Source organism: Sporomusa sphaeroides DSM 2875 (genome assembly GCF_001941975.2).
GTDB classification, from domain to species: domain Bacteria; phylum Bacillota; class Negativicutes; order Sporomusales; family Sporomusaceae; genus Sporomusa; species Sporomusa sphaeroides.
Genome location: NZ_CP146991.1, coordinates 1,326,542 through 1,384,212, shown reverse-complemented (window position 1 = coordinate 1,384,212; position 57,671 = coordinate 1,326,542). Strand labels below are relative to the sequence as shown.

The following is a 57,671-nucleotide window of genomic DNA, read 5'->3' as shown; positions in this document are numbered from 1 at the left end:
CATCTCTGCCAAATTGGCACCTTTTCCTCCAAGAAGAGCTTTCCTGTCAGCACTTCCCTCTTTGAATAAATACACAAGTTTAGCCACTTATAACTACCCCTTTCTGATAAACATCAGCATATCGGTTCATAAACATTTTAATATGATATACTATATCTTGTAAATAGTTATTTAGCATATACTATTTATTTTTTTCATCATATTCAATTATGGGAGAATATCTTCTGATTCTATTGCAAAATTCTGAAATATGCTTCTGTTTTGGGAGGTAATGGCCATAAGTTATGCCTACCTTCCTCTTATTTCAATGTTGTCCTTAGTATACCGCAAACAATCAGACCTAGATACGGAAAAACTCCGGCTGGCAATCGTAAATGTCAAAATGCCGCAACCTTGACATGATGTATTAGGTAACGGCACTCATTTTGCAATAAACAGGGACAAAGTTTGGCATTAATCTTTGGCAGCTTTGTTTTTAGTTTTACTTTTTCCGCGAACTATTGAATTTTAGATCATTTAAAAGATCTCCACTAAGTTCTGACATCATTTGGATGATTATGCTTTTACTGTCTTGGTTCAATTTATCCTCTGGAAGCTCAACAGTTATTGTTATGTGATACTCCCCATACGACTTTCGAATTACTCGGCAATTGGATGCGTAGTTATAATTCATATTATTCATATCTAATCACTCCGCTCATCAATAAAGCCAGTCGTGCTAAGGGTATGCAGCTTTACGCAACACCGATGCAACAATCATAACATATATACGTTGTTGTAGTTTTTCATTAGCAATATAGGCCTTATGCAAAAATATATTTTTTACATAAATGACATTCAGTAAATGTCATTTATGTACTAATCATACAGTAAAATATACCAAATGACAAGTAGTAAATGTCAATTGGGGTGTATAATGTATAAAAATAAATCTGCTGATGGCAAAAACAATTTATGCGGAAGCAATATCAGAAAAATAAGAATAAATTTAGTTCCCAAAACTTCTCAAAGAGAACTGGCAGATAAGCTGCAAATGCAAGGTTTGGATATTGATAAGAATGCAATCCAACGAATTGAGAGCGGAGCACGCTTTGTAACAGATATTGAACTCAGAGCATTTGCAAAAGTTTTAAATGTTTCCTGTGATGAATTAATTGATTCGATATAACAACAAAAAACCCAGATAGCCTGGGTTTTTTGTTGTTATATCAGGATAGTACTTATACTCTATAATAGTATCATAGTAGTACCACGAGCAAAAAGATGTCCCCGCAAATCTTGACAAATCAAGGTCTGCGGGGTTTTCTCTTACTATTCCCACTCAATCGTAGAAGGTGGTTTAGAAGTAATGTCATAAACAATCCGGTTTACGCCTTTTACTTCATTGACAATGCGCCGGGAGATGGTATCAAGCACCTCATAGGGCAAGCGTACCCAGTCGGCAGTCATGCCATCTTCACTCTCGACAATTCTCAGTCCAACAGTATACGCGTATGTCCGCTCATCCCCCATAACGCCGACACTTTTCATAGCCGGAAGCACGGCGAAGGACTGCCACACTTTGCGGTACAAGCCCGCGTTTTTGATCTCCTGATATACGATGGAATCAGCTTCACGGAGAATTTCCAGACGTTCTTCCGTGATCTCACCGATAATCCGTATCGCCAGGCCCGGACCCGGGAAAGGCTGACGGTAAACGATATCCTCTGCCAGTCCCAGTTCGCGCCCTAATTCCCGAACCTCGTCCTTAAACAGGTCTCTAAGCGGTTCGACAAGTTCAAACTTCATATCTTCCGGCAGACCGCCAACATTGTGATGGCTCTTAATAACAGCCGCAGTGGCAGTACCGCTTTCAATAACATCAGGATATAAAGTACCCTGCACCAGATAGTCAATTTCGCCTAATTTAGCAGCTTCAACTTCAAAAACCCGAATAAATTCTTCGCCAATAATTTTGCGTTTCTGTTCAGGTTCAGTGATACCGTTCAAGCGCGTCATAAACCGTTCAACAGCATCCACATACACCAAATTCATTTTAAAGCCGTCCCGGAAGGTCTTAACAACCTGTTCTGCCTCGCCTTTACGCAGAAAACCGTGGTTAACAAACACACAAGTCAGTTGATCACCGATTGCACGATGCACCAGTACAGCGGCTACGGAAGAATCCACACCGCCGCTTAATGCACACAGTACCCGTTTATTGCCTACCTGCGCCCTGATTTTAGCTATCGACTGATCGACAAAAGAACCCATATTCCACTCCCCGGTACAGCCACAAATAGTAAACAGGAAGTTTTTAAGCATATGCATACCTTCCGGGGTATGTACTACCTCGGGATGAAACTGTACTCCGTAAATACCTCTGGCACTATCTTGCATAGCAGCTACCGGTGTACTGTCGGTATGGGCGGTAATGATAAAACCCGCCGGTGGTTCGGCAATATAGTCGCCATGGCTCATCCATACTTGGGTTTCACCGGTAATTTCCGCAAAAATAGCGTCATTTTTATCAACAAACAGTTTGGTATTGCCATATTCGCGGGAAGTGGCATGGGCTACCTTACCGCCCAGCGTGTGTGCGGTAAGCTGCATACCATAACAAATTCCCAAAACTGGCAAGTTGATTTCAAATATCTGTGGGTCGCACTTAGGTGCATTCTCACCATAAACACTGGATGGTCCGCCGGAAAAAATAATGCCTTTAGGGGCCAGCTGGCGTATTTTATCAACACTGGTGTTGAAAGGTACTATTTCACAATAAACTCCGCATTCGCGAATCCGTCTGGCAATTAGCTGGCTGTACTGGCCGCCAAAATCCATGACCAAAATCATTTCTTGTTTGCCGGTCGTCATGTAATATCCTCCTTTAATTAGCTCCAAATTAGTGACTAAGGCTTGTCTACCTGCGAGTAATTACTATATAAAAATAAAAAACTGCCTGAATGTAATTATCGGCGTAAGCCCGGTACTTTATGCAATCATATCAAGTTCGCCATATATCGCCAAAATCCTCCCTGGCAGGAAAATAAGGATAAAAAAAGAGATTGCCCTAGCTTGCTACAATGACAGTTACTACCGTCACTATCAGCAACGTAGGACAATCCCTGGGTACTAGTGTCTCTGTATTCCTTTATCACTGTATTTTTCTAACAATTCGCCAACCGTAACAAAGGTATATCCCTCGGCCTTAATCTTCTCCACGAGAATAGGCAGGGCATCGGCTGTCTGTACCGGAGTGTCAGAAGCATGCATCAAAATAATGGCTCCCGGTTTCAGGCGTTTCATTACCCTTTCAACAATTACATCCCGGCCGGGGTTTTTCCAGTCCAGCGAATCGACATTCCAGATAATTGTTTTATAGCCAAGTTCGTCGGTAGCTTTTAATGATTTCTGACTATAATGGCCATTAGGCGGCCGCAGCAGCCGTGGTTCAACGCCGGTGACTTCTTTAATCTGAGCATGGGCCTTGCTGATATCGTCTTTCACCCATTCAGGCGACATGTCGCCGTAATTTTCATGCCGGTAACCATGGCTGGCAACTTCATGACCGTCCTTGGCAATACGCTGCGCCACTTCCGGAAACTTTGTCGCCCATGGCCCCATAATAAAGAATGTTGATTTGATATTATTTTTCTGCAAGGTATCCAGAATGGATGGAGTAAATTTGTTTCCCCAGGAATGATCAAACGTAAGCGCCACTACCTTTTGGTCGGTACGAGTCCCCGCAATCGCAATCGGCCCGCCTGAAACTACGTCAGCTACCTGCACATACATGGCAGATATGGCAAATAATCCAATAATACTATAGAAAACATTCCGGTTATTAAATAGGCGGCGCAAGCTGATAATCATAGATCCCCCTCCTTCCGCAGCTCTACTAATACCTCATCTGTGCTAAATTAACAGAGTTTTAATACAGATAAGATACTAAGTATGTATGCGTCAGGCACGAGGTTTATGCTAGTACCTTGTCAGTTCTAAAAAGGTACTAGCGTCCTTGCCACTTTATATAGGGATATTTGTTCATGCAATAAACAATAAGCCAGTTGGATACCGAATAAGCGGAGCGCAAAGTTATAATAATGGTAGCCCCCGTTATCCACCAATACCACTCGCTGATCCTAATTTCGATAGGAATAAAAAACACAGCAGCCAGTAAAACAATGACAAACATACTGCCGAGTGGAATGACTGTTTGGACAACATCAAACCCCAGCCGGGTATACAGCAGCGTGTTAAACGTTTTTTTTCTGGCGGTAAACAGCGCCAGGCAATCGTCAAACCGGTCATTGACCCACTGTTCCTCTGCACCGGTGACAATAAGCTTGCCACTACAGGGAACAAAGTTTTTCAGGGCAATAGCGATTGTTCCCTTTTCCGGCACTTCCACCGTCAGCGTGAGCTGGTCAATCCGCGGCATCTTTTTGGCAACCGCAATAAGCTCCTCCCAGCTCTCAATCGTCCGAACCGGGCGTTCTTCCAGTTCTTGTTTGCCTAAAAGATCATCATTTTCACCAATGGTAGCATGCCAGAGAAAATCTCCGTCCTGGCTGAAAACGCTCCATAGCTTAGTAAATAATTGTGTATCAAGCGTGCAGGCAGGTATGCGGCTTTGTTCAATGTGATTGTATTCCAATGTATTACCTCCGTAAGGCTGCTTAGAATAATCCCATTATATAAGAAAACCCCTTCACAGGGAAGGGGTTTTCTTAATTATTAGATTATTCTGCTCTAAGGGGCAAGGGGCTACATCATACCGCCCATGCCGCCCATACCACCCATACCGCCCATGCCGCCCATAGCAGCAGCAGCGCCGCCGTCTTTCTCAGGCTTATCGGCAATGAGAGTTTCGGTAGTAAGAACCATAGCCGCGATGCTGGCAGCATTTTGCAGCGCCGAGCGAGTAACCTTCGCCGGATCAACAATACCTGCAGCAATCATGTCAACATATTCTTCAGTCAGAGCATTGAAGCCAACACCCTTACCGGCTTTTTTAACATTGGCAACAACAACCGAACCTTCAAGACCTGCGTTGTTAGCGATTTGACGTACCGGTTCTTCAATGGCCCGTTTTACAATCTCTACACCAGTCTTTTCGTCGCCAACAAGCTTCAGATTTTCCAGACTGGCTTGAATGCTGATGAAGGTAGTGCCGCCGCCGGCAACAATGCCTTCCTCAACAGCGGCGCGAGTAGCATTCAGGGCATCCTCGATACGCAGTTTTTTCTCTTTAAGCTCAACTTCAGTAGCAGCACCCACTTGGATAACGGCTACGCCGCCAGCCAATTTGGCCAGACGTTCCTGGAGCTTTTCTTTATCAAAATCAGAAGTAGTTTCTTCGATCTGAGCGCGGATTTGGTTAACACGCTTTTTAATTTCTTCAGCCTGGCCACTACCGTCAACAATGGTAGTTTCCTCTTTGGATACGCGAACCTGACGGGCACGGCCAAGGTCTTCCATAGTTACGCTGTCAAGTTTGCGGCCAAGTTCTTCGGTAATAACAGCACCACCGGTAACAATGGCGATATCTTCCAGCATAGCCTTTCTGCGATCACCAAAACCAGGCGATTTAACAGCTACAGCACGGAAGGTGCCGCGGAGTTTGTTAACCACCAGGGTAGCCAAAGCTTCGCCTTCCACATCTTCAGCAATGATTAAGAGTTCTTTGCCTTGCTGAACTACTTTCTCCAGTACCGGCAGCAGGTCGGCAATAGCGCCGATTTTACGGTCGGTAATCAGAATGTAAGGATCGTTAAGAACGGCTTCCATTTTGTCCGGGTCGGTAATCATGTACGGGGAAATGTAACCGCGGTCAAATTGCATGCCTTCAACCACATCAAGGTCAGTACCCATGGTTTTGGACTCTTCAACGGTGATAACACCATCTTTGCCGACTTTTTCCATGGCTTCCGCAATCAATGAACCAATCTCTTCGTCACCAGCCGAGATGGAAGCGACTTGAGCGATAGCATCTTTGGTTTCGATTTTCTTAGAGGAATTTTTGATTTCGCCAACAAGTACGTTTACCGCTTGCTGAATACCTTTTTTCAGAATCATGGGGTTTGCACCGGCAGCTACGTTCTTCATGCCTTCACGAATCATTGCTTGGGCAAGCAAAGTGGCTGTGGTAGTACCGTCACCGGCAACATCATTGGTTTTGGTAGCAACTTCTTTAACAAGCTGCGCACCCATATTTTCAAACGGATCTTCCAGATCAATATCACGGGCGATGGTTACACCGTCATTAGTGATTGCCGGAGCACCGAATTTCTTATCAAGCACTACATTGCGGCCTTTAGGCCCCAAAGTAACTTTAACAGCATTAGCCAGAGCGTTTACGCCTCTCTCAAGCGCCCGACGAGCTTCTTCGTCAAATAAAATTTGTTTAGCCATTTATGTATTACCTACCTTTCACTTTATAATAATTAGCTGATTATTCAATTACAGCCAGGATGTCTCTTTCACTGATAATGAGGTACTCTTGACCCTCAACCTTAAGTTCATTGCCGGCATATTTGGAGAAAATAACCTTGTCGCCAACCTTAACCTCTAAGGCAACCTTTTGACCATTTTCCAGAGTTTTGCCTGAACCAACAGCCACAATCTTGCCTTCCTGCGGCTTCTCCTTAACTGTGTCCGGAAGAACGATACCACTCTTGGTAACTTCCTCCTTTGCCAAAGCTTCAATCACTACTCTGTCGCCTAATGGCTTAATCATGTAAAGACCTCCCTTTATTGTGTGTTAATTTTAACAGTTTTTTGTTAGCACTCATTCGAGTTGAGTGCTAATCTATAACTTATAATATAAAATTCGCTTCAAAAAATCAAGAGCATTTAGGTAAAAATACGTAATTTTTTTTAAACCTTCAAAAAAATTTCAGGCCAGAAACCATAATAGTCTCTGTCCTGACACAAAATTCGTCTATTTATCTTTTGCGGGTGGCTGATTCGACAATGGCGGCAGCCACCTCCCGAATGGATTTCCGTTTACTCATGCTATATTGCTGAATGCGCCGGTAGGCTTCACTTTCGGTTAAGCTGTAGGCATCCATTAAAACGCCTTTCGCCCGGTCAAGCACTTTCCGGGTTTCCAGCGAGTTTTTGACTTCTTCCAGTTCACGCTCAAGTTCAGCAAACTCCTGAAACCGTGAAAGAGCGATTTCCATAGCAGGGAATAAATTAGCTTCTTTTACCGGCTTAACCAGGTACGCCAGTACCCCTGAGTCCTTGGCTTTTTCCACAATCTCTTTTTGACTGAAAGCCGTTAGCAGCAGAACCGGTGACAGCTTCTCGGTAGAAATAATTTTGGCTGCTGTAATCCCGTCCATTTCCGGCATCTTGATATCCATAATGACAAGGTCAGGACGATGTTTACGGGCCAGTTCAACTGCTTTTTCCCCGTCCGAGGCTTCGCCCACCACCGTATGTCCGGCTTCTTCCAGTATCTCCTTCAGGTCCATTCTTATAATCGACTCATTATCAGCAATTACAATCCGCAAAGCGTCCATATTATTCCTCCTTCGCCTCTTTAACGCCTTCCATCAGCCGGGGAATAGTAATAAAAGCATGGGTTCCGGCACGGGAAAACAGGCGGAATTTCCCCCCAAGGTCATTTTCAATCAGGGTTCTGACAATCTGCAAACCCAAGCTGTTGGTATTTTGCAGGGTAAAATCCTTAGGGAGGCCAATACCGTCATCATAGATATCTATCTGATAACTTTCGGGTGTTGTCGTAATATCCACCCCGATAAGTCCCTCTTTGCGTCCGACAAAACCGTGTTCAATGGAATTTTGAATAAGCTCATTAATGACCAGTGCCAGGCTGCTGGCCTGTTCAGAAGGCAAGATAACGGTTTGGCCGTTAAGTACTGTTTCGATATTAAAGTTAGGCTCAAGCATATTTTGTATAACCAAATCCAAAATATTTTTGGTAACTTCAGCCACATCAATGTATTCCCTGTCTTGCTGAGATAAAAATTCATGAACAACCGATATGCTCAGAATCCGGTTTACACTTTCTCTAAGTGCTGCTTTAACTTCCGGTGTCTTGGTACGCCTGGCCTGCAGTCTGAGCAGACTGGCAATGGTCTGTAGATTGTTCTTAACGCGGTGGTGTATTTCCTGGATGACTGCCGATTTTACCAGTAGTTCCTTTTCCTTCTTTCTGATATCGGTTACATCGGCAATAATAAACACGGTGCGTACTACCTGGCCGCCGACAAAAATCGGAATAGCCCGCTGTACTAAGATCATGTGGCCGGCTTCCGTCTCTTTTTCGAGCGGCTGCCCGGTGGCCAGCGCCTGCTGCACCAGCTTCATGTTCACTTGACGGTCAGACACCCGACGGCCAATGATCCGGTTAATGCCAAGCACTTTATAAATGGCATCGGCTGCCGAATTGGCAAAAGTAATGCAACCTCGTTCATCAATCACCACAATACCGTCACGCGTACTCAGTGGCCGGTACAGCCTACGGTCCAGCGGTCCACCGATGGCAGCCATAGTCAGAAGCATATAGGCTGTTTCCACCAGCATACTGTGTCCGTCGGCACCAGCCTCCTGGGCATTGGTTTCAAAGCTGGCAGCGGCAATAAGGCCGCCATCGAAATCCCTGATTGGATAAACCTGCATTTCTAATGCATCCATACCAAGTGCCCATTCGCGCTGTCCGGCGATATTAGCACCCGAAACAAGTGTCCGCCATACCAAGGGTTCTTCGCCTGCCTGCACCGTACTGCCCAAAATGTTGGTTTTAAAATCAATATAACTGGTACTAGGCTTAGCTTGGGCAACAATAGCCAAAAAATTCTCGCTGTGACCGGGAGCATACAGTGTAACCTGAGCGTGAGCAAGATCGGCAGCCAATCCCAGTACGCTTGCCGCGTTATCAAGAATCTGGATCTGCCCTGGAGTTAATACTGTGATTTTTTGGCAAATACCGACAATCACGCCCATAGATAGTTCCCCCGTTCCACATAAAGAAAACCCGGCTTACGTCAAGCCTCGGCAAAAGCAAAAGTCGGTGCTGCCCTTATCCTGTTTGTAAGAAAGCTATACTTTCTGTTAGGGTAAAGAAAACACGACTTGCGCTGAGCCCCGGGCAAAAGCGAAAGCCGATGCTGCTTGTTATCAGGCAAAAGTTGAACCTTCTGTCAGCAAAGTAAAACTAACACTTGCTAATTCTTTATGTATTCAACTAAAACACAAATAATTCCTTGTCATCTGGTCATAAATCCACAAAGTTACAGCCATATATTTATCCACGACCTTTACCCGGGTTATCCCCGAACTTATCCACATTATCCACAAGGTTATGCACAATACCATAGTTGCTGCAATACGGTTTCGGCGTGGTTTGTTATAAACTTACCCACATTATCCACAATTGTCATTTAATTGTTGTCCACATTATCTGCAGCCTAATTTGAGTGAGGGAACAGCATTAAGATGTAAATCGGCAAAATCCTTGGCCAAATACTGATAATACGCCCTGCAGGCAATCATCGCCGCATTGTCGGTACAAAGTACAGCCGGCGGATAAAAAAGCTTGAACCCCCGTTCAGTTGTTCGGGCCGTCATTTCGGTCTGCAGTGATGAATTAGCCGCTACGCCCCCGGCTAAAACAATTTGGTCAACCCCCACCTGCTCGGCAGCCATTATGGTTTTCATGACCAGCACATCAACCACAGCCGCCTGAAAGCTGGCAGCGACATCAGGAATACTGACTGTTTCCTCTCGCTGTTTGGCGCTGTTTAAGTAATTTAACACCGCGGATTTTAAGCCGCTAAAGCTAAAGGCAAACTTATTTTCGCCTTCCTGCACGGCAAAAGCACGGGGAAAGGCAATCGCCTGGGGATTACCTTGCTTCGCGGCATTATCAATATGCGGACCGCCCGGATAAGGAAAATTCATTACCCTGGCAATTTTATCAAAAGCCTCACCGGCGGCATCATCGCGGGTCTGCCCCAGCAGCACAAGCTCATTATAATCCTTAAGGTGAATAAGGGAAGTATGACCGCCTGATACTACCAGCGCTACGAAAGGCGGCTGTAACTCTTTATGGGCCAGGAAATTAGCGAAAATGTGGCCTTCCAGGTGGTTTACGCCAATCAACGGCTTGTTAAGGGCAAACGCCAGAGTTTTGGCAGTTGCTACACCAACAAGCAGCGCACCGACTAATCCCGGCCCATAGGTAACGCCAATGGCGTCGATATCGGCAAGCGTCGTTCCCGCTTCAGACAAAGCTTGCTCAATAACAGGAATAACATTTTCGATATGTTTGCGGGATGCAATTTCGGGAACAACGCCACCAAATTTTTGATGTGTCGGTACCTGGGAAGAAATAATATTGGCTAAAATTGTCCGCCCGTTCGCGACAACCGCGGCCGATGTTTCATCACAGCTTGTTTCTAAAGCCAAAGTTAAACTTTGCGTCATAAGGCCAGACCTCCATCATATGTCTGCTAATTATTACATGAGCGAAAAATGTATTTTAATGTTCAAAGCAAGCCAAATTAGATTCAAGGACAACAACATACAGTCCGGGAAAGGAGGTGCACACATATGGCACGCTCGAATAAGCCTGTAAACCCGGGAGCTGAAAACGCTCTTGACCGCATGAAAATGGAAGTAGCTAACGAATTGGGTATTTCTGAGCGGGTTCGTAGCCAGGGTTGGTCTACTATGACTTCTGCCGACTGCGGTCGCGTAGGTGGTCACATGGTTCGTAAAATGATCGAGCAGTATGAATCTACTCTCCAATAAATGGTGTAACGTACAGGGCGGCTATAGCCGCCCTGTCACCTTTTTACCCCCTCAGGCATATGTTAAATTACACAATCACCCTTTGGGGGCCACACTCAACCGTGGCCTCTTTTTTTCATAGTTTATCCAGCCACATGATGAGCGCATCTTCTCCCAGTTCGGCATAATAATTAGGGCGAATCCCCTGTTCAACAAAGCCACGGGCCTCATATAACCTGCGGGCCGGTGTGTTGGAAGGCCGGACCTCCAGGGTCATGCTGACGGCTCCCAATAGTTTGGCGGCAAGAATCATATGTTCCAAAAGCAGTGAACCGATTTTACGGCCGCGATATTCAGGCAAAATCGCAACATTAGTAACATGCGCTTCATCAACGACAAGCCAGAAGCCGGCATAGCCGATAATATGGCTGCCGTCCAAAACCACCAGGTAATGAGACAAATCATTGTCATTGAGCTCTGATTCAAAGGCAGCCCGTGACCATGGCGTAGCAAAGGCCTGATTCTCCACTGCCAGCACTGCATCAATATCCGCAGTCTGCATACGCCGGATACTTATCTCAGCCACTCTGGCACCCCCGGGACTGCCGCCGCTCCCACAATTCTTCGGCTTCTGAACGTCTGATATAAAGCGGCTCCAGACTCGCCACATCATGCCGTACACCCTGGGCATATAGCTGCTGAGCCATAACCGCAATACTGCCGGCACGCGGCATTACCACATGCGCTGGTGCGGGATTAGGAATATTCTCTCTATACATAACTGCCGCCTCACCTAACAATAAGACAGGCCGGCCCAGCTTAGCGATTTCTGTCTGCGCCTCGGCAAAAGCCTTCACTTGCGGTGGCTGCACTTCCACAATAGTATTATCCTGCCATTCATACAGGCCTACATACACATTTCCCTTTTGTGCATCCAGCATGGGGGCCAAAAGCGCCCCCGGAGCCGGGCAGGCAAAAGCCAGCGCCGCCAGAGTGGGCACACCGATTAAGGGGATTTTGAGCGCATAGGCAAACGCTTTGGCGGTTGCCAAGCCAATCCTGAGACCGGTAAAAGAGCCTGGCCCGATACTGACAGCAACTGCTTTCAGGCTGGTCTGCGGCATTTCAGCCATAGTAAGCAGGCTGGCAATATGCGGCATCAGTCGTTCCGAGTGGGTTTTCCGGGTCTGAATAGTAAGTTCAGCCACCAACGTGTCTGTGGTGGCAATCGCCACGCTGGACACAAGGGTGGCTGTATCGATAGCAAGAATAGGCAAATCTATTTCAACTCCTCACAAAGCTCTCTATACCGTTTCCCTTTCGGGGCAAGGCAAATAATCCGCTCACTTGCATCATGACCAGGCGTTAGGGTCAGCCACAAGTGCTCGGCAGGCAAAAACTCGGCAAATTTCTCCGGCCATTCAATAATGGCAATCCCCCCGGACTCTACATAGTGGTCAAAACCAATATCGGCAAGTTCGTCCGGATGTTCAAGCCTGTACAGATCAAAATGATAGACAGAGACTTGCCTGTCACCGATCATTCCTTCATAAACATTAAGCACAGTAAAGGTCGGGCTGGAAACAGCATCAGCCACATTAAGACCTGCGGCAATCCCCTGACTTAACAAGGTCTTGCCGGCACCAAGCTCGCCGGACAGGCATAGCACATCCCCCGGCTTCAGCGCTTTGGCAACCTCTTGCCCCAAACGATATGTCTCTTCCGGTCCATCGCTGTTAAAATCTAACAAAACGTTTTGCTCCTCCTGACGGAAATGGTTGTACCCTCCGGCCTCAAGCGCGTGTACTTTTCCTGTTTCATCAACAAGCGTCACTCCCTGGCCGTCCTCGACAACCTCCCCCACCCTGAAGATAGTTATATCCGGATAGGCCTGCTTGAAAGCCTCATATTGTCCCGGCTCCATAGTAAATACAAGCTGAAAATCTTCACCGCCATACAGCGCATAATCCAGGGCCGGTTTGCCCAGTTTATCTGCCGCCTCTTTTAGCTCGGCGGCCAGCGGAATTTGACCGGCATACAGCTTTATCCCAACCTTGCTGGCCTTGGCTATTTCGTGGGCTTCACTGGCTAATCCGTCACTGATATCATCCATACTGGTAGCACCGAATCCGGCCAGTAACTGCCCGGCTTTGACCTGTGGCCGGGGTGTTAAATGAGTCGTCACTAAAGGCCAGGCAAAATTATAATCTTCCCATTCACCGGCGGCAAGCAGCGCCAAACCTGCCGCAGAATTGCCCAGATATCCGGTTACGGCCACAATATCCCCCGGCTGAGCACCGGAGCGGCGCACCAAATTGGCAGGTTCGACTTCACCGGACACCATTACATTGATCACAAGCCCGTGCGGACTGGAAACCGTATCGCCACCGACAATGTTAACAGAAAACTCACGGCAGATTTCTTTCATGCCTTTATATAAATTGACAACAAAATCCGGTGAGGTAGCAGGCGGCAACGCGATAGACACCACTGCATGACGGGGAACACCGCCCATAGCGGCGATATCACTTATATTTACAGCAATGGATTTATAGCCAAGCTGCCAGGGAGTTGTGGTTGCTAAATCAAAATGTACCGATTCAACCAGCATATCTGTGGTAAGCAACAGCAGCTGTCTGGGTGTCGGTAAAAGCGCGGCAGCGTCATCACCAATACCAACCACCACACTGCCATGGTCATGAATTGTATCTTGTTTAATTAGATCAATCAGCCCAAATTCTCCTAGCTCGTTAAGTTTGTCCATTGGAACCACCACCTTCTAACGCTGCCTAGTACCTTGTAAATGACGCAAGGGCACTAATGTTTCTAATAACTTCTCTTTTATGCAGACATTTCCTGCAAGGCTAGTATACCACCATAAGAAAAAAAGTTGTATAGCCACAGGATTTAATCATAAAGAAATAAAACAGCAGCCCTTCACCGGGAAGAACTGCTGCTTTATCTGAAGTCTTAGTTTGTTATTTTTTAATAATCTGTTCTGACCGGCTGAGCGGTTCACTGACATCAATATGACCGGCTATAGTCTCGACCTTTTTTCCCCCGACCAGAATCTGCACCTTTTGAATATCGGGGAATTCAGTAAGGGTATTAACAATAGCCCCCACCAGCAAAATTTCTCCTGCCGAACCACCCTTGTTGTTCTTAATCAATGTATCATCAAAATCAACATAGGCAATATGTTCTTTGACTTTCACATTTTTCAGCTTAACCCCTGCTGGCATAACGCCAACAAGTTCGGTGTTTTTGGTTCCCGCCAGCAGCAGCTCAATAGCAGTCCTGGCAGGATGGCTGTTAACAGGCACCTTATGGATTTCCGGCACCAGATACATGGCATCTTTGGTAGCATGGTACACCGTAAGCTGCATAGTGCTTTCTGAATTAGGAGCAGTGCCTGCCGGCGACGGTTGTTCAGCCGCTTTAGGCGGTATAGCAGTCCCACTTTGCCCCGGAGCAGGAGTTGCACCATCACAACCGGCAAGTAAGAAAGTCACTGTCAGCAAAAGCGCAGCCAGCAATAATGTAAGTTTATTTCGCATAATACCCACCTCTTTAGTTTAGCTTAGCGGCCTGTTCAAAAAACCGTTCCAGGCCCCGCACTATTCCCTGAGACATTTTTTGCTGAAACTCGGGTGAGCGTAGAAGTTTTTCTTCCTGGGGATTGGAGATAAAAGCCAACTCTACAAGCGCTGCCGGCATGCGCGTCCGCTTAATTACATAGAAATTCGCCGGATTGGCCCGCCTGTCCTGCAGTCCGCCTGCTTCAATCATGCTTGTTTGCAAAGAGCGTGCCAGCATGGAATCATACAGGGTCTTCTGATAGTAGTAAGTGGACGTGCCCCCTACCGCACGATCGGTAAAGGAGTTGGCGTGAATACTGACAAATACATCTGCCTTACGGTTATTGGCCACTGTCGTGCGGGCTTTAAGCTCATCAACATCGGTAGCGTTAGAACCGTATACATCGCGGTCATCCTGACGGGTCATGATAACTTTAGCGCCCGCTTTCTCCAGCAGTTGCTTTACATTCTGAGCAACTGCAAGAGTCGCCGTTTTTTCATAATACTGACTTGGACCAACAGCACCGGGATCGCTGCCCCCGTGCCCCGGGTCAAGGACAATCAGTTTATTCTTCAGCCCGGGAGTAAAGGAAAAATCGGGCAAAGGCTCCGGCTGCTTAATATCAACAACAACCCTAAACGGCCGTTTGGCCTTAGCATCACTGGGCAGGGTGCTCACCTTGTAGTCGGCATCCTCGAGCATATGCGGCAAATCAAAAACAACTTCGGTATCCTGACCGCTAACATCGAAAGCAATCTTTTCAACAATTTTCCCATCAAAAGTAAGATTCTTCACTGCTTTTCCCGGTGTCGTCCCTTTGACTGTCAGCACAAGCCGCGGTGTAGGAGTCGAAACAATTACACTGCTGGCCTTCACCGGCGCGGATACATCCATGACTAATCGCAAACTATTTGTTCCGGTCACGGCATCCTTATGGTTGGCCCACCTGACTTGGCTCAGTTCAATAGTACGGCTATTGCTTTTCGTTCCTGTCTTTTTCAGGGCAGGAACCGCAGGAGCAGTTTTCGGCGGCGCTGGCTGTTTAATGTCGACAACAACCCTAAACGGCCGCTGGGCCTCAGCATCGCTGGGCAGGGTACTCACCTTGTAATCCGTATCTTCGAGCAGCTGCGGCAAATCAATAACTACTTTGGTATCCTGACCGCTGGCATCAAAAGCAACCTTTTTAGCCACTTTGCCATCAAAGGTAAGATCTGTTACCGATTTTCCCGGCAGCATCCCTTTGATGGTCAGCACCAGCCGCGGCGTAGAGCCGTCAACAACAGTACTGCTGGCTGTCACCGGGCTGGATACATCCATAACCAACCGCATAGTAGTTATGCCGGTCGCAGCATCAATGTGGTTTGCCCATCTGACTTGGCTCAGTTCAGCCAAACGGCCGGCACTTGGTTCTCCAGCTGTTTGCGCCGAAGCAATCCTGGGCAAATCAGCTGTCGGCTTGGCCCCCGACACAGAAGTCGTCGCAGCCTGCACGCCTGACCAAGACAGCATAAACATAGCCAACACAAAACACAACACTATTTTTCGCAATAAAGGCACCTCCAAACCGCGAAGTGTCCTTTAAAAATTCGCGCTTCCTGTCAAAATTCCTGCAAGGCTATGTTATAAATACTGTAAAAAGACAAATATATGCCATTACTTTATAATTTATTCCAATTATTTGCTGTCCGGCTCAGTATTCTGTTGCATAATTTGTTCAAACAAATCATCGATTTCCGCCCTGGCCTGCTCAGTGGCAACCCTGTCGACAGCCATTTGTATTGCTAAAATATCGCCCTCCTCACATTTCGGCAATAATTCCCTGGGCCAAACTACACTGATTTCTTGTTCCCCTACTAAGAGTACAGCCTTTTTTCCTTCAAATCTGTCAATTACAGCTTTCATTTCCATGACTGCTTATCGCTCCTTAGTAATTGTATACGTTTTGCCATCAGTTATAACAGTCAGTGTGCCATCCAAATCAGTACGGTATACTTTTATTTTCTGTCCGCTGTATTTCTTTAAAACTGACGGGTGCGGATGATGGTACTCATTGTTGAGCCCTGCCGAGATCAAGGCCGCTTCAGGGCTGACTGCCTGCAAAAAAGGCGTAGAGGAAGATGTCTTGCTGCCGTGATGACCGCTCTTCAGTACTGTACTTTTAAGGCCGGCGGCATCATTGGCCAGCAGCCTTGCTTCGGCTTCTTGCTCCGCGTCCCCTGTCAGCATCATGGAAAAGTCGCGATACATCAGCTTGACAACAATGGAATTATTATTTAAATCAGAATCAGTGCCCTTAAAAAATGGTTTTTCCGGTGCCAACACCTTGAGAATTGTTTCATTGCCCAAATCAATGGTCATCCCTGCAGCAACTACCGTAAACGGAATTTTATTTTTTTGAATTCGGGTCAGGTATTGCTTATATAGATTGGATGTATGTTTTTGGCCGCTGTCATATATCTGTTTGATAGTAAAATTGTCGAATAAAGCTGCCGCACCGCCAAGATGATCGGCATGCGGGTGGGTGATAATAAGCTTATCAATGGTATCGATTCCCTGACTCTTTAACATACTGACAAGCTTATCCCTGGCCGGGACATCACCGGTATCAATCAGCGTTACCTGTTCCTTGGAGCGAATGAGAATGGCATCCCCTTGCCCCACGTCAAGCACCTTAACGGTAAGCGGCGCACTCGAGGCCGCGCCGGCTGCCATGCTGGCCTCAGGCCGGACAGTTATGTTCACCCCGCCGCAACCGGCCATAAAAGCCAATGAAAAAACAGTCACAACTATAACCAGCCATGACCATTTGCCAATTCGATTCATTATATCTTCCTCCCCAACCAATATGTATATTCACTCTGCCGGCCGGAGGTATCCATGACCAAGAACAATGCAACAGCCGGGCGCTTAAATAAACAAAAATAGGCAGTCACCCGCCTATCCTCTCTCCAATCTACAGTTGAACCAAGCCAATGCTTATCCGGATGGCTTCGTCCACTTTGCCCATTATCTCTTCGCTCAAATGTGTTACTTTATCCCGCAGACGCCGTTTATCAATTGTGCGCAATTGTTCCAAAAGAACAACCGAGTCTTTTTCAAGATTGTACTGTTTTGCATTTACTTCCACGTGGGTAGGCAGCTTGGCCTTGGAAATTTGTGAAGTAATGGCTGCGACAATAACTGTCGGACTATATTTGTTGCCGACATCATTTTGAATGACTAGCACCGGCCGGTGGCCGCCTTGCTCGGAACCTACCACAGGACTTAAATTAGCGTAATATATGTCCCCGCGTTTAACAATCATAGCTATTCACGCTCCGCCAGCAAGCCTGGCATCAGTTCAAATGTATCGACATCGGCCAGCAAGCCTTCTTCTGCTAAAGTCAGGTTAATAACGGCCATTTCCTGATACCCTTTTTTCATCATATCGCGTACTGCTTTACGCTTACGATCTTCTATATAAAGCCGCATGGCCTCCCTGACAAACTGACTTCTGCTCAATTTGTCCATAGCTATAATGCCGTCCACTTCCTGCAGCAATGCATTCGGAATGCTAATCATAATTCGCCGCAATTCTGCCACACCATCACCCCCGCCAGTATGGAGCCTATTTAAAGATAGTATCATTATATAATTAGTTATATATCAATGTCAACTTTTTTATATACTTTAACAGCCAGTTATGCCGTATAAAGCAGCCGGAACTGCTTTAAGAAGATCCATAGCCGTCATGCCGACCATACCGCCCTGAGCAGCAACATCGCCAGCCAAACCATGAACATATACACCGGCCACCGCCGCATCATGACTGGACATCCCCTGAGCAATCAAACCGGCGATAACACCGGTAAGTACATCACCTGTGCCACCGGTGGCCATACCGGCATTGCCTGTGGTATTAATATATATTTCTCCATCAGGAAAAGCAACTACCGTCCGGGCGCCTTTTAATACGATAATGCAGCCCCATTCTCCGGCTGCCTGCCGGGCGACTCCCACACGGTCAGCATTAACAGCCTCTACGTCAAGCTTGGTCAACCGTGCCATCTCACCCGGATGTGGCGTCAGTACCGGCAAGGCCGCACATTCATTAAGCAGATTCGTATAGCCTGCAAGCGCATATAGTGCATCAGCATCAATAACCAGCGGGCACTGGGCTGTGGTAATTGTCTCGCGCACCGCTGACGCAGTTTCCTCATGCCGGCCAAGTCCGGGACCGATGGCCACTACATCACTGCCTGAGGCCAGCTGCAGCATTTCACCGACAGCCTCCCGGCAAATCCCTCCGGTTGCGGTTTCAGCCAGCGGCTTGGTCATTACTTCGGTAAGCTTCATCGCCAGTAGATTTTGCAAGCTGGCCGGAGCGCTCAGTGTAACTAAGCCTGCCCCGGCTCTAAGCGCGCCTTCGGCAGCCATGGCAGCGGCGCCGCTAAGATCACGCGAGCCGGCTATGACCAGCGTCCGGCCGCTTGTACCTTTGTGCGCGGCCGGACTGCGCCTGGGCAGGATTGCCCGAACCATACCTGCCATAATGATATTCTGCTTTATATTTTGCCTGCTGACAACGGCTGTAGGTATGCCGATATCTGCTACTGTGATTTCACCGGCACATTCGGCCCCGGGATATAAAAACAGGCCGGGTTTTGGCAAGCCAAAGGTAACCGTATAGGCGGCTTGTACGGCTTTGCCGCAAATGCGGCCGGTATCGGCTTCTACACCGGACGGAATATCTACCGCAATAACCAGCTTGCCGGCAGCATTCATGATATCAATTATATGGGCCATATCGCCGCCGACTTCACCGCGAAATCCGGTGCCCAAAAGAGCGTCCACCAAACAGTCGGAAAAAGCAGCCGCCACTTTCACCTTATCCCAATCGCGTTCACTGACAATCTCGATAATATCCAGACCCATTTTATCAATGATGTCAAGATTAATCCGGGCATCACCGCTTATGCCTGCTTTTTCACCTAACAGAAATACTTTAACTTTGGCCCCCTGGTTGGCAAGGTGTCTGGCAATTACATACCCATCACCGCCGTTATTGCCTTTGCCGGCTAACACACAAAATTTCCGTTCGGCGAGCGATTCCCAAATGGACTCCAGCCGCCGGATTACCGCCACCCCGGCATTTTCCATTAATACCGTACCAGGAATGCCATATTCATCAATTGCAATATTGTCAATTTCCCGCATCTCACTTGCTGTTGCCACTCTCATCACTTACCTGCCTCCTTCTGCCACTGCCTGAGCTGCCGCATATTCCCGCGCATGTGTCAGGGTAACATGTATTTTCCTGACACCAAGCCGACTAGCCAGCTCGTTAAAGCTGCCGTGAAGAACAATGCTTGGTTTACCGCCAGCCTCGGCCACAACTTCAATATCTTTAATATTTCCCCCGGTAAAACCGGTGCCAAGCGCTTTAGCCACCGCTTCTTTCGCGGTAAAGCGCGCAGCAAACGAAGCCGCCTGCTGCACACCCCGGCTGCGGCAATATGCTGCTTCCGCCTCAGTGAACACCCGCCTGACAAATGCTTCCCGCTCAATAGCCGCCTTAATCCGGGGTATCTCAACAATATCCATGCCAATACCAATAATCATCATAACACCTGCCATACAATCACAATTCAATTTCAATTATATACCAAATTTTAAAAAAGCCAAGCAAAAAGCAAGACAAGTACTTCATCTTTCTTAAAACCGCCGGCACAATACAGGTTATTATATCCATAATTATAAATAAAAAATGAGGCCTGACAACAGCCTCATTTTCCAACAGGCAATATATTAAGATTGATTTACTAAGTTCTCTATGGGTTTTGCCTTGTCTATAAGCGATAATTGCGCTGAATGAATACCTCTACCCGCCGGTTAGCCGACCGGCCTTCACTTGTATTGTTACCGGCAACCGGCCGGTATTCTCCATAACCGGTAGCGCTAAAGCGCTCAGGCCTAAGTCCGGTTTCCTCTGCCATGAGGAATCTCATAAAATTGACTGCCCGCCGTGAGCTAAGTTCCCAGTTAGAGGGAAATTCCCTGGTATTTATCGGCAGATTGTCGGTATGACCGGACACTGTAACTTTTTGCGTAAGCGGCGTCAAAAGCTTGGCTATATGAGTGCCGAACCGCCGTGATTCAGGGCGCAAATCAGCACTGCCTGACGGGAATAAGGCCGTATCCTGAATGCGGATAACCAGACCGTCGTCGGTTAAGGTTGTCGTCAAATCACCGCCCAGGCCATTATCGGCAATATATTGATCCAGCGTCTTTTTCAATTCAATCAACTGGACGGTTTCCTGCATATACGCCTTTTCATTAGTGCCCTGCAGAGCTTCCATAATGGTTGGCAAATGCGGTACAGGCGGATTGGGACTCGAACTTTCAGGCTGAGTCGGCCTTGGATTTTCAAGCAGCGCCGGGCTGCCACTAAAGGCGATACTAAAGCTGGCCTTCAACTGATCAAACTTTTTCTGGTCGACCTGCGCCGAAGCGAATAATACAATAAACAATGCCAGTAGTAATGTCAAAATGTCGGAGTAGGGAACAAGCCATGTCTCGTCGGCATGTTCCTCATGATGCTCTTTTTTTATTTTCCTGGCCATTACTTATCCTCCGGTCGAGGCTTTAATAAAGCCCGGACCTTTTGCGGAATAAACACCAACAGCTTGGATTCTATCGCCATCGGTGAATCACCGGCCTGGAGTGATAGTATACCTTCCACCATCATCCGCTTTACTTCTACCTCATCTTTTGAAAGTTGTTTAAGCTTATTGGAAAATGGATGCCAAAGCACATACCCTGTAAAGATACCCAGCAAAGTAGCAACAAACGCCGCTGCAATGGATTGGCCTAATACTTCGATATCTTCCAGGTTGCCTAATGCGGCAATAAGACCAATTACCGCCCCTAATACCCCCAGCGTAGGCGCATACATACCGGCTTGCGCAAAAACCAGCGCTCCAGCCCGGTGACGCTCTTCCATCGCTTCAATATCGGCATCAAGCACATCCCGGACAAAATCAACATCCATGCCGTCAATGACCATGCTCATGCCATTTTTCAAAAATGGATCTTTGATATCCTCTAACCGGCTTTCTAATGCCAAAATACCTTCCCGCCGTGCAATTTGGGACAACTCGACAAACAGAGTGAGCAGTTCCGACTTCGGAATAAGCTCCTGCTGTTTGAATAATTTCTTAACTAATACAGGGAAATTCCTGACCTGTTCCATCGGAAATGCATTGAACAGAGCAGCAGCTGTACCAACAAAAATAATCATAAATGCAGCCGGGTTTACCAACGCAGCCGGACTGGCACCTTTAAGCGCCATCCCAATAACAACAGCGCCAACTCCCAAAGCTACACCAATAACTGTCGACTTCTCCAAATAAAAGCCCTCCCTATAACATCTCAGCAAAGTATCGCTATATTATATATCGAAAATTTTCAGGTGTAATTAAGCAATTCTCGCAACATAAAAAAAAGTCCTGCCAGACAGTGGCAGAACCATAGAAATTATTGTAAACATCCAGACAATCGTTTTAGACCAGATATTCAATATTAGCTTGCGGAAAAATAGCGGCAAGCTTATCTTCCATAAATGCTTTTATTTCTCCCATTACCGCAGAATGATAGACATACTTAACATAACCAAACTGTCCGTATTTAAGCTTACGCTCACTTTCATCCATAGGCAAAGTCGTCTCCGGAAATAAATCCAAAATAGTATTTTTAGCTCTTTTGGTAAAACGGTGGGAAATTAGTTCAAAAGTTAAATCATGCCTTGCATCTTCGGGCAATTGGGCGTCCAAGGCCTCAAACAGTTTGGCGTATTCTTCCTGCCAGCCGGGAAAATAAAAAATGGGAGCAATAATAAAACCCAGCGGATAACCGGCTTGCGCCACTTTGGCCGCAGCAGCCACCCTTGCGGACATGGATGGCGTGGCATGCTCATATTTTTCAATAATAGGTTCGGCATTTAGGCTAAAACGAAAACGGGTGTGGCCGTTATGCCGGGCATGCAGCAGTGTATCCACTTTATCATGCTTGGTAACAAACCGAAACCGTCCCAGTTCCTGCCTGCCAAAAAACTCAATCGTTTTAGATAAAAGCCCTGTCAGATACTCAGTAGGAATGGGGTCAGAGGTAGCCGCACCCTCAAACCAGGTAATCTCCGGCGCACGTTCCGCCATATAGCTTTCGGCCCGGGCAAAGATTTCCTCAATATTTACGTACACTCTAAGATACGGCTTTTTCCCCAGCGTGGTTGCCAAATAGCAGTATTCACACATACTCGGGCAACTAGTGTTAAGCGGCAACTGGTAATGAGCCGACGGCTTGCAACCGGCAAAATCAACACTTTTTCTCACACCGACTACCAGCGTGCGTTTCGCTTCCCGAAAGGACTCCTGCGCCGTATTACCCGGGATGCCGGTTATCCGGTTATGTGATCCGGTAAATTTTATCGGAACTGCCAAGGCTTGCAGCTTTTCATACAGTTCTTTTCCCAACGGATATTCCAATGCCTCGGGTTCAAAAAAAGCACGTTTGGGTACAAAAGGTTTCATAGCAGCAGTATCACCTCAAAGGTAGTGTGAACCACTGTTATGAATTTTACACCGGTTTATCGCTTAGTTTGTTCATAACCGCATTCGCGGCCACGGCAACATTATCAATAGGATGACTGTAAGGCGGCGCATACCCTAAATCCATGTCAAACAAATCATCAATGGTGGCATTCATAGTCAGGGCGGCGGCCACAACATCAATACGTTTGGCAACATCACCCTCGCCATAGGCTTGCGCGCCCAAGATTTTCCGGCTGCCGGTCTCAACAATCAATTTAATGGTAAGCGACTTGGCATCCGGCATATAATGGGGTTTATCATATCCGCCCACCACAGCGGTTACATATTGATAGCCCAGCGCTTTGACTTCTCTTTCGATAAGCCCGGTTTTGCCGACATTGAGGTCTAACACCTTAACCACAACAGTATTCAGCACCCCACGAAAGGAAACACGTTTGCCAACAATATTTTCGCCAATAACCCGTCCGTGCTTATTAGCAGTCGAACCCATCGGGGCAAACACTTTCTTGCCTGATACCATATTGGTGCTTTCCACACAATCGCCGCCGGCATAAATGTCCGGATCATTGGTTTCCATATACTCGTTCACAGCAATAGCACCGGTAGGTCCGATGGCGATTCCCGCTGCCCTGGCAAGTTCCGCATTAGGCCGTACCCCAATGGCCAGTACCACAACATCGGTCGGAATAACGCGCTTATTGGTAACAACCTCTTTAACCCTTTCGTCACCATTAAACTGTTCTACTTTTTCTCCCAAGGCCAGCTTTATGCCGTTGGCTGCCGCAAAATCGGCCACTGAAGCCGCAATTTCATCATCCAGGAACGCCGGGAACACCTTGTCCTGCATCTCAATAACCGTTACGTCAACACCACGGGTTTTGAACGCCTCTGCCATCTCCATACCAACAAGACCGGCACCGATAACCACCGCACTCTTGATGTGACCATTATCAATACCTGAACGGATAGCAACAGCATCATCCGGATGCCAGAACTGGTGAATACCGCTGAGCTCAATACCCGGCAGCGGCGGCCTGAGCGGAGTGGCACCGGTGGCAATAACCAGTTTATCATAAGGAAACTCCAGTTCCTCTCCTGTTTCAAGCGCCTTAGCTGCCACCGTTTTGTCCACTCTGTTAATAGCCGTAGCCATCGTTCTTGTACGAACATCAATATTTTTTCCATTCTTAAAAAAAACGGCATTACGCACAGAACCTGACGGCGTTTTCATGACCTCATCCACGTCGGCGATCAACCCCCCGACATAATAGGGCATACCACAAGCACCATAAGAAATGAGCGTACCCTTTTCTAATACCGTAATCTGCGCTGTTGGGTCTTCCCGGCGCGCTTTAGCGGCTGATTTAAGCCCTGCTGCTACACCGCCGATAATCACTATCTTTCTCATGTTCCTCCATCCTCCCCACAGAGTACGAATTTAAACAAAAGACCCCTGATTCAGGGGTCTTCCTTAGTTCTTGGACATCTGACCGTGATCGTTTAGGCTTTTCTTGCCGCCAATTCTTTATCCAAGAAGAATATGCCACCAGTCTTGTCACCAATCATTCTCAGTTGTGCCAGTATGTCACCAGCCGAAGCTTCTTCCTCAACTTGCTCAGTGACAAACCATTGGAGGAAAATCTGAGCAGCCACATCTTTTTCTTCAACAGCAACTTCATAGAGTTTATTAATCAAGCTGGTAACATGCTCTTCATGTGCCAGTACTTTTTCAAACACTTCAACCGGTTTTCCAAATTCTGTCGGCGGCGCTTCAATTGCCTGAAGTTCTACCTCGCCACCGCGCTCCAGCAAATAATCAAGCAGTTTTAGTGCATGTTCAGTTTCTTCCTGATATTGCACTCTTAGCCAGTTTGAGAAACCTTTTAGGTTTTGGGACATGCAGTATCCAGACATCGACAGGTATAAATTGGCCGAATACATTTCTGCCTGGATTTGATTATTAATGGCTTTTTGTAGTTTTGCACTGATCATTTTAACGATCCCCTTTCAATTGGCTTTTTTTGCTTTAAACGTTAGTGTATGAATATATTTTACCAACTAACAGATAAGCAAACAAGCTTTTTACATAACTGTTTTTATATAATTATTGTCCTACCCTTTGTTTAGTGAGCATCTGCTCAAATTCTGCAAGCGTATGAACAGGACGCCGGCAGGCAAAGTTTTCGCAAATATAACCGGTGGCGCGGCCACCCACTGCTTCCTGACCGGCTGCTACAGGTATTAGTTCCCAATTATCGGTCTGATATACCGGGTCATTATAAACAACGGTAGTTTCCGGCATAAACCTTCCCCCGGCAACTGCCAGCATGGCCTGCACTTCAGGGTCTTCGCGTTCGCCGGCGATAACAATATGACTGGGAACAGACAAGTAGTAATCGAGCGCTAACAGAAAGTATGTATAGGCCCGGGGATAATGCTGCACTTCGCGGCTAAAACAGCTAAACATAGTTTCAACCAGTGTAATATACTTATTATCCTCAGTTAACCGTGCCAGTTTAAGTAAAGCCAGGGCAGCCACCGAATTTCCCGATGGGATAGCGCCATCATAAATCTCCTTCGGACGCAGCAGCAATTCCTCGCCGTCATTCCCGGTAAAATAAAACCCGCCATTTTCTTTGTCCCAGAATAGCCGTGTAAGCTCTTCGCTGATCTCCAATGCCTGGCGCAAATATTTCGGATTAAAGGTGGTTTCATAGACCTCCAGCAAACCCCAGAGCAGGAAGGCATAATCATCGACATAGCCCAGATACGCCGCATGGCCATCCCGGTAGCGGGCCAACAGCCGCTTACCGTCCTCGGCAGTAAGTTTGGTAAAAACAAATTCTACCGCCCGTTCAGCAGCTTCAGCATACTCTTCCCGCTGCAACACTCTGGCTGCCTTAGCCAAAGCGGCAATCATCAGTCCATTCCAGGCTGTCAGAATCTTATCATCCTTAAACGGAGGTATCCGTTGCTCACGCGCCTGATAGAGGAGCTGCCTGGCCTCAGCCATTTTTTCCTCAAGCTCATGGATATCAAGATCATGCTGGGCGGCATAGTCATACAAGTCACGGGAAATCAGATTCAAAATATTGTCGCCGGCCTCAAAATTGCCCTCCGGCGTGACATTATATACATCGGCAAACAATTCCCCAAGCTCCGGCCCCAAGAGTTCCAGCAGTTCCTGCCGCGACCATATGTAAAACTTGCCTTCTACCCCTTCTGAATCAGCATCTTCAGCAGAATAAAACGCGCCACCCGGACTCGTCATATCCCGCAGCACATAGGAAATTATTTCCCCGGCAATACGGGCAAAATCCGGATCGTCTGTGCATTGATAAGCTTCAACATAGGCGTAACATAAAAGGGCATTATCATACAGCATTTTCTCAAAATGCGGTGCCAGCCATTTGGCATCTGTTGAGTAGCGGGCAAAACCATAGCCCAGATGATCATAAATCCCCCCGCGACTCATCGCATCCAGAGTCTTGATTACCATGGCAATGGCCTTCTTATCGCCTGTTCGCCGCCAATAGCGCATCAGGAACAATAAGTTGTGTGGTGTGGGAAACTTAGGCGCAGTCCCAAATCCGCCATGGTTGGGGTCAAAGTCATTTAACAGTTGGGAAAAGGCACGCTCCAGGGTTGCTTGGGATAATTGCCCCGCCTCCGGCTTAAGCGCGGGCTGTTTCAGGGATTGCGCCAGCTTTTCGCCAATTTCCTCAATCTTATCCCGGTTTTGATCCCACTGTTCCTTCAGCATTGACAAGACTTCCATAATCCCAGGCCTGCCCCATTTGGCATGCTTAGGCAAGTACGTCCCGGCAAAAAACGGCTTCTTATCAGGTGTCATCACAATAGTCAGCGGCCAGCCACCCTGCCCGGTCACAGCCTGGCACACCGCCATATAAATATGGTCAACATCCGGCCGCTCTTCCCGGTCAACCTTGACGGCAACAAAATAGTTATTTAACAACGCCGCAACGTCTTGGTTTTCGAAAGATTCCCGTTCCATGACATGGCACCAGTGGCACGTACTATAGCCGCAACTAAAAAATATCGGCTTGTCTTCTTCCTTAGCCTTGGCAAACGCTTCTTCACCCCAGGGATACCAGTCTATGGGGTTGTGTGCGTGCTGCAGTAAGTATGGACTCTTTTCGTTGACTAGGTGGTTAATGTGCTTTTCAGACATTGGCTTCACCTCGTTTTTATGGGTATTGTTTAGGATTTGCTTGTAGGTGGGTTTACATACGCTATATAATCGATATTAATTATTTGTTAGATGTTATTCTTATTATAATTAGTATTTTGTGGTAAGTCAAGATTGAAATGTAGAAAAAAATAGAAAACCAGCACAATACAATGCCGGTTTAATCCCAAAGATTATATTTTTGTTCTATATCCTAGTTCTAAACTTTATTCAACACTGCCCACTAGTACAGTAGGTCGTCAGAAGAAATTTGAATTTCACATTTTAAATATTCATTTGCTTGCTCAGACACTTTTGCAGCTAATATTTTTTCACCTAGACCTAAAAAGAAGCCAATCAGTAAAGCAACCGTGGTCTTTGTTTCTGTATATGAAGGCTGACGATTTTCTGTGTTCTAATATGGATTATTCTACTGTGCTAAATTCAATAAAGTCGATGAAGCCCGACGATAGAAACGCTTAAATAAGAATAGCAGGTGCTCAACCAATAAGCACAACCATCATGCTGTTGAAAATAATTACCGCTTATGATTCCCAGACAAGGAAAGATAATCACTTCTTAGTTCACAATAAAAATCAAGTCCTCTATCCTTTTGATATGCATTAACAAATGCTTCCGCCTAATACTAAAGCAGTATAGTGCTCCCCCTTAATCCCCAGTTACACTTCTTTCGATTCTCATTTTTCCCCTACACCTCTATCTTCGCAATTAAAATTACCGCACAAATCACTACTATCTAAATGAGAAAACATAACAATGGAAATTGAAGCTAGACGAATATACGTTAACAACATTTTAGGATTTACCTTCATCATTAACTTTAGCTATAGATGGTGTCGAGAAGACAAAGTTAATGACAATCTACACGGGGACTGATACGAAAAAATGAAAAAAATGAGGACAGAGATATTGTTTTTAACACGGGTCTGGAAAACGTAAAACACTCCCTATCCCCGTGTTTTTCCCTTCATAAATATTTGTACTTTAATATTTGTACTTTACTTTTGGTTTATATGACTAATGGATCAACTTCCCATCTTTGAATATGCCCTTCTCTAAAGGAATCATAACATAATAAATCCGCTCTTGTATTATTAGGCAATAAAACCAAAGGTATATAAAATCTATTCACATCGCAGTTTACCATTTCTATTTCAAACGTTTGATTCACTATTGTTGATAGGGTTTTTGTTTCATTTAAAAGGTGAAATGGGCCAAATTGTATGCAAAAGAGAACCAAGTTTGCCGCAACGGATAGCATTACATTAATTAATTTTGATGAATTAAAATGCTTATCTCTATCATGTTTTGTTTTATTGTAAGCATCATACCAAAATAATGACTGAGTAGGTGAAGCGATATCCCAATCATTAAATGGTTGAAGAATTGGTACACTATCATAATTTCTAAGCTTAACCTGAAATTCTTTTAGACATAAAGGCTTTAGTAATTTAACGTAATCTTGTGTAGTAAACATTCTCCCATTAATTGGCCCTACACCTGCCTTACTTATAAAAGACTTCCATTGGTTTTCTAATTCAGTACAAGAAAGAATTAATAGTTCACGTGTTTTGTGACTATATGAATCAAGACCAGCCTTATCAGGCTCAATATACAATAAAATCTCATCAAGCTTTTCCACCAGAACCCTTAGAGCTTGTTCGGCTGAACGTTGCTGAATTCGTGTAATATCTAGTCCTTGAATTAGTTCTTCCTGAAAGTATAAACCTGGCCGCCATACCCCATCTTTTGTATGTCCAACGTCCATTATCATAGGTGCAATATGATTCGCCTCAAATACTCGTTTTACCCAATCTTCTAAAGATCCATGCTTCTTTTCTAAAACAGTAAGTCCAGGGGAAATAACATAAAATCTATTATCTCGACCATAAAAATGCACAAAATGTGTATCTGTTTCATACGCATAGCCTCTGGGCTGTTCTTTATGAATATTATCTACCCAGCCAGGTATTGTAGTTTTTGTATTTCTATAACATATCGCTTGCAAATTAATACCGATAATGTACAATAAGTTTCGCAAATTGAATTAAGAGAAAAAAGAGGACAAGTTTGCAGTCCAAAAGGTAAAATGAAGTCACCACAACACCATTTACCGAAAGGAGACTGCAAACATGTCCAAGGAAATTATACAGTTGAACGAGGAAATCATCAAGGGAGAATTAAAAGAACTAGTACGCAGCAGCGTGGAGGAAACACTAAATAATCTTTTGGATCAGGAGGCTAGAGATCTGACCCAAGCGGCCAAATACGAGCGAACCGAATCACGACAAGGGTATCGCTCAGGTCACTACGATAGGAATCTAACAACCACCTCCGGGAATGTAACCCTTAAAGTCCCGAAACTCAAAGGCATTCCTTTTGAAACGGCTATCATTGAACGGTATCGGCGTAGGGAAAGCTCTGTCGAAGAAGCCCTTATTGAAATGTATCTGGCCGGAGTTTCTGTTCGTAGAGTTGAGGATATTACCGAGGCGCTATGGGGCACCAAAGTATCCCCATCCACCATCAGTGAGTTAAATAAGAAAGCGTATGTCCATATCGAACAATGGCGGAGCCGCCCGTTGCAAAGCGGGAAATATCCCTACGTTTATGTAGATGGCATTTATCTGAGGCGCAATTGGGGCGGCGAATATGAGAATGTAAGCATACTTGTAGCTATTGCAGTCAATGAAGATGGCTATCGTGAAGTCATCGGTGCCGCCGAAGGCATGAAAGAAGACAAAGCGAGTTGGACAGAGTTCTTCAAATGGCTGAAAGGCCGTGGCTTACATGGTGTTAAACTTGTTATTGGGGACAAATGCCTTGGTATGTTGGAAGCTGTGAACGAAGTATTCCCTGAAGCAAAATACCAACGTTGCACCGTTCATTTTTACCGGAATGTATTCTCCGTTGTTCCACGTTCCAAAGTGAAAGTAGTCGCCAAAATGCTAAAAGCCATTCATGCTCAGGAAAGTAAGCAGTCCGCCCAAGAAAAGGCTAAACAGGTAGCTAAAACTTTACTAGAAATGAAGCTTAAGGAAGCTGCCGCTAAAATAGAAAACAGCATTGATGAAACCCTCTCTTATACAGAGTTTCCCTTTGAGCATTGGACGAGGATCCGCACCAACAATGTAATTGAACGACTAAATCGGGAAATTAGGCGTCGGACGCGGGTAGTTGGCACCTTCCCCGATGGCCAATCGGCTCTCATGTTGGTTTGTGCCCGTCTTCGTCACGTTGCCGGAACCCAGTGGGGCAGCAAAAAGTATATGAATATGAAACACTTAGAAACTACCGGCCTTGAGTCGGATTTTAGTGCTGACTGATTTTACTTAATACGGATTGCAAACTAATTTGCGAAACTATCTTGACGGTACCTTAATACCTCCCAGTACTTTGATAACGTTTACACTCCGTAATCCCCTATATATTTTTTATTCCTTAAAACTATAAGAACTCCTGTCAAATTATCATAACTTTGACAGGAGTTCAACGTTTTCGCCATTACCAATGGTACAGTTCTCTATCGGTCCAAACAGTGCTGGAAGTAGCAATGAGGTCTGTCCTCATTGCTCCGTAATAAATTTGATCTTTTCCCACTTCGCACATATGTTCTTAGATTTATCTCGCATGTCTAAATGCCATTTGCAGTAATTTTTCTTGTCAGAATCAGGCAAAAATGTTTACAAGTTCAAAATATATTGCTGAAAAGGTTAAAATATGACCTAGTAGAGACCTGTTTCAAAGGACTCAACCCTTATCATATAAAGGTTGAGCCCTTTTTTCGCCATTACTAGTGATACGGTTCTTCGTTGAGTGGATAACAACGAAAAACTAACGACGGATATTATTATATTCGTTTATTGCATAAGAATCGGTCATGCCCGCAATAAAATCAGTAATATTTCTTACAAGCACTCTGTTTTTCAGAAAATATTCATTCTCTTCCAAATCACGATCTTCTTTATTTGCTTTTGCATTTATGATTTTGCGCCATTCTTTTTCAATAATAAGTGGGTCACCTTCTTCAAAGTCAACAACATTTTTTGTGATTTTACGAAAATCTTGCATTATTCTACGAAGTGTGCCTCTATGTAATAAGCGCGGATTATTATAATATGAAGCAAAAAGAGATTCAATTACTGCCGCACCATTACTATCAAATAAAGACACTTCTCCACTGTTAATAACTTTTTTTGAGATAATCTTTTCAAGATAATCACAAAGATTTTTTCCTTTAAGAGAAAACTCGATAAGCAGTTTGTCAACTTTATGTCCATTTTTCTCAAATTTAGATTTTCCATCGGCTAAGAGATAACTATCGATATTCGTATTAGATTGAGTAAGTACGTCGTTTATAAAATAGTATATAATTCTTGATGATATACGTTCTTGCAACAGTTCATCATCGTCAGCACCAAAGTGGTTAGATTTTTTTGCTTCGATGAAACCTTCTTCTATTTGTTCAATTTGAGTTTTTAACTCGTGCATTTTTCCAAGAAGCAAATAATTTTTGAGTTCCTCAACTGTTAGTCTTTTAGCGGAAAAGGCATCTTCTAAATCATGGCTTCGCTGAGCAATTTCGTCCGCAACCCTAACTACTTGCCCCTCTAAGGTATATGGAACTACTTGCCCATCTGGGGTACGTGGAATAGGTTCACTATTCAAATATGCATGCAATGTACTAGATGAAACAAAATTAATAAGGGGGTTATTGGGCAAGTTTGTTTTGGTATGTTTCCAAATACCATCAAGAGTTTGAAATGACAGATTCAATCCATCAAACTCAATATATTTTTCCTCCAACCTGGTTGCTACCCTAAGTGAATGATAGTTATGCTTAAATCCCCCATAGGTAGCCCCCTCTTCTATAACACTTTTTAATAAAGGCTTTTCTCCAGTTAATACTGCATTTAGAGTTCGTTCACCCTGATGTCCAAATGGAGTATGTCCCATATCATGGCCTAAAGCAATTGCATCCGTCAAGAAGTTGTTCAATTTAAGGGCATTGCTTATCCCTTTGGCAATTTGGCTAACTACAATCGAATGTGTCATGCGTGTTCTATAGTGGTCGCCCTTTTCAGCTGAAAATATCTGTGCTTTATCTACCATTCGCCTAAATGCTTTTGAATGCACTATACGCTCATAATCTCTTTGAAATTCCCCGCGATTGTATTCTGCTCTAACAGATGCATATTCTCTAATACAGTATTCATTTCGTTGGGCCAAGGAGTGTAATGATTTTTCTTCATCTACAACAGTATATGTATCTATTTGCAATATCTCAGTATTTTTATATAAAGGATAGGTAATAAAATTCATTTGCTTAACCAGGCTTGGAGAGTTTTCAACGGATATATAAGAGGCATAATCAAAGTCTTGAGTTAAGTCAATTTCAGAACAAGACAGAAAATTCTCGATAACTGATTGGTTTAAAACCTTTTGTAAAATTGATACTCTTAGTGAAAGGCTACGCTCTGAACCGCATTTAGTACCTGAACCAAGATAAAGATATTCTACTTTCTGCTCAGCACCTATCTCAGAAAATACTAAAATATAAACAGGATAAGAATCATCCGACAAACCTCTCACTGCCGCCTTATCAGAGCCACTTCCTGTAACGTTAAAATGTCTTTCTTCTCCTTTGGTATTGTAACTTTCTTCTAAAAATTTAAGAGAAGGTAAAGAGTTCTTCGCTTTTATCATAATAAACTTGCTCATGAAATCACCCCTATAAATATAGTGTAAACTGCAGTAATTCTCTACAATCTATCTTTAGCAAATCATGTTAAAGCTAAAGGGACAGGTTACTCGTCCCACGACATCCTATTACAATACACTTTTTGCAAACTCATCTCCGCAATCCCATGAATTCAATCACAGCTATAGCATAATCCACAAAATTCCTCCTACAACTAAAAAACTCCTGCCAAATTATCACAAATCTGACAGAAGTCCTTATCCAGCACCTCTACCAATGGTATTTCTCTCCATATGGGTCAAACAGTGCAGAAAAGGGGTAATGAGCCTCCCTCTCTTCCACTGCATTGTCTACGGGGCGAGGTTTCGACTCGTAATAATACGTGCTTCGATTCACTTGTAGGACGTTGCACAATGCTGATACTGAGTACTTGTGGGCATTTTGCCGAATTACAGTTACTTTCGTCCTAAGATCAGCGCTGCTTGCTTTAGGATGTCGTTTTCCATCTTCAGGCGTTGATTTTCTTTGCGAAGCTGGATTAATTCATTTTCCTCTGTACTTCGGTTATCTGCTTCTCGAAAAGATCCTGTGGACTGGCCTTGCTTTAGCCAACGATCAAATGCACTTTCGGTTAAATCATATTCTCGTATGATTTCTGATCGTGGTTTACCGCTTACATATAACTGTACCATTTGATTTTTAAATTCATCTGTGTATTCTCGCCGTTTTCTTCTGGTCATAGTTACTCTCCCATCATTGTTATCTTTCAGTTTACTACCCCTTAAGAAAACTGTCCACTTTAGTGTAGCCTATCCAATATTGCCTGCTACTATATTAAGTTGGCTTTTAAGCCGCTCTAACTGTCTTCCTGCCTCATAATACCTTTTGTGTCGGATATCGAGCCTTTCCGGCTCAGTGATGGTATTTCTCTCCGTATCATACGTAACGGCGAATTTTATTAATGTTGGACAGTAGTTCTGATCACTGATCGGCTACCAGCGATATGCTTATTTTTCTTTTTTCTGCTATAAGAGCCACTTCCCTTTCCATCTGTTTCTTGTATTTTTCGATCTCGGCAAGTCTCCATGCTAGCTGGTATTCGGTAATAAAATTCATATTATCCAATTTCTCTAGAATTTTTGCTTTTTCACGCCTGAATGTGCTTTCGTATTGCATTAGTTTCAGCTTACCAAGCGCGGTGTTAATAGCTTCTAGAGCTTCATTTTCTTTAGCGATTAACGAGAGTGCCTGTGCAAATCTATAATACCAAAAGGAATCCCTCTTCTCTTCAGAAAACTGAATAAGTATCCTTATAGCATTATCTCCCTCATTAAGAAGAATATAATTTTCTGCAATTTTGATACCTTCGAAAGGGTTGCATCTATCTTCTATCTTTGCATAGTATGCTTTAGCTTGGCTAAAGGTAGAGCGAGCTAAAGCTTCATCAGGTGATTCATCCCATAGATAACATTTTCCCATTTCCTTATATAATTCACCTGCTACAAAGGCCCACCTCCCAACATTCTCCTCGGAGGGAATAGGCATTTCCCTAATTATTGCTTTAGTTCTTTCGGGGTATTTATATGTGAGGTGACCAGAAAGATTAGCCAATACCCTAAACGGTTGATCGAAACTCTCGTTACAACTCAGGAATAACGCTGTCTCTAGCAAATCGCTATCATCTAAATATGTATCCCTTAAATCACTATATTCTTTTGAACGCAGATCTTCAAAAGCACCAAGAATAGTAGTCGGGCTAACAGAATTATTATCAAGTTTAAATGACTCAAAGATCTGTTTTAAGTATGTTTTCGACGTTTCAATATCTTCCTTCTTGTAAATTCTAGCAAGTTGCAACCGAGCAGCGAATTCGGTTTTTGGATTCTGTAAAGATTCATTAAAATACTCCTTAGCAGCTTTGCTGTTATGTAAAGCTTGCAAATAGAACTTACCGAGATGATGTTTTACCTGAATTATGACATCACCAGGCAACTTTTTAATATTGATACATTGAATTAGTTTTTCTACAGTACCCTCAGCCAATTCACTCGGAAACTCCCCACTTCTAGCTCTATAATCTCTCCTTTCAACCTCAAATAACTCTACTAGCGAGATTAGTGAATAGTAATCCACTTCGGTATATTCATAATCATTGGCCAGAAGCCTCCGATAGTCAATTTTTGAAATGAGATCAACATCCAGTTCTCCGTAACCAACTATATGAAGATAGCAATATAATAAAATACCTAATTCAGGGTTACCATTAAGTAATTCCATGATTTTTGCTTTGTGAGTATAAAGCCCCTTAAAGAAAGCAGGACTTTTTTGTTCAACATGAGCTTCAAAGAATGTACGAAACTGTTCAATAAAATCGCGATCTTCGATATCTGCGCGCATAATACTGCTATATACAATATCGTGAACCTTAATTCCCTTGTTGCTATGCAAAGTCAGTAAACATCTCTTCTTTAGCTTGTTTATCCCAATTTGTTTTATCAAGCTCTTAAGAACACCAAAATCAATCGTTTGAGTATTGAGCCATCTGATAGCAGAAAGTTCAATGGATACAGCATCAATATGTCTCCCAATTACCCTATCACATATCCTATTACAACGATAGTCTTCATATTCAGTTAAATAGTCAATCTCATTATCAACATCTTTCCAAGACAACTCATTCAAGTATACCGAAGCATTTATAAGTGATAGCAATAATGGGTGCCCGCCTACATTAGAGTATATTTTGCAAAAAATATCCCTAGGACATTGTTCATTCAAATCTTTGTTCAGTAGATTATAACTTTCATCTTCATTCATAGAGTTTATGACATGGCAATCAACACCAGCATCTTCCAGTTGACTGGTAACCAATACTTTTGAGCCAGCCTTACACTTTTCTGCTAAAGCTTGGATTATACTAACAGTATCTTTTTCAAGTCCATCGATTATGACAAGGGTTTTATGTGTGTTAAGTAACCCGAGTAAATTTTGATTTACTCCCAGGCGAGAGATTAACACTGACCTGAGATTGTGGCAATGGACATCGGCTCCATCTAACCAAACGATTAGATCAAACTGCTCCTTAATCCTATGGCACACTGAAATTACTAAACTTGTCTTTCCAATACCACTAATACCAGATACCAATAAATGGTTTCCATTATCCATTTTATTGATAATATCTGTTTCGTCGCTGGTTCGAGCAATATAACCTTTGTCTATGGAGGGTACGGCGTTAGTAATACTATGTGTATCTAAGAGTTTTCGTAGTAAAGGGAAATAATCCACAATTTTTTCGATCACAATCTCCTTCATAAATAGATGATCCAATAAGTATTCAGCCACATCTCTCACATCGTATATGATAACACTTCGATTAGTGAATTTTTGGATTCTGTTGCACAATTTTGCCAATGCCATCCCTGCGCTCGGCCCTTTACTCTGGTTCGAGAACAGATGAATTACCTGCACCTGTGGAGCAAGCTTGATCGCATGGCGAATATCGTTTCTAATCTTGTTAAACTTTCCTTCAAAATACCCCTTCTCGGTACTATACTCACCCACTATTCTTGCTAAATTATTGTAGGAGTCAAGAGTATACCCTACGGATTTTCCCTGAATATTATGTCCACGCATTTGAAGCTGCTGACCACACATATCTTCAAGAATAATATGACCGACAATCTCTAGTTCAGTGCCATCTAAATTACTGAATTCATCACAAATCTCAGCTAAGCAGTATTTTCTATAATTCGGGTTCATTGCTCCTCCTTAGTTTACAATAAGATTGTAGCACTTCCGCAATTTCTTTTTTCCTCCTAAGTTACTACCACATTCTTACTAAGATTTGAGTGTGGTATTTGATATTAATGTCCGATAATAGCCATTATAAAAAAATATCCCATAGCTTACTTTTTTAGTAAGCTATGGGATATTTTCTCTACCTAACATAATATATCCTTCTGTATTTTTACATATAGCAACAAAAACTTCGCTTTTAGGTGTTTACTAATTTAGCGATAGCAGCTCCATTTCATCTATATCAGTAGAAAATCAGTACTGATTTTCTACTTGACAAAATCCAGCCGTACGGTATTAGTGGTTGCGGTCTCCCCGACTAATCTTAAGCGAGCATGTTACTTTAACGAACATGACACCAGTGGCACGTACTATAGCCACAACTAAAAAAAATCGGTTTGTCTTCTTCCTCTTCCTTAGCCTTGGCAAACGCTTCTTCGCCCCACGGATACCAATCTATCGGATTATGCGCGTGCTGCAATAGATATGGACTCTTTTCGTTGACTAGGTGGTTAATGTGCTTTTCAGACATCGGCTTCACCTCGTTTTTATGGGTATTGTTTAGGATTTGCTTGCGGGTGGGTTTACATACGCTATTAAATGGATATCGATTATTTGTTAGGTGTTATTCTTATTGTAATTAGTATTTTGTGGTAAGTCAAGGTGTTTAAAACGTTCAAGTCGCTATTTATTAGCGACTTGAACGTTTTCCAATGGCTTTCTGCCGTAGATCTTCATATTTTTAATAACTAAAATAGTACTTATTTTGCAACTGCTACTTCGGCTGTAGCATTGTCCAATTCCATTTCGATATAATCAACTATTAATTTATCAAAAACCGGCAAGAGGATTTTATGAGGTGAATTTTTCCGCTCCCACTCTATTATATTCTTACATAATTCAGTCTTCGCAAAATATAAACTCTCATATGAACAATGTAAAATATTCTCAAGTTCTGATGGTAGTATATGGAATGGTAAAACAGTCTTACCTTTTGTTTTATTCTTTCCGATTAAGTATCTAAAAGCAATTGAAAGTATTCTCACTAATTGATGTCCACAACAAACTAACCACACATTTAGATTTTTCGCTGCTAGCTTTGAAAGCTCTGTTTTTAAACAAGCAATATCAAAATGCGTTTTTGTAGTTATACCAGCAATCTTAATTAGCTCATCAATATTTATAGTTAAATCCTTCTCATTTACAAATAAATCATAATCTAACATTTTAAAATCAATACCTAAATTATTGTAATTTGAGAGATATTTTAAAAAACTAACAGGTTGACAACATTCTAATAAGAATGACCGCAATTCTTTTCCCATTCTTTTTTCGAATAATAATATTTTTTTAGGATCTCCCCATCTTTCCATAACTTTATCAAATGCTGGGGATGAAATAATCATAGTCTCTAAGTTATTAACATCTGTATATAAAACATTTTCTTTTCTGGGTTGTGGATTTAGTGTTTCAAAATCCAAATCTACACAAGCAAGTACTCCATTGGCTTGTTTATATCGTTCTAGAAAGGCAATGACTTCTTTAGCTTTTCCTTTTCCTCCTGTCGGTTGAATTATGCAAGTATCGTTATCTATATAGGATTTATATATTTTATAATCCGTTTTTCCCTCCACAAGTAAATAACTGCCTTTGAATTTTCTACGTGACTGCATAATCATTCCTGCAATAGTTTCTGGTTTAGCAGACTCTAACATTCTATATTCCCCTCCAAATCGACAGTAAGATCCCACCTACTACTCGCAATCGCAGGGGAATGCGTAGCTATTAAGATATCAAAGGAACTCAACTGAATAATTTCTCCCAAATTAGCTAAAAATTCTTGTTGCCATGCTATGTGTAATGATATCTCCGGTTCATCAATTAATACTAATGAACCTGGTTCTATATTAAATAATAACTCATACATAAGAACAATTTCATGTTGTTCTCCAGATGACAACATTTCAAGCTCCAGGGGATCACCATTTCTATTTTTTAAACTGATGCCTATTTCTCGGTTGCAGGATATTTCCTTATATGTAAACAATCCATTGATTATATTAGAAAAGGCTTCTATTTGAGCTGCAATTTTATCCAAAACTTTTAATTTTTCCTCATTATCTTGAACGTATAAAGACAAAATCTTTCTTTGAGTCGAGTCAAATTTTAAAGGAATCTGAAAATCAGTGGTCTCATCCATATCAAGTAATCCTGCATTCATAAAACGTAACCGTTTTTTTTCTAATTCCTCAAGTCTTGCATTTAACTCTTCATTATTAAGCTTTTGAACCGATTGTTTTTTGGATTCCAATAGGCGTTGTGGAAAAGTTCTATCTAATGCTTGAGAAAACCGGGCAAAATTTGATAACTCCTTTTGAATTGCGCTTGCTATCTTTTTACTAATTGTAAGAATCATAGGTACTGGTTCACGATTTCTAGATTCATATTCACTTACTCTGTGACTAGACGGTTTATTCTGTAATCTATTAGTATCAATAAAACGTACTCTTACTTTGTTTGATAACTCGTCAAACCACGGAGGTTCAAAATCAAGCATATTGGATTTTGTACTTGATGGTAGCAATCGAACTATTCTATAACCCCATCTATCCAAAACTGCTTGAATATCTAATAATTCACCAGTTTCAATATCCGACCATTTATTAACACCATTTCTACTTATTTCCGGAATTTCTCTTTCTATAACTCGCGGAGGAATATAACGCATTACGTCCTCAGCCCTTATAGATAGCTTTTGATGGAATGGTTTGTATATATTTTCACCCTCTTCATTTGTATACGTAAATAGAAACGTTTCTATTCTTCCTAGTTTTCCTTCTTTATCAATTACTTTTGCAATCTTTAATAATGAATTATCTTCAAATATAACTTGAAATTGTTGAAAGGGGTAGGTTTTAATTACGTCAATTCTCGATGAAAATAGGCTATGTAAAACTCTTAGCATTGCTGTTTTTCCGAAACCGTTAGGTCCGTGAACAATAGTCATATGCTCATTTAAGTTTAGTGGAATTACATGATCAAACATCCCGAATAATTTACTTACAGAAATCTGTTTAATTCTCATTTGTATACACCTCCCCAAATATAAGCGAATAAGCAATTAAAACTTTCAAGAACTCAACCTTTCCTGTAGAATTTTTAATATTATAACTACTTCGCATTTGATACTTTTACTATTTGCCATAAAAATACAAAAACCTGTCAGATTAATACAAATTTAGCAGGAGTTTAAATTTTATTGTAATTATTTATACAAAATATCCAACCTTACTCCATTATCTTCCCTATCATATACAATCCGCTCTATTAATAGCCTAAAAGCTTTATTCTGTTCTTTGGATCAATATACGCCTTAAATTCATCATCCGCTTCTTTACCATCTCTACCATCCCAGATTAACCTGAGATGCCTGGTATTTTTAATAGTGTCCCTTGAACAGAAGGTCTGGTCAAACCTGTGTCAATGATTTGTCTAAGGTTCATTACAATGCCTTCCTGAGAATAATCTACCCAACAAATCTAAGCATTAGTTTGATTATCTTGTTTCCAATTTTTTGTAAAAAGGAGTTTATCCTTTGAAAGCTGTAATACTTTACATGATTCAATCAACTGTGCAGTATCTTTACTATATGAGCTCAATTTATCTATTGCAATAAAAACCTGCTTTCTACTCTTGCTGTAAATGTCTACAATATTCTCTAAAGCAAGATTTTCGATATTTTTGAGTAGTGGAAGATCATGAGCAATTGCTGGTAAGCATGTTAAATCCAACAACGCTAAATCAAAAGTGACTAAATTAGCAAAAGCAGTACCCGTTCCAGTATCTCCATAGGTATTAAAAGTGTATTTATTGCCATGAATATTAAGTGTAGGTGCACGTCGGCCATCAATATAAATTTGCTTATTGATTTCATGCATTTTTATATTAATTTGACTGCACATTTCGTCAAGGACTTTTTCTTTTAAGATATCTAGATTTTCAGTTGCACTCTTTATGGAATCATCTAAGTTTTCCTTTTTTGTAAAATACCCATTTTCATCACCTAGCTGATTAATTTGTGCTGCTAACTCAATGATTTTATCGATAGCAAATTTGGGTGCATTTTGTATTGTCAACTTAGAATTAATTGTATCATCCAAAATAAGAATTTGTTTTTCAATCTCTAATATTTCGGCCTTAACTTCTTTTTCTGCCCAGAGTAATTCTTCTTTTAGGATTTTAGTAATAGATTCATGAAACGAATCAACTTTTTCTACTTGTTCAACATTAAAGCTTGGAAAATAGTTAAGCAGTTGTTTAAGTTCAGGTTGAATGTTGATATTCTTATTCTTGAGATTTGTTTGAGTGCGAATTAATCTGTTCTTTAGTACATTAACCTTTGTAATTAATGTACTTTTTTCTTTTCGCAGCGATAATACCTCTTTTGATATAAGAGCTTCGATGTCTGCAGATGCACTAATTATTTCAGTCTTTAAAGCTTCCAATTGCTGATTTAACTCCACTATCCTTTTTTCGTTTTTATTAAATATAGTTTTTGTTACCCGTGGAATCAAATCTTTTTTTGCAGCTTCTATTAATATAGCCCGTTCATCGGTTAATTTTTCAATTTGCTCCTCAAACTCTTTTATAATCTTAAATTTATCAAAAAGTTTAAGCAGAACGATTATCGAATTTGCTGCTGCTTCTTTTTCAAAATATTGTATTGGCTTTCTTTCATTGAGATTTTCTTTACCATATATTCTGAAATATCGGCCAACTATATTCCGAAAAGTTAAATCTTCAAGTCGACATTTATATTTCTCTTGTAAAAGATTTGTATACTCTTCAACTTTAATGCGTTTTTGTATTTCATATCTATCGTTGCAAACAGCTATAAATTTATATTCGTTGGTAGTTCTTATAAAATACAATTTTTCATCAGCAAATTCAAACAGAAACTTAAATTCATGGTGTCCTAAATGGTCAATTGCATCATGATTTTTCTTTATATAATCTTCTCCGCCAAAAAGGAAATCAATAATCATTAGCAGCGTTGATTTGCCAATAGAATTTGATGCAATATCATCGCCTACAACAGCGTTTAATCCATCATCAAGTATAATTTCCTTTTGAACAAACTTATCACAAATTATCTGTTTTAACATATGTAATTACCTGCGCCTTTTCATTAAATTCAACTTTTTCAAGAGTAAAAAGAACATCTAATGCTAAAATATATTGATTTATATCTTCAAAGTTATTCTTTACTTTATTATAAAGACTGCTAATGCTTTGATCTTCTAAACTGACTGCATCAAGAATATAAATCATTTTTGCAATAATGCTATCTTGAAATCCTATCAACTTATTGGGTAATATCATGAGAATACCTCACAATCTTGGATGAAATATGCGACGACAATTTCACACGCTTTTCTAGAATAGGAATCCGTCTTTTCGTCAATCCAATCAACTAGTGAATTATATACATATTCTTGATTGGGATTAACCTGCATACATTTGTAGTAAAAACCTTTGATTTGGGCAGCCAGTGTATTAAATTTATATGGTGTAACTTTATCAATTTCAATAAAAAGCCTTCTAATGTAATCGAAATAATCTACTACATCTCGTTTAATAGATCGTTTAATTGCAAAGGGTAGCGTATCATTCGTTTTTTGATCAACTTTTAATGATTCATAACTTAATTGAACTAACTCTGATTCAAGTGATTGTGTGTTGAGCTTTTCCAATATTTCTCTGATTTCAGCTTCGATATTAAAAATCACATAAGTGCTTTTAACTTCTGTATCTTGAATTAACTTTTGTTTGAGTCGAAACCATTTCTGATATTCGTCAATAGTACGTGGAGTATCAAAAATTTTATGACATTTGCGACATACAGCGAGTACATTCTTAAGATCATTTACATCTGAGCTTAATCGTTGTTCCTGAGCCAATAGTACAACTTCTTCTGGGCGAGGGTTAGCCGGATAAATATGAGCAACTTCAAACGTCTTATGAATCTGATTGTTCTTTTTTCTATGTGTTAAAACATCCCCACAAATTGGACATCTGCCATTCACTTCGTTATAAAGAATCATTTTTTCATTATCTGAAAATTCTCTTCGATTATCTTGCATAAATTTCACCCACATTCCAAATCTTTGGCTCAATTGGGACGATTCTGCAGAATCAGTCCATATTACTAGATTTATCAAGTTAGAAACTTCCCTACAAAACGCAAAAACTCCTGCCAAATTAATACAAATTTAGCAGGAGTTTCACTTATTATTGACATTTTCAATTATCTGTACAAATCATTGACAAAGATTTACATTTCTGAACATATGCTTACTTCAAACTAGTTATATCTTTAGTTATTCAGTTAGCTCCTTTAATAGCTTCTTTCCTCTACTTATCATAGCCGGACTACCGTTGTCTATTACTTCCTCGATTTTGCTTATTGCCAAAAATATTATTTCATTGTGTTTTTTTGCTATATCAGTTAAAGCCTGTAGTGAGTTGACTTTTACTATTTTACTTTGACTGTTGTCTATCCATTCAATTAGTAAACTAACTACTTGCGAAATTTCTTCCTTCTGAAATTCCAGTCGCGAGAACATTTGGGCAATATGCCATCGTACTTCTTGTTGCCTAACTTGCGAGATCTCGTCTATTAGTCGTTGTTTGAATGGTTGAAGATATTCGGGATAAAGACGTGATACCTTTTCAATAGCATCGGCGGATCTCATCCTAATAAGCGCATCATCACTTAACATTCTGTTAAAAACTTCTATAAACAGATTTTTGTCATTCAAAATATCTGTAACTACTTCCTCGGCTTTACCGATTGACCGCAGATCTCCGCCCTTTAACTTATCGTAAATTTTTGACATAACGTCCTCCTGAATATCCTCCCAAGTTACCTCCAGCGACGTGTATAAGGTAACTCCCGGACTTTCTTTCGAGTAAAATTAATAAGAGGCTGTAGCAGAAACATTGTTAAAGTATGCAGAGCATATGAGTAAACGAGCAGTATACTGCCCCAGATAATCAGAACTTTTCCAACTAGGTCTTCCGGGTTTGGTAATAAATCCAAATAGCCCAAAAGAACAATTGTAGATATAATGATTATCCCAGACAGTATGCCATAGGCTGCAATTACAATCATTGCCCAAAAGGTAAACATCTATAATCCTCCATCTCTACATTGATTAAGAATGAATGCCACGTGTAACGGCTTTATACTTCATTTATACTGATTAATAAGCTTAGACTCAACGCTATCATACTCAGTATTGTAGTATGTACATGAGGAATAGGAATATTAACAGGCTCTTTTTCGATAATATGCATGTGCTCTTTGTAAAACCATATAAATAGATACAATTATGTCTCATCCTTAATAATTATATTCCCGCAGGACTTCAAAACCCCTGCCAAATTAATACAAAAATCCTGCACTACCTATCGAGAGGTAATGCAGGATTGCATTGTTTCTGACATATTTGTTCACGCTAAAAGTCTGGCTTATCTGAAATATTATTTCTTTTGTGAGTAAACTAGCAGTTGCATTTCCTTATGCGACGCCGGTACATATTTATCAAAGTTACCAAATGTATCTTTGATAATCATTTGTCTTGATCTAAAGATATTTTCTATTTCGTTTATTGAATATAATCTAATACTTGAATCTGCTGCCAATTCATCAATTCTTGGTTTTTTAGCTATCTCTCCAAATTTTATGCTCCATACTCCATATAGCATCCGTCGATTTTTTTTGTCCCAATGAAACTCTGGAAGCGAAAGCTCTTTCTCTCCAATATCCCAATTTCGCTTTGGAAAATGCATTTCAGCATGTTCTGCATTACATATATTCATAAAGTGCTTTCCATTCTTTTTAAGTGAATTTGCAATTAAATCAAATATCTTAAGATTCTCTTCATCATTTTCAAGGTATCCAATTGCACCATCTGCCATATTTAAAACAACGTCGAATTCATTTTCAAAAGAAATATTTCTCAAATCAGCACAGATAAATTCCGTATTCAACTTGCCAAAAGAAGAAATTCTTCTAGCTTCTTTTATATACTCAGGTGTAATGTCAACACCAACTACTGAAAAACCTCTTTTTGCGAGTTCTATTGCATGTCTACCAAAACCACATGCTAAATCCAAGATTCTTTCTGTTCCTGATAACTCCATAATATCAACAATAAAATCAATTTCATCTTTAGTATGTTCAACCCAAGACATATCTTGAATATCAAGTGACCATATTTTTTTGTACCATTCTGGACTGGGTTTATATAAAATACTCATTAACGAACCTCCTGACGTACACCTGAATTATAAAAGAGCCATAGCTATAAATAAGCTATGGCTCTAGTACTCCACCAAGTTAGGAACTAGAAATAAGGGGATAGAGCTTTTTAAGCTTGATGCGGGCGTCGGCGGAGGTGAAATGCCAGTTTACCGTCGAGCAGGCAGCGTTTCTGCGACATTGCCATGCGGAGACCTTGCGCCTCATCATCTCTATACTGTTCATGGATTCCGCCAGACACTGCCTGGATAGAACCCCAATCTCAATCTCGGCCATATTTAGCCACGAGGCATGTATGGGCGTATGATGAATCTCCACTTTTTCCGCGATGCGCCGTGCCTCTTCCGGCTCAAACGCCTTGTACAGCGACGCAATACCGTGAATATTGAGGTTGTCCATGACCAACACAATCTTTTCTGCGTGCGCATAATGAACATCCGTCAGTTCCTTCAAAAACTGGGCAAAGTCTATGGCGGTACGTCTTTCGGTAACTTTAACGACCCTCTTGGCCGCAAGCGGCTCAAAGGCCACAAACAGGTCGGCAACACCGCAGCGCCGATATTCGTAATCGATACGCTCCGGGGAGCCGGGGACAGCGGGAATATGCCGCTCTTCGAGGAGCTGGCGGTTTGTCTCGTCCAGACAGACGACAGGACGAAGCGGGTCGTAGGGAAGGCTGTAGGTTTCCAGGACATCTTCCATGCGGGCTACGAATTCCGCACCGGCTTTGGGGATACACCATTCTTTCTTCTGCCAGGGCTTAAGTTCGTTTTTTTAAGTGTGTTCATGACAGCTGTGTCGGAGAGGCTTTCCACAACCTGTAGACGTACGAGTTCATCCGCGATCAGCTGCAAGGTCCAGTGCTCGCGTCCTTCTGGCGGAGCGGAACAGGCTATGGCGACTATATGTGCTTCCACGTTACCGTCCACTTTCCGATGCCGGTTGGCTTGCTCTTTTCTTCCCAGCGCCGCTTCCAGTCCTCCGGTTACGAAACGTTTGGCAATCTGACTGATCGTGTGTGGCGAGACGCGGAAGGCCTCTTTGATTCTCTGATAGGTCCAACTTTGGTTTTCCGGGATCTCATCTAGCTTGAGAAGGATTTGCGCGTGTTTGATACGGTAACCCTGGGTTTTTCCCTTACGTATGAGTTCATTCAGGCTGTTACTTTCTTCATCCGTCAACGTCACGATATATTTATGATTCATCTTCATCACCTGACATAAGGTTACCATATGCTGGGGATGTTTGCTACTTCAATTTGCTAGTTTGATGGAGTACTAGTTCGATATTTTACTTATTTTTCCTGCATCAGAGTTACTTTTATGAACATGGCACCTTTGACAGGAGAAAATTACCCACCACTACACTTCAATCCTACCGCTGCTGCAGGAAGGTCATAAATTCCTGGTGGATATAACCGCTGTCCCGTAACCCCTGTTTGTAGGCGATGTCCGCCGACTGGCCTGATTCCAGGGCTGTGTACGACTCCAACTCCATGACCAGGTCAATCAATTCCGGATACTGGTCCTTCAGTTTTCCGGCCAGCTTCAGCATACGGTTCAGGAGGCCTCTGACCTCATGAACCGTCTTACTGTAGTCAGCATCATTGGTTTCGGCCAGTTTAAGAATATTCTCCACCCTGTTAAAGATATACTGATTAAAGGCCTCGTTTAAGATGCTTTGAAGCATAAGCCGGTCGTCCGGCACGGCCCCGGGCTGCTGTGTCTCCCGGTCCCGCTCTGCCGGCAGGGCTGATACCGGTCCCGGACAAAAAACTAAGTCAGATGTTGTTACTTGATCAGACATTTATATACCCCCTATATTTAGACTGCGACTGGTTGGCCGTCAGCTTTTTTACAGGGGGAAATTAAAAAGACACATGCAAAGGGTTTACCCTACACATGCGTCCTGTTTCGATGTCTGTTACATACTCAACGCTAATAAGCCGGTATACCCGGCCAAACAATCAGGCGGCCACAAACCCTTAGGTCCTGGTCTGGTCTGCCTGCTGCTCAGTAGCTGATGAGGCTAGTCCAAATCATTTGCTGCGTCCAGTCGCACTTACAGCCCGGCGCGTCGACGGCAACGTCTATTACCCCCGCGCTCCCCCGCTTGTGCGGCGCCAGAAGAGCGGTGTATAATAGAAATGTCGTCGTGGACAGCTTGGCTGTTACGTGTAGGTGTCTGTGCACCTTGCGCGGGCCTGAAAGTGTTGCCGCACTTTCAGGTCACGTCGACCTTTTTAATTCCCACCTATTTTTAATTATAGCCTGTTTGCGGCAAAATGCAAGTATAGATGAGTCGAATAACAACTTCATACATGTTTATTCTCTCGCTTTAAATCTGCCAATGAAACATATTCTTTTTGAGTATATTCCAGCTCTGCTTCCGCAACCATTGTATCAAACGCTTTATTTAATTTGATTTGATATTCCCGGATCGTTTTTTCGGTTACAGTCTTTCCATCCTTTACTATCTTAGCAACGATCAAGTCCTGTAGTTAAGGTTCAGTGTCTAGGTTCTACTTGACATCGAAACCACTTTATAAAAATAAACATTAGGATGTTCTTTTCCTAATGTCTATGGTTCAACTATCAGCTTATACACATAACTGCAAATTCATTTAAACTGCTAACAAACAGCGGGGCATCTCTGAGTCTCTTTCCTATATCATTCTAATAAACACTATAATGTTTGTCCCATGTTGTTTTAGTTGTTGAAATAGTATTTGAGTCAATTAGATTCATTCTCTCTGAAATCGATGAAAGTTGCTTCTTAATATCCTCTAATCCATTTTCAATACGAGTTAATCTCATATCTACCGATTCATCAATGCTTGATTTATTTATACTGTCATTCACCTTCCGTAAAATGCTACCAGTTTCTCACTTTAAAAGAATAATAATACAAAACAAGAAGCTTGCAAAAAAACAAGATGCCACCGCTAGAATTATTTTTTCCGTTGCAGTCCTAATATATACCATTCTCTCCATATTTTTTTCATTATTAAATTCACTAGCACTTTTATACCTTTCTATTAGCTTAAGAAATACGTCTTTATCACTGTCAGGCGATTTTATTAATGATTCAACCTGACTTGGAGACGCAACAAGTTCATATTTAAACCCTTGCCTAAAACCGCGCCAGAGATAATAAACTGACTGAATCACATAAAACACCGTTAGGATTAAGACTAAGTATAATCCTCCTATTATAGGGCAATTCTCTAAAGTTATTCTTGGTATTGGTGATGAAATTATCGACTGCACCATATAACCCCAGATTGCAATAATTACACTTAGGGCCGCTAAAGGATTTTGTGCACGGGCTATTATATTGTTTGCCTCATCTAAACTTCGTTCATAAATTCCAAACAGTGTTTGAAAAACATAATTTTCTTTCTCTCCCACTTTTTAATCCCCTCCCATATAGATATATGGAGAGAGCGGGATAAAAAGAATAAAAGCTACGGACATGTCATTAAATCATTCCGTGGCATATTAGCCAGACCGTGCTTATCTTTATCTTGATTCTGTTATAATGCGAGCGTTTTTAACAGGATATTAGCATTCTGGAACATGTTGTAATATTTCTTGCAGGAAACTATTCAAACCGATTCGATTTATTACATCCCCAATTCGCTCGTTTTTATAAGCTAATTGATTATAAACATGAAGTACGATCTCAATGTAGGAAATAGCTTCCTGTTCTGGTATAACAGTAAAAATCTTATTACCCAAGATTGGTTTTCTACCGATCTTTCCGCCCATGTACAGGCTATAACCTTGTTTATGGATGTGCAAAGCGTGGTTAGGACAAATTCTCACACACAATCCGCAGCCAATACACTTTTCAACCGCAATATGCGGCTTACCGTCCTGTACTGAAATTGCTTTGAATTTGCACACCGTTTCACAAGTTTTACAACCAATACAACCACTGTCAGCAATTGGGACAATAACTCCATGTAGCCCAATGTCATTGATTTGAGGCTTAGCGCAAGAATTTGGACAACCGCTTAAAGCAATTTTAGTTTTTGACGGCTGACTCCGCCCTACCATTAAAGCATCCAATTGAGTAGCTAGATTTATAGTATTGCAAATCCCTTTTTTACAGAGCCTTATTCCAGGACAAGCGATAACGGTTAATATTCGCGGTCCACGAACTGCAATCAATAAACCTAACTCATTTATTTCTTGAAAAATACTGTCTAACTTTTTTTCCGGTATCCAATGCAGTTCTACTGATTGTCGAGTGGTAATATGCACTTGACCATTACCGTATCTATCGGATAAATCTGCTAGGTTGTGTAATTGAACACTAGTTAAGTTACCTGCAATGGTTCGAACCCGTATTGCATATAATCCGTCTTCTTGCTGTTTAATATAGCCATGTTGCTCTATTAAGCGGTGCTTATCATTCATATTTACGATACCTCCGTCATATCCCACTTTTTCATTTGAGCATATTGTAACATAGCAATAATTCGGCTAGAATCGAAGTATGAATGTTACAAGGAGATATTAAAATATGATGATAAATCCCAATCTCGTGGAAATTGCCTCTCTCATCGGTGATCCTTCACGTCTCACAATACTTCTAAATTTGCTCGGCGGAAAAGCCTTACCTGCAGGCGAACTGGCCCGTTCCGCCCAGATATCGCCTCAGACGGCTAGCACACATCTCGCTAAAATGATAAAAGGAGGACTCCTCGTTCAAGAATCCTTCGGCCGCCATAAATATTTTCGTCTTGCAACTACCGAAGTGGCAACTGCACTTGAAGCCCTTCTTGCAATTTCTCCTTCCAAACCCATTCGATCCCTTCGAGAATCGAATCAAGTACAAGCTTTACAGCTTGCAAGAACCTGCTATGATCATCTGGCAGGCAAACTAGGAGTAAACTTAACAGACAAGCTACTTGAAGACGGATTTCTGGAGAAATCAGGTAAAGATTTCCTATTAACCGAAGCAGGTAAAACCAAATTTAAAAACTTCGGAATAGAAGTCGAGAAAAAGCGAAAATGTCGTCGTTGCTTTGCTCGACAATGTTTAGACTGGAGTGAACGCCGATATCATTTAGCTGGCAGCTTAGGTGCATCACTGACGCAACGTATGTTTGAGCTTAACTGGATAGAATATTTATCTGATGGACGTGCTATACGTGTAACCGCTGTTGGAAAAAAGGGCTTATTCGATGAATTTGGTTTAACTTTAAATTTGGAGTAGAAGGCAATTTGTGGTAAGTCAAGTAAATAACTACGGAATTTTAAACAACAGCTAAGAAAGAAGGTATCCTCTCTCTTAGCTGTTGTTTGTTTTTGCCATACAATTGTTTAGTTTTTTCTTGCTCTTAAAAAAAGAAACTGGGGGTTTCGAGTTAGCTTCTCATATATTTTAGGATGCAATTCCTTGAATTTTTCTGTTGGCATAGGTTCTATCAGCTTTTCAATTATAAATCCCGCATCTATTATAGGTGAGATGATGTTACACAAAGGTCTTCTATAAAATTGGACTTTTACTTTTCCTATATTTGAACCGTATTGCCTTTTGCGGACACCATGAATGGCTGGTACAATAAAACCAGGAGGTGTCCATAATGAAAGGAAAACGATTTGATTCAGAATTTAAGAAAGATATTGTAAAACTATATATAAATGGAGAGCGCACCTGCCCCAGCTTAGCTGAAGAGTTAGGCCTGCATGAAAATACAATTTATAAATGGATTCAGCAGTATAAAGAAAATCCAGAGCAAGCTTTCCCCGGCTCTGGGAACCTTAAGCCCGATGCTGACGAGCTGCGGAAAGCACAACGTAAAATCAAAGAATTAGAAAATGAGGTAGCCATTTTAAAGCAAGCGGCGGTATACTTCGCAAAGAACAGCAAGTAATCTATCAATTCATTTATGACCACCGCTCGAAATTTGCTGTTCGAGAATTATGCCGCGTACTATCAATTTCCAAGAGCAGTTATTATAACTGGGTCAAAGCGGGCTGTCCAAAACCTTTTGCAAAAGATGCTGTTTTAGTGGCACATATACAGCAAATTGAACGTGAGAATGATCATAACTATGGCGTTCAGAAGGTGTATGAAGAATTAAACGGAAAAGGAGTTTCCGTAGGCCGCAGCCGGGTGCAGCGTATCATGCATCAACATGGGATCAAAGCTCAGATTAAAAGTAAATATAAGCCACAAACAACTAAAGCCGATCCAAATGAACAGGCGTTTCCCAATCTTCTAAATCAAAAATTCGATGTGACCGATTTTAATGCCGTGTGGCTTGCTGATCTTACTTATGTTAGAGTTGGCGGTAAATGGTGCTATTTGGCGGCTGTATTAGATCTTGCAAGAAGAAAACTAGTAGGCTGGGCATTAGGAAATCGGCCAACGGCAGAATTAGCTGCTAAAGCACTGAATATGGCTATTTTGCGGGAGCGGCCGCCTAAAGGCCTTATGCATCATTCAGACATGGGCAGTCAGTACACCTCTAAAAAATACAAAGACATATTAAAGGAAAACGGCATGATCGGCAGTATGAGCCGCAAAGGTAATCCGTACGACAATGCACCTATGGAATCTTTTTTCCACTTGTTTAAAGGTGAACATGTTAAAAAACGCTATTTTGCCACAATTGGCCAAGCCGCTGCAAGCTTCAAAAGTTGGTTTGATTATTACAATACCAAAAGACGTCATAGTGCATTAGGTGGCATTTCTCCGCTAATGTACGAAATCAGGAGATACTCGCCATTTAACCTGTCCGCGTAGCCCAATATGGTTCAATTAGTATCCCACTCATCTTCTATAATCTCTGTTAAAAAATAGTTTTCTCTATGAAAATATGTAAAGTCCATAAACGGATGATGCACTGATAATACTAAAGAACCTAATGGCTTTAGTATTCTATTAAACTCAGCCATTACGGGATTCCAGTCTTTAATATAGTGAAGTGTTAAGGATGACACAATAACGTCTATTGATTTATCTTCGATGAAATTTAGCGGTTCGTTGAGATCAGCCATTCTAATATCAGCCTGTTCACCGATTCTCTTCCTCGTCATTTCTATCATATGAGGACTAAAATCTATTGCTGTTACCTTTGCACCATTATCCAACAACCATTTACTGTACCATCCTGCAGCACACCCGGCATCTAGCACCTTTTTCCCATTAATATCAGGAAGCAATGACAGTGTAGCCGGCCTTTCATAGTATGCATTAAATGGCTTCGTATCAACACATTCAAAATAATATTCTGCCATTTTCTCATACGAATCAAAAGATATTGAGTTCTCATTTATTAATGGTTTAATATTTAATGAATTTGCCAATGTTGCTCCCCCCGTTGCATTACGTCCGACAGATACCAGCCAATCGGATTATCCACGTGCCGCAATAAGATGGACTCTTCTCATTTTCCAGGTGGTTAACGTGCTTCTCAGACCTTCGCTTCACCCCGTTTTCATAGCTATATAGCTCCCTGTTTAGGATTTGCTTGCGCTTGGGTTTACATACCTTATATAACAGGTAGTTATTATTAAATTAGTGTTCAGGTGGCAAATAATGTCCTGCAAATTCCAATTTAGCCTTTGAGATTGTTTCCACTAAGCTGTAGATAGCAGCACTGGCAGCGGCACCTTTAGGACTGTCCATTAAACGCGGGAAGAGGAAGGATAAGACACTCATCGATTCCTCATTGTGCCTGTATACGAGGAACTCCTTCCGTTTCCCCTGTATACTCTTGCCGGAGCAGATTCGTCGCCGGTAGAGGGCCGAAAAGTATCCAGGCCCTATTGGTTAATTGAAACGCCAACCCAACGATTGTCCACGAGCTTAAAAGTGTCCACAAAAATCCTCCTATCACAAATAAATGATAAATAGGCGGTGAATCTCCCACCGGGATGCTAAAGTAAAAATCCAACAACCCGGCATGCAGAAGATATACGCCGAAAGAAACTGTACCAAGATGCAAGAGAGTATTAACCCACACGCGGCTTAGGCGGTCAATTAAAAAGCAGGAGACCTGAAACAGGATCAGAGCAGTTATGTAAGCATGAAGATGCCATAGCGCCTCATACACCAATACATGCTGGATAATGCCATATGCCCTTAACTGATACCAGATATAGACATTGGCGATTGCCGCTGAGCCCCAACCCAAATACAAAATCAGCCAAAGCCAGATTTGATATGATCGAATGCGTTCTCGGGTAAGCAAAACCCACTTTTCAACAGATTCATAATGAATTCCTAAGAAAGCGCCCAAGAAATAATACGAGATATATGAAAAACAAAGAGAGCCTTTATCAGCATATTGCCACTCCCACTGATTAACCAGCACAAACGCCCATTGCAGGACAATGCCTGTCCAGATCAAATGTCTGGTAAGATAACGATATCGCTGTAACAACCATAGCAGGGCAGGAAATAGGAAATAAAATTGAATGCTAATAAAAACAAAATAGAGATGGTAAAATGCTTTCCCCATAAGCAACATATAAAGAAACTCCGTAAACGAAGCGTGACTAATAAACTCTTCCCAGCCTTTCCCATCCACATAACATTGCATACCATAATAGCCCAGCGAAAAAATCAGGTAAGGAAGCAAAACATACAGAAAACGTCGTTTATAAAATCGCAAAATCAAATTTCCGGTAAAGGGACGATAAAAATAGCTGTAAAACAATACAAAGGCACTAAGGAAAATAAATGTAGGAGTTCCGAATTTGCTAAAAATATTGATAAAATTGTAAATGGCAAATGTTTTTGATTCCGGAGTTACCATTCCAACAGGTACAGACGAGATATGAACTAGTATGACTCCAATAATGGTTAAGGCCCTAACGATATAGATCGCATCGATTTTTTCCCTTTGCGGCATTTGATTTAACTTCATCCCATCCCTCGCAAACTGATGAATTCATCTTTTCTAAAACACCCGCTTCTCCGGCGTGTGAGAGCAAAGTCTATTGACAAAGGTAATAAGCGGGTAATTAATAGATGATTTCATTGTAAACAAACTAGTTTACAACTCTGTGACAAATTTGTTACAATTTTGTCACATTTTAAAAGTAAAATAGTAAAAAGGGATATTGTATCTTTTCACTAGAATTAATCTAAGAGGTGTTGCTATGGTCAAAGAAACCATCTTGATCGTGGATGATGAATTCCGTCTGCGCAAGTTAGTGGGAGACTTTTTGCGCAAAGCCGGTTATGATGTGCTAGAGGCAGAAGACGGAGAAAAAGCGCTTACGCTGCTCTCCGACAATATCGCGCTGGTAATATTAGATATCATGATGCCAGGAAGAGACGGTTGGAGCGTATGCCGGGAAATCCGCACTAAATACAACATACCGGTCATCTTCCTAACCGCCCGCAGCCAAGAGGCGGATGAATTGTTCGGGTTTGAAATCGGCGCCGACGAATATATTACCAAACCGTTCAGCCCGCAAATTTTAGTGGCTAGAGTCAAAGCGCTGCTGCGCCGGACCGAAATCATAGCGGATACGCCGTTTCAATTTGGCGGCCTGACGATTAATACCGCCGCTCACGAAGTCTATCTGGATGAGCAGTCTTTGAATCTGACCCCGAAAGAATATGACTTGCTGCTGTTTTTAGCGATGAATCGCGGCAAGGCCTTAAGCCGCGAACAGATACTGGAACGGGTCTGGGACTATAACTATTTCGGCGATTTGCGCACAGTAGACACGCATGTCAACAGGCTAAGAATAAAACTTGGTACCCTGAGCAAATGGATTCAAACCGTCCGGGGACTGGGCTACATATTTGAGGAAGCTAAATGAGGATTCCGATTAAAACCAAACTGTATCTTGGTATGAGCGGCCTGGTCCTGTTGTATGTCGGCCTGGTGTGGCTGTTAAATACGCAATACCTTGAAAAATACTATATGAGCAAAAAGCAGGATCTGTTAATCTACAACAGCCAGATTATTGATGACCTGTATAAGGATGACCCGGGTAAAATCGCGTCCACTCTGGAACAGTTGGAGAGCGACATGAGTGTTTCTATCCGGATTACCGGTACAGACGGTATAACCAAATACAGTTCCATTTACCGCCTAATCAACGGGAAGCCATTTTTTCCAGAAGCCACTGCATCACCGGATCAAACTTCTAGAGCAAATGTATCCTCCAATTATCTAAAAATAGACCAATCTATTAATGACCAATTCATCCTGGAAATTCAGAAAGACCCTATTTTAAATAGAGATTACCTCGTTTTGGAGCGCAAGCTGCAAAATGGCGATGTTCTGATGCTGCGAATTCGCTTATCAACCATAACGGAAAGCGTCGCTATCGCTAATCAGTTTATGGGGTTTACTGCCATACCAGTCATTTTATTGGGCTGCCTCTGGACAGTGGTCTTTGCCAGGCGGTTCACACACCCGATCATTCAGTTGAAAGAGATTGCCCACAGTATGGCCAATCTCGACTTCAGAAAAAAGTGCCAGCACCAAAGCAATGATGAAGTATCCGACCTTGCTGACAGTATTAATTATCTTTCCGATCAACTGGACTTAGCCATCCAGGAACTTCATCTAAAAAATCAGCGCCTTACGGAAGATATTCAAAAAAAGCGGCAGCTCGAACACTTGCGCAAAGAGTTTATCTCCAATGTTTCCCATGAGCTTAAAACCCCCATTTCCCTGATTTCAGGCTATGCCGAAGGGCTTAAGGCCAATGTGATGGAAGATGAGACCAACAAAAGTTTCTACTGTGAAGTCATTATGGACGAAGCCCGTAAAATGGATCAAACTGTCAAAGATCTTTTGAACCTGGCGCAACTCGAATCAGAGTACTTTCAGCTGAATAAAACAGTATTTGACATAGCTGTTTTAGTGAAACAAGTACTCTATAAATACACCGCCATATTCGCCGAAAAAAGCATAAAATTATCAGTTGAAACCAGCAATGAAATCCTGGTATATGCAGACCGGGGTAAAATTGAGCAGGTCATCGTAAACTTTATTAATAATGCGCTTTCCCATGTCAATCAGGATAAGATCATTTCCCTTGATTTAACGCCCTACAGGGAAAAAATCCGCCTGTCAGTAATGAATTCAGGCAGCCATATCGCAGATGATAGTCTGGATAAAATATGGATCAGTTTTTACCGCGCAGACCAGGCCCGGCCGCGGGAAGACGGCAGAGTGGGTTTAGGCCTGGCCATTGTAAAGGCAATCCAGGAACGTCATCATAACAACTTTGGGGCAGAGAACCTAGATCAAGGCGTAAGATTCTGGATTGAGCTTGATCGCGCGAAATTTCATACTTCCGCATAGGAAGAAAAACAGCAGCAATCTTGGAGTTAACAGCTGAAAACTTCCGGATTGCTGCCATCAATTTATCTGTTCCTAAATGTGATATGAACATATTAAATAAGGGCATGTTAATATTCAATTTCCAACCGAAATTAAGCTGCCCTTTCTTCCCCTTGCTTCCTACAAAAGAAGCACAAAGGGCGTCCCTCGCTTCTTCAGATACCAATTTTATAGTTTAAGCGCAAAATAGGACATTAGTCAATACTTTGACCAATGTCCTATTTACTGTACATTCAAGTTTAGTGTTCTAGCTTCCAGTTTCCCAGCAAAGGCATTTTCAGTAATTCAGCATTAGGAATATACTTTTCAAGCTTCCCTTTCGTCCGAGCTATATATGCCAATCCGAGGACTGCATTAGCCTTGTCCCACTTAAAATGTACCGCTTAACTCCCCCTGCCGGTTGCCATCCAAACGGCAAAAAATCAGCCTTTATGTCGTCTGGTATAATCTGGACGACTTCAGTTTATATCAGCGGCAGAATTGACACTTCCCCCACTTTCTTATTAGTATTCACAGTATATATGTGTAAAACAACAATTGACAAATATTGCTAAAAGACCTTAAAACCGGGTAAGCAATCGGGCCCTTACATAAACGGCAAGGAGGGGCTATCGTGGACACTTCGGACAAACTGTCCATACCATGAATATGAACATTCACCGAGATAATTTATGAAGTTATGCAAGTGCCATCTTCTTTGGGTAAAATGTCAACTTGGGGACATGTGTCCCATCAGCGTCATCTAACCGCTATCCTGAGGCATAGTGGCCAGCATGCCCTACGTCTTGACCGGTTCAAAAAGGAGAATTGTAATGAACAGATATGCTTTATTGCCTGTTGGTTGTATACTGGCTGGCCTTTTCTTTTTGTTTTATCCTTCCCCATCTGGGGAGGATGCCTTGCAGCAACTGCCGGCATCTACCGTTACACTCAGTCCGGGAACATATTCTGCCATGTATGATCAGCCAGACTGGCACGGCTGGAAGGCTTTTTTCATCATGAAAATTAATGATGGGGGCGAAATCGAAGAGGCAACTTATGATTACGTAAATAAGTCTGGCGATTTAAAAACACAGGACCAGGCATACAATCAGGAAATGATAAACGACAGCGGCCTGGGCCCCAGCGACTATTGCCCGAGGTTCGCCAAGAACCTGCTGGTCTATCAAAACCCGGAAGAGGTCGACGCAATTACCGGGGCCACCCACTCCTCGCGAGCTTTCAAAGAACTGGCCCAGGCTGCCTTTAAAAATGCGCAAACCGGCGATCAATCCCCTATTATTATTCCTCAGCCGGAGTTAGCAGCGCCGGCTGCCGGGGAGAACCACTGATGCAAACATTACCCGCAAATTTGAGTCGCAAATTATTATGGCGTTTCTGCCTGGTGG

Annotated in this window: 53 protein-coding genes and 1 pseudogene (2 of these 54 running past the window's edge); 10 read left to right on the top strand and 44 right to left on the bottom strand. The window is 42.3% G+C overall.

Translation table 11 applies throughout. From position 1 onward, the window contains the following. Positions 1 to 87, bottom strand: partial view of a pyruvate, phosphate dikinase gene (gene ppdK / locus SPSPH_RS06040; protein ID WP_075754188.1) — the beginning only. Its footprint begins 2,571 nt before the window's first position; 87 of the gene's 2,658 nt are visible here — the first part of the coding sequence; its start codon is at positions 85 to 87; its stop codon lies beyond the left edge, outside the window. A gap of 829 nt (positions 88 to 916) precedes the next feature. Here ppdK and SPSPH_RS06035 point away from each other — a divergent pair. Beyond that, positions 917 to 1,168 carry a helix-turn-helix domain-containing protein gene (locus SPSPH_RS06035; RefSeq protein ID WP_075754184.1) on the top strand — a complete coding sequence of 84 codons (252 nt, stop codon included), beginning with the start codon at positions 917 to 919 and terminating at the stop codon, positions 1,166 to 1,168. Between the two features lie 143 nt (positions 1,169 to 1,311). On the opposite strand, the gene guaA is transcribed toward SPSPH_RS06035, so the two are convergent. The 8 genes from guaA to tsaD form a co-directional block, all read right to left on the bottom strand. Continuing rightward, entirely contained in the window at positions 1,312 to 2,853 is a 1,542-nt protein-coding gene (guaA, locus tag SPSPH_RS06030; RefSeq protein WP_075754182.1) for a glutamine-hydrolyzing GMP synthase, read from the bottom strand. Between the two features lie 258 nt (positions 2,854 to 3,111). Further along, positions 3,112 to 3,852, bottom strand: coding sequence for a polysaccharide deacetylase family sporulation protein PdaB (gene pdaB, locus SPSPH_RS06025; RefSeq protein WP_075754180.1), 741 nt, complete (start codon positions 3,850 to 3,852; stop codon positions 3,112 to 3,114). A gap of 136 nt (positions 3,853 to 3,988) precedes the next feature. Beyond that, positions 3,989 to 4,636 carry a hypothetical protein gene (locus SPSPH_RS06020; protein WP_075754178.1) on the bottom strand — a complete coding sequence of 216 codons (648 nt, stop codon included), beginning with the start codon at positions 4,634 to 4,636 and terminating at the stop codon, positions 3,989 to 3,991. Between the two features lie 110 nt (positions 4,637 to 4,746). Continuing rightward, positions 4,747 to 6,393 (bottom strand): chaperonin GroEL, encoded by a 1,647-nt coding sequence (gene groL, locus SPSPH_RS06015; RefSeq protein ID WP_075754176.1) that lies wholly within the window; start codon positions 6,391 to 6,393, stop codon positions 4,747 to 4,749. A 40-nt stretch (positions 6,394 to 6,433) separates the two neighbouring features. Then, positions 6,434 to 6,718: a co-chaperone GroES gene (gene groES / locus SPSPH_RS06010; RefSeq protein WP_075754174.1), complete on the bottom strand. Its 285-nt coding sequence runs from the start codon at positions 6,716 to 6,718 to the stop codon at positions 6,434 to 6,436. Positions 6,719 to 6,926: 208 nt separating this feature from the next. After that, positions 6,927 to 7,508, bottom strand: coding sequence for an ANTAR domain-containing response regulator (locus SPSPH_RS06005; protein ID WP_075754172.1), 582 nt, complete (start codon positions 7,506 to 7,508; stop codon positions 6,927 to 6,929). A 1-nt stretch (position 7,509) separates the two neighbouring features. Then, positions 7,510 to 8,955: a sensor histidine kinase gene (locus tag SPSPH_RS06000; RefSeq protein ID WP_075754170.1), complete on the bottom strand. Its 1,446-nt coding sequence runs from the start codon at positions 8,953 to 8,955 to the stop codon at positions 7,510 to 7,512. A gap of 453 nt (positions 8,956 to 9,408) precedes the next feature. Next, the gene (gene tsaD / locus SPSPH_RS05995; protein WP_075754168.1) at positions 9,409 to 10,437 is read right to left on the bottom strand and encodes a tRNA (adenosine(37)-N6)-threonylcarbamoyltransferase complex transferase subunit TsaD; all 1,029 of its coding nucleotides are present in this window, start codon (positions 10,435 to 10,437) and stop codon (positions 9,409 to 9,411) included. Between the two features lie 126 nt (positions 10,438 to 10,563). Between tsaD and SPSPH_RS05990 the strand changes: the two genes are divergently transcribed. Next, on the top strand, positions 10,564 to 10,764 hold the full coding sequence (locus SPSPH_RS05990; RefSeq protein WP_075754166.1) for an alpha/beta-type small acid-soluble spore protein: 201 nt from the start codon (positions 10,564 to 10,566) through the stop codon (positions 10,762 to 10,764). Positions 10,765 to 10,879: 115 nt separating this feature from the next. Here SPSPH_RS05990 and rimI read toward each other — a convergent pair whose 3' ends face one another. The 18 genes from rimI to SPSPH_RS05900 form a co-directional block, all read right to left on the bottom strand. After that, entirely contained in the window at positions 10,880 to 11,329 is a 450-nt protein-coding gene (gene rimI / locus SPSPH_RS05985; RefSeq protein WP_109298246.1) for a ribosomal protein S18-alanine N-acetyltransferase, read from the bottom strand. Next, positions 11,322 to 12,020 carry a tRNA (adenosine(37)-N6)-threonylcarbamoyltransferase complex dimerization subunit type 1 TsaB gene (gene tsaB / locus SPSPH_RS05980; RefSeq protein ID WP_075754164.1) on the bottom strand — a complete coding sequence of 233 codons (699 nt, stop codon included), beginning with the start codon at positions 12,018 to 12,020 and terminating at the stop codon, positions 11,322 to 11,324. The genes rimI and tsaB overlap by 8 nt, the downstream gene beginning before the upstream one ends. Positions 12,021 to 12,022: 2 nt before the next feature. Further along, positions 12,023 to 13,507, bottom strand: a complete 1,485-nt coding sequence (gene thiL, locus SPSPH_RS05975) for a thiamine-phosphate kinase (protein WP_075754162.1) — start codon at positions 13,505 to 13,507, stop codon at positions 12,023 to 12,025. Between the two features lie 214 nt (positions 13,508 to 13,721). After that, positions 13,722 to 14,300: a GerMN domain-containing protein gene (locus SPSPH_RS05970; RefSeq protein ID WP_075754160.1), complete on the bottom strand. Its 579-nt coding sequence runs from the start codon at positions 14,298 to 14,300 to the stop codon at positions 13,722 to 13,724. Between the two features lie 13 nt (positions 14,301 to 14,313). Continuing rightward, positions 14,314 to 15,873, bottom strand: coding sequence for an N-acetylmuramoyl-L-alanine amidase family protein (locus SPSPH_RS05965; RefSeq protein WP_233138687.1), 1,560 nt, complete (start codon positions 15,871 to 15,873; stop codon positions 14,314 to 14,316). Between the two features lie 126 nt (positions 15,874 to 15,999). Further along, the gene (locus SPSPH_RS05960) at positions 16,000 to 16,233 is read right to left on the bottom strand and encodes a DUF3006 domain-containing protein (RefSeq protein ID WP_075754158.1); all 234 of its coding nucleotides are present in this window, start codon (positions 16,231 to 16,233) and stop codon (positions 16,000 to 16,002) included. A gap of 6 nt (positions 16,234 to 16,239) precedes the next feature. After that, positions 16,240 to 17,148: a ComEC/Rec2 family competence protein gene (locus tag SPSPH_RS05955; RefSeq protein ID WP_109298247.1), complete on the bottom strand. Its 909-nt coding sequence runs from the start codon at positions 17,146 to 17,148 to the stop codon at positions 16,240 to 16,242. A 130-nt stretch (positions 17,149 to 17,278) separates the two neighbouring features. After that, the gene (locus SPSPH_RS05950) at positions 17,279 to 17,629 is read right to left on the bottom strand and encodes a type II toxin-antitoxin system PemK/MazF family toxin (protein WP_075754156.1); all 351 of its coding nucleotides are present in this window, start codon (positions 17,627 to 17,629) and stop codon (positions 17,279 to 17,281) included. Positions 17,630 to 17,631: 2 nt separating this feature from the next. Then, positions 17,632 to 17,907: a CopG family ribbon-helix-helix protein gene (locus SPSPH_RS05945; protein ID WP_181382953.1), complete on the bottom strand. Its 276-nt coding sequence runs from the start codon at positions 17,905 to 17,907 to the stop codon at positions 17,632 to 17,634. An 87-nt stretch (positions 17,908 to 17,994) separates the two neighbouring features. Beyond that, the gene (locus SPSPH_RS05940; protein WP_075755986.1) at positions 17,995 to 19,545 is read right to left on the bottom strand and encodes an NAD(P)H-hydrate dehydratase; all 1,551 of its coding nucleotides are present in this window, start codon (positions 19,543 to 19,545) and stop codon (positions 17,995 to 17,997) included. Positions 19,546 to 19,548: 3 nt separating this feature from the next. Further along, complete coding sequence (gene acpS / locus SPSPH_RS05935) at positions 19,549 to 19,926, bottom strand: holo-ACP synthase (protein WP_075754152.1); 378 nt, start codon at positions 19,924 to 19,926, stop codon at positions 19,549 to 19,551. A gap of 227 nt (positions 19,927 to 20,153) precedes the next feature. After that, positions 20,154 to 20,927: a flagellar motor protein MotB gene (locus SPSPH_RS05930; protein ID WP_075754150.1), complete on the bottom strand. Its 774-nt coding sequence runs from the start codon at positions 20,925 to 20,927 to the stop codon at positions 20,154 to 20,156. Further along, a complete protein-coding gene (motA, locus tag SPSPH_RS05925; protein ID WP_075754147.1) occupies positions 20,927 to 21,712 on the bottom strand; it encodes a flagellar motor stator protein MotA in 786 nt (261 codons plus the stop codon). Before motA ends, SPSPH_RS05930 begins: the two co-directional genes overlap by 1 nt. Before the next feature lie 154 nt (positions 21,713 to 21,866). After that, positions 21,867 to 22,892 carry a spore photoproduct lyase gene (gene splB, locus SPSPH_RS05920; RefSeq protein ID WP_075754145.1) on the bottom strand — a complete coding sequence of 342 codons (1,026 nt, stop codon included), beginning with the start codon at positions 22,890 to 22,892 and terminating at the stop codon, positions 21,867 to 21,869. A gap of 46 nt (positions 22,893 to 22,938) precedes the next feature. Further along, the gene (locus SPSPH_RS05915) at positions 22,939 to 24,321 is read right to left on the bottom strand and encodes an FAD-dependent oxidoreductase (RefSeq protein ID WP_075754143.1); all 1,383 of its coding nucleotides are present in this window, start codon (positions 24,319 to 24,321) and stop codon (positions 22,939 to 22,941) included. A gap of 92 nt (positions 24,322 to 24,413) precedes the next feature. After that, positions 24,414 to 24,905 (bottom strand): ferritin, encoded by a 492-nt coding sequence (locus SPSPH_RS05910; protein ID WP_075754141.1) that lies wholly within the window; start codon positions 24,903 to 24,905, stop codon positions 24,414 to 24,416. A 112-nt stretch (positions 24,906 to 25,017) separates the two neighbouring features. Then, positions 25,018 to 27,105 carry a thioredoxin domain-containing protein gene (locus SPSPH_RS05905; RefSeq protein WP_075754139.1) on the bottom strand — a complete coding sequence of 696 codons (2,088 nt, stop codon included), beginning with the start codon at positions 27,103 to 27,105 and terminating at the stop codon, positions 25,018 to 25,020. Between the two features lie 1,027 nt (positions 27,106 to 28,132). Then, a complete protein-coding gene (locus SPSPH_RS05900; RefSeq protein ID WP_198930894.1) occupies positions 28,133 to 29,152 on the bottom strand; it encodes a hypothetical protein in 1,020 nt (339 codons plus the stop codon). Positions 29,153 to 29,255: 103 nt separating this feature from the next. Here SPSPH_RS05900 and SPSPH_RS05895 point away from each other — a divergent pair, with 103 nt between their 5' ends. Then, positions 29,256 to 30,449, top strand: coding sequence for an IS256 family transposase (locus SPSPH_RS05895; protein WP_075754137.1), 1,194 nt, complete (start codon positions 29,256 to 29,258; stop codon positions 30,447 to 30,449). Between the two features lie 508 nt (positions 30,450 to 30,957). On the opposite strand, the gene SPSPH_RS05890 is transcribed toward SPSPH_RS05895, so the two are convergent. The 15 genes and pseudogenes from SPSPH_RS05890 to SPSPH_RS05820 form a co-directional block, all read right to left on the bottom strand. Beyond that, positions 30,958 to 32,844 carry a deoxyguanosinetriphosphate triphosphohydrolase family protein gene (locus SPSPH_RS05890; protein WP_075754135.1) on the bottom strand — a complete coding sequence of 629 codons (1,887 nt, stop codon included), beginning with the start codon at positions 32,842 to 32,844 and terminating at the stop codon, positions 30,958 to 30,960. A gap of 313 nt (positions 32,845 to 33,157) precedes the next feature. After that, positions 33,158 to 33,564 (bottom strand): annotated as a pseudogene (locus SPSPH_RS05885) (transposase); the annotation flags it as partial. A gap of 241 nt (positions 33,565 to 33,805) precedes the next feature. Beyond that, positions 33,806 to 36,586 (bottom strand): NB-ARC domain-containing protein, encoded by a 2,781-nt coding sequence (locus tag SPSPH_RS05880; RefSeq protein WP_075754130.1) that lies wholly within the window; start codon positions 36,584 to 36,586, stop codon positions 33,806 to 33,808. A 379-nt stretch (positions 36,587 to 36,965) separates the two neighbouring features. Beyond that, positions 36,966 to 37,154 carry a DUF255 domain-containing protein gene (locus SPSPH_RS05875; RefSeq protein WP_083945428.1) on the bottom strand — a complete coding sequence of 63 codons (189 nt, stop codon included), beginning with the start codon at positions 37,152 to 37,154 and terminating at the stop codon, positions 36,966 to 36,968. A 229-nt stretch (positions 37,155 to 37,383) separates the two neighbouring features. Continuing rightward, positions 37,384 to 38,337, bottom strand: a complete 954-nt coding sequence (locus SPSPH_RS05870) for a DUF4435 domain-containing protein (protein ID WP_075754128.1) — start codon at positions 38,335 to 38,337, stop codon at positions 37,384 to 37,386. Further along, entirely contained in the window at positions 38,331 to 39,707 is a 1,377-nt protein-coding gene (locus SPSPH_RS05865) for an AAA family ATPase (RefSeq protein WP_075754126.1), read from the bottom strand. Before SPSPH_RS05865 ends, SPSPH_RS05870 begins: the two co-directional genes overlap by 7 nt. Before the next feature lie 454 nt (positions 39,708 to 40,161). Further along, the gene (locus SPSPH_RS05860; RefSeq protein WP_075754124.1) at positions 40,162 to 41,787 is read right to left on the bottom strand and encodes a DUF2326 domain-containing protein; all 1,626 of its coding nucleotides are present in this window, start codon (positions 41,785 to 41,787) and stop codon (positions 40,162 to 40,164) included. Then, on the bottom strand, positions 41,765 to 42,004 hold the full coding sequence (locus tag SPSPH_RS05855; protein WP_075754122.1) for an ABC-three component system middle component 7: 240 nt from the start codon (positions 42,002 to 42,004) through the stop codon (positions 41,765 to 41,767). The genes SPSPH_RS05860 and SPSPH_RS05855 overlap by 23 nt, the downstream gene beginning before the upstream one ends. Beyond that, positions 42,001 to 42,765: an ABC-three component system protein gene (locus SPSPH_RS05850; protein ID WP_075755984.1), complete on the bottom strand. Its 765-nt coding sequence runs from the start codon at positions 42,763 to 42,765 to the stop codon at positions 42,001 to 42,003. Before SPSPH_RS05850 ends, SPSPH_RS05855 begins: the two co-directional genes overlap by 4 nt. Positions 42,766 to 43,002: 237 nt before the next feature. Continuing rightward, positions 43,003 to 43,521 (bottom strand): hypothetical protein, encoded by a 519-nt coding sequence (locus SPSPH_RS05845; protein WP_075754120.1) that lies wholly within the window; start codon positions 43,519 to 43,521, stop codon positions 43,003 to 43,005. A 646-nt stretch (positions 43,522 to 44,167) separates the two neighbouring features. After that, positions 44,168 to 44,947: a class I SAM-dependent methyltransferase gene (locus SPSPH_RS05840; protein WP_075754116.1), complete on the bottom strand. Its 780-nt coding sequence runs from the start codon at positions 44,945 to 44,947 to the stop codon at positions 44,168 to 44,170. Between the two features lie 79 nt (positions 44,948 to 45,026). After that, positions 45,027 to 46,153, bottom strand: a protein-coding gene (locus SPSPH_RS05835) for an IS630 family transposase (protein WP_233138683.1) whose coding sequence is annotated in 2 segments (ribosomal slippage) — positions 45,027 to 45,724 and positions 45,724 to 46,153 — 1,128 coding nt in all. Because the reading frame shifts where the segments join, the coding sequence is not laid out codon by codon here. 169 nt (positions 46,154 to 46,322) lie between these two features. Continuing rightward, positions 46,323 to 46,754: a hypothetical protein gene (locus SPSPH_RS05830; RefSeq protein ID WP_075754110.1), complete on the bottom strand. Its 432-nt coding sequence runs from the start codon at positions 46,752 to 46,754 to the stop codon at positions 46,323 to 46,325. Between the two features lie 1,079 nt (positions 46,755 to 47,833). Beyond that, on the bottom strand, positions 47,834 to 48,358 hold the full coding sequence (locus SPSPH_RS05825; RefSeq protein WP_075754108.1) for a hypothetical protein: 525 nt from the start codon (positions 48,356 to 48,358) through the stop codon (positions 47,834 to 47,836). A gap of 153 nt (positions 48,359 to 48,511) precedes the next feature. After that, positions 48,512 to 49,372 carry a 4Fe-4S dicluster domain-containing protein gene (locus tag SPSPH_RS05820; protein ID WP_075754106.1) on the bottom strand — a complete coding sequence of 287 codons (861 nt, stop codon included), beginning with the start codon at positions 49,370 to 49,372 and terminating at the stop codon, positions 48,512 to 48,514. A 106-nt stretch (positions 49,373 to 49,478) separates the two neighbouring features. On the opposite strand from SPSPH_RS05820, the gene SPSPH_RS05815 reads away from it, so the two are divergent. The 3 genes from SPSPH_RS05815 to SPSPH_RS05805 all read left to right on the top strand — a co-directional run bounded on the left by SPSPH_RS05815 (position 49,479) and on the right by SPSPH_RS05805 (position 51,710). Beyond that, positions 49,479 to 50,174 (top strand): ArsR/SmtB family transcription factor, encoded by a 696-nt coding sequence (locus SPSPH_RS05815; RefSeq protein ID WP_075754103.1) that lies wholly within the window; start codon positions 49,479 to 49,481, stop codon positions 50,172 to 50,174. Between the two features lie 370 nt (positions 50,175 to 50,544). After that, on the top strand, positions 50,545 to 50,835 hold the full coding sequence (locus tag SPSPH_RS05810; RefSeq protein WP_075754101.1) for a transposase: 291 nt from the start codon (positions 50,545 to 50,547) through the stop codon (positions 50,833 to 50,835). Next, entirely contained in the window at positions 50,811 to 51,710 is a 900-nt protein-coding gene (locus SPSPH_RS05805; RefSeq protein ID WP_109298282.1) for an IS3 family transposase, read from the top strand. The genes SPSPH_RS05810 and SPSPH_RS05805 overlap by 25 nt, the downstream gene beginning before the upstream one ends. Before the next feature lie 11 nt (positions 51,711 to 51,721). On the opposite strand, the gene SPSPH_RS05800 is transcribed toward SPSPH_RS05805, so the two are convergent. Next, positions 51,722 to 52,273 carry a class I SAM-dependent methyltransferase gene (locus SPSPH_RS05800; RefSeq protein ID WP_075754097.1) on the bottom strand — a complete coding sequence of 184 codons (552 nt, stop codon included), beginning with the start codon at positions 52,271 to 52,273 and terminating at the stop codon, positions 51,722 to 51,724. 362 nt (positions 52,274 to 52,635) lie between these two features. Then, complete coding sequence (locus SPSPH_RS05795) at positions 52,636 to 53,838, bottom strand: acyltransferase (RefSeq protein ID WP_075754095.1); 1,203 nt, start codon at positions 53,836 to 53,838, stop codon at positions 52,636 to 52,638. 235 nt (positions 53,839 to 54,073) lie between these two features. On the opposite strand from SPSPH_RS05795, the gene SPSPH_RS05790 reads away from it, so the two are divergent. The 4 genes from SPSPH_RS05790 to SPSPH_RS05775 form a co-directional block, all read left to right on the top strand. Further along, entirely contained in the window at positions 54,074 to 54,745 is a 672-nt protein-coding gene (locus tag SPSPH_RS05790) for a response regulator transcription factor (RefSeq protein WP_075754093.1), read from the top strand. Then, positions 54,742 to 56,244: a sensor histidine kinase gene (locus SPSPH_RS05785; RefSeq protein ID WP_075754091.1), complete on the top strand. Its 1,503-nt coding sequence runs from the start codon at positions 54,742 to 54,744 to the stop codon at positions 56,242 to 56,244. The genes SPSPH_RS05790 and SPSPH_RS05785 overlap by 4 nt, the downstream gene beginning before the upstream one ends. A gap of 851 nt (positions 56,245 to 57,095) precedes the next feature. After that, complete coding sequence (locus tag SPSPH_RS05780; RefSeq protein WP_158027050.1) at positions 57,096 to 57,614, top strand: FMN-binding protein; 519 nt, start codon at positions 57,096 to 57,098, stop codon at positions 57,612 to 57,614. After that, positions 57,614 to 57,671 carry the start of a response regulator gene (locus SPSPH_RS05775; protein ID WP_075754089.1) on the top strand. It continues 2,987 nt past the right edge of the window, so the window shows 58 of its 3,045 coding nt (coding positions 1-58); its start codon is at positions 57,614 to 57,616; the stop codon falls past the right edge of the window. Before SPSPH_RS05780 ends, SPSPH_RS05775 begins: the two co-directional genes overlap by 1 nt.

Bases quoted from the DNA above. Each gene is read 5' to 3' on its own strand.
- SPSPH_RS06035 (WP_075754184.1), top strand. From the start codon at position 917: ATGTATAAAAATAAATCTGCTGATGGCAAAAACAATTTATGCGGAAGC.
- guaA (WP_075754182.1), bottom strand. From the start codon at position 2,853: ATGACGACCGGCAAACAAGAAATGATTTTGGTCATGGATTTTGGCGGC.
- pdaB (WP_075754180.1), bottom strand. From the start codon at position 3,852: ATGATTATCAGCTTGCGCCGCCTATTTAATAACCGGAATGTTTTCTAT.
- groL (WP_075754176.1), bottom strand. From the start codon at position 6,393: ATGGCTAAACAAATTTTATTTGACGAAGAAGCTCGTCGGGCGCTTGAG.
- groES (WP_075754174.1), bottom strand. From the start codon at position 6,718: ATGATTAAGCCATTAGGCGACAGAGTAGTGATTGAAGCTTTGGCAAAG.
- SPSPH_RS06005 (WP_075754172.1), bottom strand. From the start codon at position 7,508: ATGGACGCTTTGCGGATTGTAATTGCTGATAATGAGTCGATTATAAGA.
- SPSPH_RS06000 (WP_075754170.1), bottom strand. From the start codon at position 8,955: ATGGGCGTGATTGTCGGTATTTGCCAAAAAATCACAGTATTAACTCCA.
- tsaD (WP_075754168.1), bottom strand. From the start codon at position 10,437: ATGACGCAAAGTTTAACTTTGGCTTTAGAAACAAGCTGTGATGAAACA.
- SPSPH_RS05990 (WP_075754166.1), top strand. From the start codon at position 10,564: ATGGCACGCTCGAATAAGCCTGTAAACCCGGGAGCTGAAAACGCTCTT.
- thiL (WP_075754162.1), bottom strand. From the start codon at position 13,507: ATGGACAAACTTAACGAGCTAGGAGAATTTGGGCTGATTGATCTAATT.
- SPSPH_RS05970 (WP_075754160.1), bottom strand. From the start codon at position 14,300: ATGCGAAATAAACTTACATTATTGCTGGCTGCGCTTTTGCTGACAGTG.
- SPSPH_RS05960 (WP_075754158.1), bottom strand. From the start codon at position 16,233: ATGGAAATGAAAGCTGTAATTGACAGATTTGAAGGAAAAAAGGCTGTA.
- SPSPH_RS05955 (WP_109298247.1), bottom strand. From the start codon at position 17,148: ATGAATCGAATTGGCAAATGGTCATGGCTGGTTATAGTTGTGACTGTT.
- SPSPH_RS05950 (WP_075754156.1), bottom strand. From the start codon at position 17,629: ATGATTGTTAAACGCGGGGACATATATTACGCTAATTTAAGTCCTGTG.
- SPSPH_RS05940 (WP_075755986.1), bottom strand. From the start codon at position 19,545: ATGAGAGTGGCAACAGCAAGTGAGATGCGGGAAATTGACAATATTGCA.
- acpS (WP_075754152.1), bottom strand. From the start codon at position 19,926: ATGATTATTGGTATTGGCATGGATATTGTTGAGATACCCCGGATTAAG.
- SPSPH_RS05930 (WP_075754150.1), bottom strand. From the start codon at position 20,927: ATGGCCAGGAAAATAAAAAAAGAGCATCATGAGGAACATGCCGACGAG.
- splB (WP_075754145.1), bottom strand. From the start codon at position 22,892: ATGAAACCTTTTGTACCCAAACGTGCTTTTTTTGAACCCGAGGCATTG.
- SPSPH_RS05915 (WP_075754143.1), bottom strand. From the start codon at position 24,321: ATGAGAAAGATAGTGATTATCGGCGGTGTAGCAGCAGGGCTTAAATCA.
- SPSPH_RS05910 (WP_075754141.1), bottom strand. From the start codon at position 24,905: ATGATCAGTGCAAAACTACAAAAAGCCATTAATAATCAAATCCAGGCA.
- SPSPH_RS05905 (WP_075754139.1), bottom strand. From the start codon at position 27,105: ATGTCTGAAAAGCACATTAACCACCTAGTCAACGAAAAGAGTCCATAC.
- SPSPH_RS05895 (WP_075754137.1), top strand. From the start codon at position 29,256: ATGTCCAAGGAAATTATACAGTTGAACGAGGAAATCATCAAGGGAGAA.
- SPSPH_RS05890 (WP_075754135.1), bottom strand. From the start codon at position 32,844: ATGAGCAAGTTTATTATGATAAAAGCGAAGAACTCTTTACCTTCTCTT.
- SPSPH_RS05880 (WP_075754130.1), bottom strand. From the start codon at position 36,586: ATGAACCCGAATTATAGAAAATACTGCTTAGCTGAGATTTGTGATGAA.
- SPSPH_RS05875 (WP_083945428.1), bottom strand. From the start codon at position 37,154: ATGTCTGAAAAGCACATTAACCACCTAGTCAACGAAAAGAGTCCATAT.
- SPSPH_RS05870 (WP_075754128.1), bottom strand. From the start codon at position 38,337: ATGTTAGAGTCTGCTAAACCAGAAACTATTGCAGGAATGATTATGCAG.
- SPSPH_RS05865 (WP_075754126.1), bottom strand. From the start codon at position 39,707: ATGAGAATTAAACAGATTTCTGTAAGTAAATTATTCGGGATGTTTGAT.
- SPSPH_RS05860 (WP_075754124.1), bottom strand. From the start codon at position 41,787: ATGTTAAAACAGATAATTTGTGATAAGTTTGTTCAAAAGGAAATTATA.
- SPSPH_RS05855 (WP_075754122.1), bottom strand. From the start codon at position 42,004: ATGATATTACCCAATAAGTTGATAGGATTTCAAGATAGCATTATTGCA.
- SPSPH_RS05850 (WP_075755984.1), bottom strand. From the start codon at position 42,765: ATGCAAGATAATCGAAGAGAATTTTCAGATAATGAAAAAATGATTCTT.
- SPSPH_RS05845 (WP_075754120.1), bottom strand. From the start codon at position 43,521: ATGTCAAAAATTTACGATAAGTTAAAGGGCGGAGATCTGCGGTCAATC.
- SPSPH_RS05840 (WP_075754116.1), bottom strand. From the start codon at position 44,947: ATGAGTATTTTATATAAACCCAGTCCAGAATGGTACAAAAAAATATGG.
- SPSPH_RS05830 (WP_075754110.1), bottom strand. From the start codon at position 46,754: ATGTCTGATCAAGTAACAACATCTGACTTAGTTTTTTGTCCGGGACCG.
- SPSPH_RS05820 (WP_075754106.1), bottom strand. From the start codon at position 49,372: ATGAATGATAAGCACCGCTTAATAGAGCAACATGGCTATATTAAACAG.
- SPSPH_RS05815 (WP_075754103.1), top strand. From the start codon at position 49,479: ATGATGATAAATCCCAATCTCGTGGAAATTGCCTCTCTCATCGGTGAT.
- SPSPH_RS05810 (WP_075754101.1), top strand. From the start codon at position 50,545: ATGAAAGGAAAACGATTTGATTCAGAATTTAAGAAAGATATTGTAAAA.
- SPSPH_RS05795 (WP_075754095.1), bottom strand. From the start codon at position 53,838: ATGAAGTTAAATCAAATGCCGCAAAGGGAAAAAATCGATGCGATCTAT.
- SPSPH_RS05790 (WP_075754093.1), top strand. From the start codon at position 54,074: ATGGTCAAAGAAACCATCTTGATCGTGGATGATGAATTCCGTCTGCGC.
- SPSPH_RS05785 (WP_075754091.1), top strand. From the start codon at position 54,742: ATGAGGATTCCGATTAAAACCAAACTGTATCTTGGTATGAGCGGCCTG.
- SPSPH_RS05780 (WP_158027050.1), top strand. From the start codon at position 57,096: ATGAACAGATATGCTTTATTGCCTGTTGGTTGTATACTGGCTGGCCTT.